This window comes from Streptomyces parvus (assembly GCF_032121415.1).
GTDB lineage: Bacteria > Actinomycetota > Actinomycetes > Streptomycetales > Streptomycetaceae > Streptomyces > Streptomyces globisporus_A.
On record NZ_CP135079.1, the window covers coordinates 6,036,015 to 6,093,685 of the forward strand.

The 57,671-nt window shown below is 72.5% G+C and carries 45 protein-coding genes, 1 tRNA gene and 1 pseudogene (2 of these 47 cut by a window edge); 30 read left to right on the forward strand and 17 right to left on the reverse strand.

What is annotated here, in order from left to right; all coding sequences use genetic code 11:
• The 13 genes from RNL97_RS28130 to RNL97_RS28190 all read left to right on the forward strand — a co-directional run.
• Nucleotides 1-652: the 3' portion of an ABC transporter permease gene (locus RNL97_RS28130; RefSeq protein WP_030582782.1), read on the forward strand. It extends 401 nt beyond the left edge of the window; 652 of the gene's 1,053 nt are visible here — the last part of the coding sequence; its start codon lies beyond the left edge, outside the window; its stop codon occupies nt 650-652.
• Nucleotides 653-744: 92 nt separating this feature from the next.
• Nucleotides 745-1,779 (forward strand): substrate-binding domain-containing protein, encoded by a 1,035-nt coding sequence (locus RNL97_RS28135; protein ID WP_030582779.1) that lies wholly within the window; start codon nt 745-747, stop codon nt 1,777-1,779.
• 71 nt (nt 1,780-1,850) lie between these two features.
• On the forward strand, nt 1,851-3,086 hold the full coding sequence (locus tag RNL97_RS28140; protein ID WP_243315811.1) for a Gfo/Idh/MocA family protein: 1,236 nt from the start codon (nt 1,851-1,853) through the stop codon (nt 3,084-3,086).
• 13 nt (nt 3,087-3,099) lie between these two features.
• Nucleotides 3,100-4,104 carry a sugar phosphate isomerase/epimerase family protein gene (locus RNL97_RS28145; RefSeq protein ID WP_243315812.1) on the forward strand — a complete coding sequence of 335 codons (1,005 nt, stop codon included), beginning with the start codon at nt 3,100-3,102 and terminating at the stop codon, nt 4,102-4,104.
• A 288-nt stretch (nt 4,105-4,392) separates the two neighbouring features.
• The gene (locus tag RNL97_RS28150) at nt 4,393-8,112 is read left to right on the forward strand and encodes a ThuA domain-containing protein (RefSeq protein WP_243315813.1); all 3,720 of its coding nucleotides are present in this window, start codon (nt 4,393-4,395) and stop codon (nt 8,110-8,112) included.
• 92 nt (nt 8,113-8,204) lie between these two features.
• Nucleotides 8,205-9,407, forward strand: coding sequence for an inositol-3-phosphate synthase (locus tag RNL97_RS28155; protein ID WP_313751345.1), 1,203 nt, complete (start codon nt 8,205-8,207; stop codon nt 9,405-9,407).
• A complete protein-coding gene (locus RNL97_RS28160) occupies nt 9,404-10,870 on the forward strand; it encodes an SCO3242 family prenyltransferase (protein WP_313751346.1) in 1,467 nt (488 codons plus the stop codon). Before RNL97_RS28155 ends, RNL97_RS28160 begins: the two co-directional genes overlap by 4 nt.
• Nucleotides 10,867-11,763, forward strand: coding sequence for a sugar phosphate isomerase/epimerase family protein (locus RNL97_RS28165; protein ID WP_313751347.1), 897 nt, complete (start codon nt 10,867-10,869; stop codon nt 11,761-11,763). The genes RNL97_RS28160 and RNL97_RS28165 overlap by 4 nt, the downstream gene beginning before the upstream one ends.
• The gene (locus RNL97_RS28170) at nt 11,757-12,440 is read left to right on the forward strand and encodes an EboA domain-containing protein (RefSeq protein ID WP_234313397.1); all 684 of its coding nucleotides are present in this window, start codon (nt 11,757-11,759) and stop codon (nt 12,438-12,440) included. Before RNL97_RS28165 ends, RNL97_RS28170 begins: the two co-directional genes overlap by 7 nt.
• The gene (locus tag RNL97_RS28175) at nt 12,440-13,288 is read left to right on the forward strand and encodes a TatD family hydrolase (RefSeq protein ID WP_313751348.1); all 849 of its coding nucleotides are present in this window, start codon (nt 12,440-12,442) and stop codon (nt 13,286-13,288) included. Before RNL97_RS28170 ends, RNL97_RS28175 begins: the two co-directional genes overlap by 1 nt.
• Before the next feature lie 7 nt (nt 13,289-13,295).
• The gene (gene eboE, locus RNL97_RS28180) at nt 13,296-14,471 is read left to right on the forward strand and encodes a metabolite traffic protein EboE (RefSeq protein ID WP_030582756.1); all 1,176 of its coding nucleotides are present in this window, start codon (nt 13,296-13,298) and stop codon (nt 14,469-14,471) included.
• Nucleotides 14,468-15,886 carry a nucleotide pyrophosphatase/phosphodiesterase family protein gene (locus RNL97_RS28185; protein WP_030582752.1) on the forward strand — a complete coding sequence of 473 codons (1,419 nt, stop codon included), beginning with the start codon at nt 14,468-14,470 and terminating at the stop codon, nt 15,884-15,886. The genes eboE and RNL97_RS28185 overlap by 4 nt, the downstream gene beginning before the upstream one ends.
• Before the next feature lie 66 nt (nt 15,887-15,952).
• The gene (locus tag RNL97_RS28190) at nt 15,953-17,035 is read left to right on the forward strand and encodes a sugar phosphate isomerase/epimerase family protein (protein WP_030582751.1); all 1,083 of its coding nucleotides are present in this window, start codon (nt 15,953-15,955) and stop codon (nt 17,033-17,035) included.
• An 80-nt stretch (nt 17,036-17,115) separates the two neighbouring features.
• Here RNL97_RS28190 and RNL97_RS28195 read toward each other — a convergent pair whose 3' ends face one another.
• Nucleotides 17,116-18,420: a DUF2254 domain-containing protein gene (locus tag RNL97_RS28195; protein WP_243315816.1), complete on the reverse strand. Its 1,305-nt coding sequence runs from the start codon at nt 18,418-18,420 to the stop codon at nt 17,116-17,118.
• Between the two features lie 164 nt (nt 18,421-18,584).
• On the opposite strand from RNL97_RS28195, the gene RNL97_RS28200 reads away from it, so the two are divergent.
• The 6 genes from RNL97_RS28200 to rbsD all read left to right on the forward strand — a co-directional run bounded on the left by RNL97_RS28200 (nt 18,585) and on the right by rbsD (nt 24,872).
• A tRNA-Leu gene (locus RNL97_RS28200) sits at nt 18,585-18,672 on the forward strand.
• Between the two features lie 307 nt (nt 18,673-18,979).
• A complete protein-coding gene (locus RNL97_RS28205) occupies nt 18,980-19,996 on the forward strand; it encodes a LacI family DNA-binding transcriptional regulator (protein ID WP_030582743.1) in 1,017 nt (338 codons plus the stop codon).
• On the forward strand, nt 19,993-21,561 hold the full coding sequence (locus RNL97_RS28210; RefSeq protein ID WP_313751349.1) for a sugar ABC transporter ATP-binding protein: 1,569 nt from the start codon (nt 19,993-19,995) through the stop codon (nt 21,559-21,561). The genes RNL97_RS28205 and RNL97_RS28210 overlap by 4 nt, the downstream gene beginning before the upstream one ends.
• Nucleotides 21,551-23,506 (forward strand): ABC transporter permease/substrate-binding protein, encoded by a 1,956-nt coding sequence (locus RNL97_RS28215; RefSeq protein WP_030582737.1) that lies wholly within the window; start codon nt 21,551-21,553, stop codon nt 23,504-23,506. The genes RNL97_RS28210 and RNL97_RS28215 overlap by 11 nt, the downstream gene beginning before the upstream one ends.
• A 56-nt stretch (nt 23,507-23,562) precedes the next feature.
• A complete protein-coding gene (locus tag RNL97_RS28220; protein ID WP_313751350.1) occupies nt 23,563-24,486 on the forward strand; it encodes a ribokinase in 924 nt (307 codons plus the stop codon).
• Nucleotides 24,483-24,872 carry a D-ribose pyranase gene (rbsD, locus tag RNL97_RS28225; protein ID WP_030582730.1) on the forward strand — a complete coding sequence of 130 codons (390 nt, stop codon included), beginning with the start codon at nt 24,483-24,485 and terminating at the stop codon, nt 24,870-24,872. The genes RNL97_RS28220 and rbsD overlap by 4 nt, the downstream gene beginning before the upstream one ends.
• Nucleotides 24,873-24,897: 25 nt before the next feature.
• On the opposite strand, the gene RNL97_RS28230 is transcribed toward rbsD, so the two are convergent.
• Genes RNL97_RS28230 through RNL97_RS28250 form a run of 5 tightly spaced genes read right to left on the reverse strand, consistent with a single transcriptional unit; the run spans nt 24,898 to nt 30,616 of the window.
• Nucleotides 24,898-25,515, reverse strand: a complete 618-nt coding sequence (locus RNL97_RS28230; protein ID WP_313751351.1) for a hypothetical protein — start codon at nt 25,513-25,515, stop codon at nt 24,898-24,900.
• The gene (locus tag RNL97_RS28235) at nt 25,512-27,056 is read right to left on the reverse strand and encodes a HAMP domain-containing sensor histidine kinase (RefSeq protein ID WP_313751352.1); all 1,545 of its coding nucleotides are present in this window, start codon (nt 27,054-27,056) and stop codon (nt 25,512-25,514) included. The genes RNL97_RS28230 and RNL97_RS28235 overlap by 4 nt, the downstream gene beginning before the upstream one ends.
• Nucleotides 27,053-27,736 (reverse strand): response regulator transcription factor, encoded by a 684-nt coding sequence (locus tag RNL97_RS28240; RefSeq protein ID WP_030582720.1) that lies wholly within the window; start codon nt 27,734-27,736, stop codon nt 27,053-27,055. Before RNL97_RS28240 ends, RNL97_RS28235 begins: the two co-directional genes overlap by 4 nt.
• 28 nt (nt 27,737-27,764) lie before the next feature.
• A complete protein-coding gene (gene murJ, locus RNL97_RS28245) occupies nt 27,765-29,399 on the reverse strand; it encodes a murein biosynthesis integral membrane protein MurJ (RefSeq protein WP_398867034.1) in 1,635 nt (544 codons plus the stop codon).
• 14 nt (nt 29,400-29,413) lie between these two features.
• Complete coding sequence (locus RNL97_RS28250) at nt 29,414-30,616, reverse strand: lipid II:glycine glycyltransferase FemX (protein ID WP_030582714.1); 1,203 nt, start codon at nt 30,614-30,616, stop codon at nt 29,414-29,416.
• Between the two features lie 243 nt (nt 30,617-30,859).
• Here RNL97_RS28250 and RNL97_RS28255 point away from each other — a divergent pair, with 243 nt between their 5' ends.
• Nucleotides 30,860-32,071 (forward strand): L,D-transpeptidase, encoded by a 1,212-nt coding sequence (locus RNL97_RS28255; RefSeq protein ID WP_313751353.1) that lies wholly within the window; start codon nt 30,860-30,862, stop codon nt 32,069-32,071.
• Between the two features lie 28 nt (nt 32,072-32,099).
• Here the strand turns inward: RNL97_RS28255 and sph are convergent, their stop codons facing one another.
• The 5 genes from sph to RNL97_RS28280 all read right to left on the reverse strand — a co-directional run bounded on the left by sph (nt 32,100) and on the right by RNL97_RS28280 (nt 37,404).
• Nucleotides 32,100-33,080 carry a sphingomyelin phosphodiesterase gene (gene sph / locus RNL97_RS28260; protein ID WP_243315823.1) on the reverse strand — a complete coding sequence of 327 codons (981 nt, stop codon included), beginning with the start codon at nt 33,078-33,080 and terminating at the stop codon, nt 32,100-32,102.
• Between the two features lie 231 nt (nt 33,081-33,311).
• Nucleotides 33,312-33,947 carry a class F sortase gene (locus RNL97_RS28265; protein WP_243315824.1) on the reverse strand — a complete coding sequence of 212 codons (636 nt, stop codon included), beginning with the start codon at nt 33,945-33,947 and terminating at the stop codon, nt 33,312-33,314.
• 87 nt (nt 33,948-34,034) lie between these two features.
• Nucleotides 34,035-34,478 (reverse strand): hypothetical protein, encoded by a 444-nt coding sequence (locus RNL97_RS28270; protein ID WP_030582702.1) that lies wholly within the window; start codon nt 34,476-34,478, stop codon nt 34,035-34,037.
• A 117-nt stretch (nt 34,479-34,595) separates the two neighbouring features.
• A complete protein-coding gene (locus RNL97_RS28275) occupies nt 34,596-36,701 on the reverse strand; it encodes a sensor histidine kinase (protein WP_374115180.1) in 2,106 nt (701 codons plus the stop codon).
• Nucleotides 36,694-37,404 carry a response regulator transcription factor gene (locus RNL97_RS28280; protein ID WP_030582695.1) on the reverse strand — a complete coding sequence of 237 codons (711 nt, stop codon included), beginning with the start codon at nt 37,402-37,404 and terminating at the stop codon, nt 36,694-36,696. The genes RNL97_RS28275 and RNL97_RS28280 overlap by 8 nt, the downstream gene beginning before the upstream one ends.
• Nucleotides 37,405-37,560: 156 nt before the next feature.
• Here RNL97_RS28280 and RNL97_RS28285 point away from each other — a divergent pair, with 156 nt between their 5' ends.
• From RNL97_RS28285 to RNL97_RS28315, 7 genes are all read left to right on the forward strand, one after another.
• Nucleotides 37,561-38,859 (forward strand): cytochrome P450, encoded by a 1,299-nt coding sequence (locus RNL97_RS28285; protein WP_030582692.1) that lies wholly within the window; start codon nt 37,561-37,563, stop codon nt 38,857-38,859.
• A complete protein-coding gene (locus tag RNL97_RS28290) occupies nt 38,856-40,109 on the forward strand; it encodes a cytochrome P450 family protein (RefSeq protein ID WP_243315825.1) in 1,254 nt (417 codons plus the stop codon). Before RNL97_RS28285 ends, RNL97_RS28290 begins: the two co-directional genes overlap by 4 nt.
• 293 nt (nt 40,110-40,402) lie before the next feature.
• Nucleotides 40,403-41,905, forward strand: a complete 1,503-nt coding sequence (locus tag RNL97_RS28295) for an aldehyde dehydrogenase family protein (RefSeq protein WP_243315826.1) — start codon at nt 40,403-40,405, stop codon at nt 41,903-41,905.
• A gap of 175 nt (nt 41,906-42,080) precedes the next feature.
• A complete protein-coding gene (locus tag RNL97_RS28300; RefSeq protein WP_030582683.1) occupies nt 42,081-43,700 on the forward strand; it encodes a GMC family oxidoreductase in 1,620 nt (539 codons plus the stop codon).
• Nucleotides 43,697-44,875 (forward strand): quaternary amine ABC transporter ATP-binding protein, encoded by a 1,179-nt coding sequence (locus tag RNL97_RS28305; RefSeq protein ID WP_030582680.1) that lies wholly within the window; start codon nt 43,697-43,699, stop codon nt 44,873-44,875. Before RNL97_RS28300 ends, RNL97_RS28305 begins: the two co-directional genes overlap by 4 nt.
• Nucleotides 44,875-46,860 (forward strand): ABC transporter permease, encoded by a 1,986-nt coding sequence (locus tag RNL97_RS28310; protein WP_030582676.1) that lies wholly within the window; start codon nt 44,875-44,877, stop codon nt 46,858-46,860. Before RNL97_RS28305 ends, RNL97_RS28310 begins: the two co-directional genes overlap by 1 nt.
• Nucleotide 46,861: 1 nt before the next feature.
• On the forward strand, nt 46,862-47,836 hold the full coding sequence (locus RNL97_RS28315) for an ABC transporter substrate-binding protein (protein ID WP_030582673.1): 975 nt from the start codon (nt 46,862-46,864) through the stop codon (nt 47,834-47,836).
• Nucleotides 47,837-47,885: 49 nt separating this feature from the next.
• Here RNL97_RS28315 and RNL97_RS28320 read toward each other — a convergent pair whose 3' ends face one another.
• The 5 genes from RNL97_RS28320 to RNL97_RS28340 form a co-directional block, all read right to left on the reverse strand.
• Nucleotides 47,886-49,253: a cytochrome P450 gene (locus tag RNL97_RS28320; protein ID WP_030582670.1), complete on the reverse strand. Its 1,368-nt coding sequence runs from the start codon at nt 49,251-49,253 to the stop codon at nt 47,886-47,888.
• 122 nt (nt 49,254-49,375) lie between these two features.
• Entirely contained in the window at nt 49,376-49,855 is a 480-nt protein-coding gene (locus RNL97_RS28325; protein WP_030582667.1) for a hypothetical protein, read from the reverse strand.
• A gap of 123 nt (nt 49,856-49,978) precedes the next feature.
• Nucleotides 49,979-50,836, reverse strand: coding sequence for a hypothetical protein (locus RNL97_RS28330; RefSeq protein WP_243315827.1), 858 nt, complete (start codon nt 50,834-50,836; stop codon nt 49,979-49,981).
• Nucleotides 50,836-52,116, reverse strand: coding sequence for a VWA domain-containing protein (locus RNL97_RS28335; RefSeq protein WP_030582661.1), 1,281 nt, complete (start codon nt 52,114-52,116; stop codon nt 50,836-50,838). Before RNL97_RS28335 ends, RNL97_RS28330 begins: the two co-directional genes overlap by 1 nt.
• A 90-nt stretch (nt 52,117-52,206) precedes the next feature.
• Nucleotides 52,207-52,833 carry a TetR/AcrR family transcriptional regulator gene (locus RNL97_RS28340; RefSeq protein ID WP_030582659.1) on the reverse strand — a complete coding sequence of 209 codons (627 nt, stop codon included), beginning with the start codon at nt 52,831-52,833 and terminating at the stop codon, nt 52,207-52,209.
• Between the two features lie 152 nt (nt 52,834-52,985).
• On the opposite strand from RNL97_RS28340, the gene RNL97_RS28345 reads away from it, so the two are divergent.
• Entirely contained in the window at nt 52,986-54,635 is a 1,650-nt protein-coding gene (locus RNL97_RS28345) for an ABC-F family ATP-binding cassette domain-containing protein (protein WP_243315828.1), read from the forward strand.
• A 6-nt stretch (nt 54,636-54,641) separates the two neighbouring features.
• Nucleotides 54,642-55,185, forward strand: a pseudogene (locus tag RNL97_RS28350) (nucleotide disphospho-sugar-binding domain-containing protein).
• A 4-nt stretch (nt 55,186-55,189) separates the two neighbouring features.
• Here RNL97_RS28350 and xylB read toward each other — a convergent pair.
• Nucleotides 55,190-56,674 (reverse strand): xylulokinase, encoded by a 1,485-nt coding sequence (gene xylB / locus RNL97_RS28355; RefSeq protein ID WP_313751354.1) that lies wholly within the window; start codon nt 56,672-56,674, stop codon nt 55,190-55,192.
• A gap of 265 nt (nt 56,675-56,939) precedes the next feature.
• Here xylB and xylA point away from each other — a divergent pair, with 265 nt between their 5' ends.
• Nucleotides 56,940-57,671, forward strand: the 5' portion of a protein-coding gene (gene xylA / locus RNL97_RS28360; RefSeq protein ID WP_030582649.1) for a xylose isomerase. Its footprint extends 435 nt past the window's final position; the window shows 732 of its 1,167 coding nt (coding positions 1-732); its start codon is at nt 56,940-56,942; its stop codon lies beyond the right edge, outside the window.

Genomic DNA, 57,671 nt, shown 5'->3' on the forward strand with positions numbered 1-57,671 from the left:
CCTCGTCGCGGGACTCGTGAACGGCGTCCTCATCGCCTACGGCAACATGGTCCCGTTCATCGCGACGCTGGCGATGCTCGCGTCGGCCCGCGGACTCGCCCTCCAGATCACCGACGGCAAGACTCAGATCGTCACCGTCGACTCGGTCCTCGACCTCGGCCTGCCCGACTCCTACATCCTCGGGATCCCGCCCCTGGTCATCATGTTCGCGGTGGTCACGATCATCGGCTGGCTCATCCTCAACCGGACCACCTTCGGCCGCCGAACGGTCGCCGTCGGCGGCAACGCGGAGGCGGCCCGGCTCGCCGGGATCGACGTCCGCCGCCAGCGCCTCTACCTCTACCTGCTGTCCGGGCTCTGCTGCGGCATCGCCGCCTTCATGCTGATCGTGCTGGCCGGCTCCGGTCAGAACACCAACGGCAACCTGTACGAGCTCGACGCCATCGCCGCCGCGATCATCGGCGGAACCCTGCTCAGCGGCGGCCGGGGCACCATCGTCGGCTCCGTCCTCGGCGTCCTGATCTTCACCACGATCACCAACATCTTCGCGCTCAACAACCTCCAGAGCGACGTCCAGCAGATCGCCAAGGGCGCCATCATCGTCGCCGCCGTCCTCGTCCAGGGCCGCACCATGCGCGGCCGGGAGACCTGAGCGGCCCCGACCGACCGGACACCCCCGGCACCGATACGAACCCCCCGCACCCGCACCTCGTACGCACCCACCGGATGAAGGGTCAGACCGTCATGCCAGAAACCAGCCGCAGAGGACTGCTGTTCGGAACCGCCGCAGTCTCCGCGGGCGCGCTCCTCACCGCCTGTACCAGCAACGAGCCCAAGAAGACCGAGCCCGCCGGCAACAGCGCCCCCGCCGACGACAAGCCCGGCAAGGCCGTCACCATCGGGTTCGCCGGACCGCAGGCCGACCACGGCTGGCTGAACGCGATCAACGTGAACGCCAAGTCCCGTGCGGAGACGTATTCCGACGTCACCCTGGAGATCACCGAGGGCTCCAACGACACCGCCGCCCAGATCGGCCAGGTCAAGACCCTCATCAACAAGAAGGTCGACGTCCTCGTCATCCTCCCCGCCGACGGCAAGGCGCTCACCCAGGTCGGACTGGAAGCGATGAAGGCGGGCATCCCCGTCGTCAACCTGGACCGCATCTTCGCCTCCCCGCAGGCGTACCGCTGCTGGGTCGGCGGCGACAACTACGGCATGGGCCTCAACGCCGGGCACTACATCGGCGAACAGCTGAAGGACAAGCCGAACGCCAAGGTCGTCGAGCTCGCCGGGATCGACAACCTGGAGCTGACCCAGCAGCGCAGCCAGGGCTTCGCCGACGCCCTCAAGAACTACTCCAACATCAAGCTGGTGGCCCGTCAGGCAGCCGACTTCACCGTCGAGTCCGGCCAGGCCAAGATGGCGCAACTCCTGCAGGCGCAGAAGCAGTTCGACGCCCTGTGGAACCACGACGACGACCAGGGCGTCGGTGCGCTCCGCGCCATCAAGCAGGCGGGCCGCGACGAGTTCATCATGGTCGGTGGCGCCGGCGCCAAGTCCGCGATGGACGCCATCAAGGCCGACAACTCGGTCATCAAGGCGACCGTCCTCTACCCGCCGACGATGGCCGCGTCCGCGATCGACCTGGCGCGGGCGCTCGGCCAGTCCAAGGGCATCAGCGGACTCTCCGAGATGGAGATCCCGACCTCCCTGACCCTGTACTCCGCGGTCGTGACCAAGGACAACATCGACCAGTACCTGCCGACGGGCTTCAACTGACCGGGACTCCGGGGGAGGCGGAGAGCGCGTCCCCCGGCCCGTTACCGCACACCGACGAGGAGGAAGTCCGCATGGCCCGTAGTCAAGAGACGGAAACGCAAACCCCAGCACCGCCGCCGCGGCAGGCGCCGGGAACGCTCGGGGTCGGCATGGTCGGATACGCGTTCATGGGCGCCGCCCACTCCCAGGGGTGGCGTACCGCAGGACACGTCTTCGACCTGCCGCTGCGACCCGCTCTCGCCGCGATCTGCGGACGCGACCGTGCGGCGGTCGACGCCGCCGCCGCACGGCACGGCTGGGCGGCGGCGGAGACCGACTGGCGGGCCCTGATCGCCCGGGACGACGTCCAGCTGGTCGACATCTGCACCCCCGGCGACAGCCACGCGGAGATCGCCATCGCCGCGCTGGAAGCCGGCAAGCACGTCCTGTGCGAGAAGCCGCTCGCCAACAACGTCGCCGAGGCCGAGGCCATGGTCCGCGCCGCCGAGGCGGCCGCCGCCCGGGGGCAGGTGGCGATGGTGGGCTTCAACTACCGCAAGGTGCCCGCGATCTCCTACGCCCGGCAGCTCATCGCCGGGGGCCGGCTCGGGCCCCTGCGCCATGTGCGGGCCACCTACCTCCAGGACTGGCTGGTCGATCCGGCCTCCCCGCTCACCTGGCGGCTCAAGCGCGAGCACGCCGGCTCCGGCGCGCTCGGCGACCTCGGGGCGCACATCGTCGACCTCGCCCAGTACCTCGCGGGCGAGGTGCTCACCGGAGTCTCCGCCGTCAGTGAGACCTTCGTACGCGAACGGCCCCTGCTCGCCGGGTCGTCGGCCGGGCTCTCCGGCAGCGCCGACACGGTGGAGCGGGGCGAGGTGACCGTCGACGACGCGGCGATCTTCACCGGCCGCCTCGCCTCCGGCGCGCTGGCCTCCTTCGAGGCGACCCGGATGGCCGCCGGACGCAAGAACGCCCTGCGCCTGGAGATCAACGGGGAGCTGGGCTCGCTCGCCTTCGACCTGGAGCGGCTCAACGAGCTGTCCTTCCACGACCACACCGAACCCGCCGCCACCGCGGGCTTCCGCCGGATCCTCGTCACCGAACCCGAACACCCCTACCTGGAGGCCTGGTGGCCGCCGGGCCACGGTCTCGGCTACGAGCACACCTTCGTCCACCAGGCCCGCGACGTGGTCCGCACGATCGCCGAAGGGGCCCCGCCCGCACCGTCGTTCGCGGACGGCCTCCAGGTGCAGCGAGTGCTCGCCGCCGTCGAGGAGAGCGCCGCCAAGAACTCCGTCCACACCCCGGTCCCGTCCTCGTCCTAGGAGGCTGCCGCCCATGCCCCGCCCCTTCACCCTCTTCACCGGCCAGTGGGCCGACCTCCCGCTGGAGGAGGTCTGCAAGCACGCCCGCGACTTCGGCTACGACGGGCTCGAACTCGCCTGCTGGGGAGACCACTTCGAGGTCGACAAGGCGCTGACCGACCCCGGCTACCTGGACACCCGGCACCAACTGCTCGACAAGTACGGGCTGAAGTGCTTCGCGATCTCCAACCACCTCGTCGGGCAGGCCGTCTGCGACCACCCGATCGACGAACGCCACCAGGGCATCCTGCCCGCCCGCATCTGGGGCGACGGTGAGTCCGAAGGTGTACGGCAGCGGGCCGCCGCCGAGATCGCCGACACCGCGCGGGCCGCCGCCGCCTTCGGGGTGGACACGGTCATCGGGTTCACCGGCTCTTCGATCTGGCACCTCGTCGCGATGTTCCCGCCCGTCCCCCCGCACATGATCGAGCGGGGCTACGAGGACTTCGCCGAGCGGTGGAACCCGATCCTGGACGTCTTCGACGCCGAGGGGGTGCGCTTCGCCCACGAGGTGCACCCGAGCGAGATCGCGTACGACTACTGGACCACCAAACGCGCGCTCGAAGCGGTGGACCACCGGCCGGCGTTCGGGCTGAACTTCGACCCGAGCCATTTCGTCTGGCAGGACCTGGACCCGGTCGGATTCCTCTACGACTTCCGCGACCGGATCTACCACGTGGACTGCAAGGAGGCCCGCAAGCGCCTCGACGGCCGCAACGGCCGCCTCGGCTCGCATCTGCCGTGGGGCGACCCCCGGCGCGGCTGGGACTTCGTCTCCGCGGGCCACGGCGACGTTCCCTGGGAGGACGTCTTCCGGATGCTCCGGTCCATCGGCTACGAGGGCCCGGTCTCGGTCGAGTGGGAGGACGCCGGCATGGACCGGCTGACCGGAGCCCCGGAAGCGCTTGCCAGCCTCAAGCGGTTCGACTTCGACCCGCCGTCCGCCTCCTTCGACGCGGCTTTCGGCGGCGGCGAGTAGCACGGACGACGCTGCCCCGGGGGCATGGCGCGCTGCACCGGCCCCGCCCCCGGGGCTGCCTCGCCCTGCCCGGAAATCCCTTTGTCCAGCCGGAAGCAGAAGTTCGACTTACCTGTTGCACAAGGGCTTTCCGTCGAGGACGAACAGGTCTACCGTCCATTTCGTGTACACGACATGACTCGCGTCACCGGGGTCGCTCCCGTCTCCGGTGACACACGCGCGGCAGTCCCCGCGCGGCACGGCACGGCCACACCCGCCCGTACAACCGGCACTCTCCGGAGGACCTACGTGCACAGAACCAGAAAGCGGCTCCTGGCCCGGACCCGCGTCCGCAAGACCCTCGCGCTGTTCACCGGCGGACTGCTCGCCGCCGCCACCCTGACCCTCGGCTCCGCCCCCGGCGCCACCGCCCACCCGGGCCACCCGGGGCACGAGGAGCCCGTGGCGGAGGACTTCCAGCAGGTCACCCTCGCCAAGGGCGCCGAGGAGACCGGCGAGCCCATGTCGCTCGCCGTCCTCCCCGACCGCAGCGTGCTGCACACCTCGCGCGGCGGCGAGCTGCGGATCACCGACAGCGCCGGCAACACCAGGATCTCCGGCACCCTCCCCGTGTACACGCACGACGAGGAGGGCCTCCAAGGCGTCGGCGTCGACCCGAACTTCGCCGAGAACCGGGCGATCTACCTCTTCTACGCGCCCCCGATGGACACCCCGGCGGGCGACGCCCCCGAGACCGGAACCGCCGCCGACTTCGCGAAGTTCGACGGTGTCAACCGGCTCTCCCGCTTCGTCCTCAACGAGGACGGCACCCTCGACACCGCCAGCGAGAAGAAGGTCCTGGACGTCCCCACCTCGCGCGGCATCTGCTGCCACGTCGGTGGTGACATCGACTTCGACAAGGACGGCAACCTCTACCTCTCGACCGGCGACGACACCAACCCCTTCGCCTCCGACGGCTTCACCCCGATCGACGAACGCCCCGACCGCAACCCGGCGTTCGATGCCCGCCGCACCTCGGGCAACACCAACGACCTGCGCGGCAAGATCCTGCGCATCAAGGTCGCCGACGACGGCTCCTACACCATTCCCGAGGGCAACCTCTTCGAGCCGGGCACCGACAAGACCCGCCCCGAGATCTACGCGATGGGCTTCCGCAACCCCTTCCGCTTCTCCGTCGACCAGGCCACCGGCACCGTGTACGTCGGTGACTACGGCCCCGACGCGGGCGCTGCCGATCCAAAGCGCGGACCGGCGGGGAAGGTCGAGTTCGCCCGCGTGACGAAGGCCGCCAACTTCGGCTGGCCCTTCTGCGTCGGCGACAACGAGCCGTACATCGACTACGACTTCGCCACCAAGACCTCCGGCGCAGCCTTCGACTGCGCCGCCCCGAAGAACGAGTCGCCGCACAACACCGGACTCGTCGACCTGCCGCCGGCCGAGGCCGCGTGGATCCCGTACGACGGCGGCTCCGTGCCCGAGTTCGGCACCGGATCCGAGTCGCCGATGGGCGGACCCGTCTACCGCTACGACGCGGACCTGGACTCCCCGGTCAAGTTCCCCGAGGCCTACGACGGCGACTTCTTCGCCGGCGAGTTCGGCCGCCGGTGGATCAAGCGCATCGAGCAGGACGCCGACGGCGCCGTCCAGTCCATCAACGACGTGCCCTGGTCCGGCACCCAGATCATGGACATGGCCTTCGGGCCGGACGGGGCCCTGTACGTCCTCGACTACGGCCTCGCCTGGTTCGGCGGCGACGAGAACTCTGCGCTCTACCGGATCGAGAACGCCACCGGAGGCCGCTCGCCCATCGCGGAGGCCTCGGCGAACAAGACCTCGGGTACCGCGCCGCTGAAGGTGAAGTTCTCCTCGGCCGGCACGGCGGACGGTGACGACGACCCGCTGACCTACTCCTGGGACTTCGGTGACGGCGGCACCTCCACCGCCGCCAACCCGACGTACACGTACAGGAAGAACGGCACCTACACCGCCACCCTCACCGCGGAGGACCCGACCGGCCGCACCGGCTCCGCCAGCGTCCACGTCACCGTCGGCAACACCGCCCCGACCGTGGAGCTGGTGCTCCCCGAGGACGGGCAGCTCTTCGAGTTCGGTGACTCCGTGCCGTTCAAGGTGAACGTCAGCGACCCGGAGGACGGGACCATCGACTGCACCAAGGTCGAGGTCAAGTTCACCCTGGGCCACGACAGCCACGGCCACGACATCACCACCGAGCACGGCTGCGAGGGCACCATCAAGACCGCCATGGAAGGCGGCCACGACCCCAACGCCAACATCTACGGCGGCATCTCGGCCTCGTACACCGACAACGGTGGTGGCGGCCAGGCCAAGCTGACCGGCAAGGACGCCTCCCGGCTCCAGCCCAAGCACCGCCAGGCCGAGCACTTCGACGACTCCTCCGGCGTCACCACCCCGAGCAAGTCCAGTGCGCACGGCGGGAAGACCGTCGGCGACATCCACAACGACGACTGGATCTCCTTCAAGACCTACGTCCTCGGCAACACCACCAAGCTCACCGCCCGGATCTCCTCGGCCGGCTCCGGCGGCTTCCTCGAAGTCCGCACGGGATCGCCCACCGGCAAGATCCTCGGCTCCGGACCCGTCCCGGTGACCGGCAGCTGGGACACCTTCCAGGACGTCGACATCCCGCTGCGCGGCGCGCCCAAGAAGCAGACCGAACTCTTCCTCGTCTTCAAGGGCGGCGACGGAGCGCTCTACGACGTCGACGACTTCGAACTCTCCAACACCCCGGTCGACAAGACCGCCAAGCGCGTCCTGGTCTTCTCCAAGACCGCCGGATTCCGCCACGACTCGATCCCCACCGGCATCGAGGCCCTGAAGGAGATCGGCAAGGACACCAACATCACGGTCGACTCCACCGAGTCCGCCGCCCAGTTCACCACCAGCAACCTGGCCCGCTACGACGCCGTCGCGTTCCTCTCCACCACCGGTGACGTGCTCAACGCCGAGCAGCAGAAGGCGTTCGAGAACTACGTGGCCACCGGCGGCGGTTACGTCGGCATCCACGCCGCCGCCGACACCGAGTACGACTGGGAGTTCTACGGCGGCCTCGTCGGCGCCCACTTCGACTCGCACCCGCAGATCCAGCCCGCCACCGTCCGCGTCGAGGACCACGACCACCCCGCCACCGCCCATCTGGGCGAGGAGTGGGAGCGCACCGACGAGTGGTACAACTACCGCACCAACCCCCGGGACAAGGCCAAGGTTCTCGCCACGCTCGACGAGACCACCTACACCGGCGGGAACATGAAGGGCGACCACCCCATCTCCTGGTGCCAGACCTACCAGGGAGGCCGCTCCTTCTACACCGGACTCGGCCACACCAAGGAGTCCTACGCCGAACCGGCCTTCCGCAGCCACGTCCTGGGCGGGCTGCGCTACGCCACCGGCCAGGTCAAGGCCGACTGCAAGCCGGACACCGACTACCGGCCGATCTTCAACGGCAAGACGCTGGAGGGGTGGAAGCAGGCGGGCCCGGGGAAGTTCTCCGTCAGCGGCGGAGCCCTGCACTCCGAGGGCGGCATGGGCCTGCTCACCTACCAGGCCAAGGAGCTGAAGTCCTACTCGCTGAAGCTCGACTGGAAGATGGCCGGCGACGACAACTCCGGCATCTTCGTGGGCTTCCCGGAGTCCGACGACCCGTGGTCGGCGGTCGACAACGGGTACGAGATCCAGATCGACGCCACCGACGCCGCCGACCGCACCACCGGCGCCGTCTACACCTTCAAATCCGCCAACATCAAGGCCCGTGACCGCGTCCTGCGGCCCCCGGGACAGTGGAACAGCTACGAGATCAAGGTCCAGGGCGAACGTCTGCAGGTCTTCCTCAACGGAGCGAAGATCAACGACTTCACCAACACCGACCCGGCCCGGAGTCTGAAGGACGGCTACATCGGCCTCCAGAACCACGGAGCCGACGACCAGGTGTCCTTCCGCAACATCCAACTGAAGGAGCTGCCCTCGAAGTAGGGCAGCCGCCTCTGCCGACGACGGGCGGGGGAAGCACGCACCTTCCCCGCCCGTCGTCCTCCAACCGACACATCCCCTCAGGGAGGCAGCCCGTGACCGCTCACGCCGACCGTGAAGGCCGTACCGACGCCCCAGGCCGCACCGACGCGCCGCTCACCTCCGAGGCCCCCGGCCTCGCGGGGACCGCGGGCCGCACCGGCGTCTGGTTCATCGGAGCACGCGGCTCCGTGGCGACCACCGCCACCGCGGGCTGCGCCGCCATCGCTGCGGGCCTCCACCCGCCGGCCGGCATGGTCACCGAGACGCCCCCCTTCGCCGACAGCGGACTGCCCGCCCTGGCCGACCTGGTCTTCGGCGGCCACGACACCCTCGACTGCCCGCTGTCCAAGCGGGCCGAGGCGCTGGCCGACGGCGGCGTCCTCCCGCACGGGCTCCCCCCGGCCGTACGCGCCGAACTCGACGCCGCCGACGCCGAAATCCGCCCCGGCGGGCCCCTCCCCGGCGACACCCGGACCGACCAGGAACTCATCGCCGCGTTCGCCGCCGACCTCACCGACTTCGCCCACCGCCACGACCTGGCCCGCACCGTCGTCGTCAACGTCGCCTCCACCGAACCCGCCCCCGGACCCGGCGACCCCCGGCTGCCCGCCAGCTCCCTCTACGCGGCCGCCGCCCTGCGCGCCGGCTGCTCCTACGCCAACTTCACCCCGTCCACCGGGCTGCGCACCCCCGCGCTCACCGACACCGTCGCCTCCAGCGGACTTCCCCACGCCGGACGCGACGGCAAGACCGGCCAGACGCTGCTCCGCTCCGTGCTCGCCCCGATGTTCCTCCAGCGCGCCCTCGCCGTACGGGCGTGGTCCGGGTCGAACCTCCTGGGCGGCGGGGACGGGGCGGCGCTGGCCGATCCGGCGGCGGCCGCCGCCAAGAACGCGGGGAAGGAACGCGTCCTCGCCGACACCTTCGGCACCGCCCCCGAGGGCGAGGTGCACATCGACGACGTGCCCGCCATGGGGGACTGGAAGACCGCCTGGGACCACATCGCCTTCGACGGCTTCCTCGGCTCCCGCATGGTCCTCCAGACCATCTGGCAGGGCTGCGACTCCGCCCTCGCCGCCCCGCTGGTCCTGGACCTGGCACGGCTGCTCGCCCGCGCCCACGAGACCGGGATCAGCGGACCCCTGCCGGAGCTCGGCTTCTACTTCAAGGACCCCGACGGCGGTACATCGGCGGCACTCGCCGAGCAGTACGCCACCTTGCTCGCCTTCGCCGAGCGGCTGCGGGACCAGGCATGAGGCCGCGGGGGCGAGCCCTCCGGGCCGCACTGGTCGCGGCCCTGGCGGCCCTCCCGGCAGGGCCCGGGAGGCGGAACGGTTTTGCGCACGGCGTGGTTCCGAACGCCGTGACCCATGACAGCCTGTCCGGCGCGGGTGGGACTGCGCCCGCACCGGACAGGCCCGGACCGCCCCCCACGGGCGGGAGCGGGGCAGAGAGCGCGGATGCGGACCCGGACCGCCCGGAAGAGGCCTCCGGGCCGGGTACCGGATCGGACACCGGCCGGCGCGCGCCCCGGCGGCGTCTGCGGGCCTGGGCCGAACTGCTGCGCGTCTCCGCCCTCTTCTCCGTACCCGGGGACGCCCTGGCGGGCGCCTGTGCGGTGGGCCGCCGGCCCGGCCGGGGCACCGCGCTGGCCATCGGCGCGTCGCTCTGCCTGTACGAGGCCGGGATGGCCCTCAACGACTGGGCCGACCGCGACGAGGACGCCGTCGACCGCCCGCACCGGCCGATCCCCTCGGGCCGCATCAGCCCGGCGGCGGCCCTGGGCGCGGCCGGGGTGCTGACCGCCGCGGGCCTCGCCCTGGCCGCCAGGGCGGGCCGCCCCGCACTGACGGTCGCCACGGGCCTGGGCGCCACGGTCTGGGCCTACGACCTGCACCTGAAGCACACGAAGGCGGGCCCGGCGGCCATGGCGGCGGCCCGCTCGCTGGACCTCCTGCTGGGGGCCACGGCTGCGGTGACGGCGACGGGCACGGCCAGGGGCACGGGTGCCGGTGCGGCGGATGGAGGCAGCCGGCCCGACAACGTTGCCGGGCCGATAACGACGGCGGGTGCGACACGAACCCCCGGACCGGGGGCGGCCGTCCTGCCGCCCCCGGCGCGCGGCGGCCTGAAAGCGGCCCTGCCCGCGCTGCCCGCCGCCCTGGTGCTCGGGGCGCACACGTACGGCGTCACCGCCGTATCGCGCCACGAGACGCAGGGCGGCTCCACGGGCACGCCCCTGGCGGTGCTCGCCACGACGACGGCACTCGCGGCAGCGGTGCTGGGGGAGCGGTGGGGGCGGTGGGGGCAGAGGCCGGGCGGCCTCCCCGGGCCGTCCGCGGCTCCCGGCGCGACCCCGCGGCCCGATGGCACGCTCGCAAGCGGCCTTCCCGGCCGGGCGCAGGCCGGCTCCGGCGCAGGCCCGGGGCCTGCGGCACGCCCCGAAAGCCTGCTCGGCGAGACCGTCGCCGATCCCACCCGCCTCCTGATCCTCGCGCTCACCGGCGCCTACGTCCGTACCGCCGGACCACCCCTCCTGCACGCCGCGCTCAACCCGTCGCCGCCCCTGACCCAGCGGGCGGTCGGCGGGGGCATCCGGGCCATGATCCCGCTCCAGGCCGCGCTCGCCGCCCGCTGTGGATCGCCCCTCACCGGTCTCGCCGTCATGGGACTCGTCCCCCTCGCCCGCAGCCTCGCCCGGAAGGTGAGCCTCACATGACCCTCCACCTCGGATACGGCACCAACGGGCTCACGGACCTCCGCCTCGACGACGCCCTCGGCCTGCTCGCCGACCTCGGCTACGAGGGCGTCGGCCTGACCCTCGACCACATGCACCTGGACCCGATGGCCCCGGACCTCACCGAGCGCACCCGCCAGGTCCGCCGCCGGCTCACCTCCCTCGGGCTCCGGGTCACCGTGGAGACCGGCGCCCGCTACGTCCTCGACCCGCGCCGCAAGCACGGCCCCTCCCTCCTCGACCCGGACCCCGAGGCCCGGGCCGCCCGCACCGCCCTGCTGGTCCGCGCCGTCGACGTGGCGGCCGAACTCGGCGCGCACGCCGTCCACTGCTTTAGCGGCATCACCCCGCCCGGCACCTCGGCGGACACCGCGTGGAAACGGCTCACCGAAGCGATCGCCCCCGTCCTCGAAGCCGCCGACCGATCCGGCGTCCCCCTGGCGATCGAACCCGAACCCGGTCACCTCCTCGCCACCCTCGCCGACTTCCACCACCTGCGGGGTCTCCTCGGTGACCCGGGGCCGCTCGGCCTCACCCTCGACATCGGCCACTGCCAGTGCCTGGAGGAGGCCTCGCCCGTCGAGTGCATCAGGGACTCCGCCCCCTGGCTCCGGCACGTCCAGATCGAGGACATGCGGCGCGGAGTCCACGAGCACCTGCCGTTCGGCGACGGGGAGATCGTCTTCCCGCCCGTGCTCGCCGCCCTGGCCGCCTCGGACTACCGGGGCCTCACCGTCGTCGAACTGCCCCGGCACTCCCACGCCGGCCCCGAACTGGCCCGCAGGTCGATCGACTTCCTGCGCGACGCCATGACCAGGGACGCCGGCCTCCGCACCGCGACGACCGCCACGCCGAAGGGAGCCGCCCCGTGCTGACGTCCCCCGACCCGCTCAGGTCCCGCAAGGAACTCGACGCCGAACTCGGCGGCGCCGCCCGTGCCTGGCTCGACGAGGCCCTCGCCGAAGCCGCTCACGACGCGGCCCGTGCGGCAACCGTCCCCGGCACACCCCGCGCGGAGGCGAGCCCCTACGCCTCCCCGCCCTGGGAACTGCGCTACGCCGCCGCCGGCCGGCACTGCGGACCGGAGCACGCCGACTCCGTACGCTCCCTCCTGCTCGTCGAGGCCCGCGCCCCGCTGTCCTCCGTCACCCGGCTCTACGAACAGGGCACCGCCGCCGAACGCCGCGCCGTCCTGCTCACCCTGCACCTCCTCGACCTCGGCGACACCGCTCTCCCGCTCGTCGAGGACGCCCTGCGCGCCAACGACACCCGGCTGGTCGCCGCGGCCGTGGGCCCCTACGCCGCCGACCACCTCGACCCGCACGCCTGGCGGCACGCCGTGCTGAAGTGCCTGTTCACCGAGGTGCCCGTCGCGGCCGTCGCCCGGCTCGGCGACCGGGCCCGCGGCGACGCCGAACTCGCCCGCATGCTCGACGACTTCGCCGCCGAACGCACCGCGGCGGGCCGCCCCGTCCCCGAAGACCTCCGCACGGTCCTGGGGCATGCCCGGCGGATCCCGACCGCAGCCCCCGCCCCCACGGAGGAGTCCTGATGCGCATCTTCGACCCCCACATCCACATGACCTCCCGCACCACCGACGACTACCGGGCGATGTACGACGCGGGCGTCCGCGCGCTCGTCGAGCCCTCCTTCTGGCTCGGCCAGCCCCGCACCTCGCCCGCCAGCTTCTTCGACTACTTCGACGCGCTGCTGGGCTGGGAGCCCTTCCGCGCCTCCCAATACGGCATAGCCCACCACTGCACGCTCGCCCTCAATCCCAAAGAGGCGAACGACCCCCGCTGCACACCCGTGCTGGACGCGCTGCCCCGCTATCTCGTGAAGGACTCCGTCGTCGCCGTCGGCGAGATCGGCTACGACTCCATGACCCCGGCCGAGGACCACGCGCTGGCCGCCCAGCTCCAGCTCGCCGCCGACCACGGGCTGCCCGCCCTCGTCCACACCCCGCACCGCGACAAGCTCGCCGGTCTCCACCGCACCGTCGATGTCATCCGCGAATCGAACCTCCCCCCGGAGTTCGTCCTGCTCGACCACCTCAACGAGACAACCGTGAAGGCAGCCACCGACAGCGGCTGCTGGGCCGGCTTCTCCATCTACCCGGACACCAAGATGGACGAGGACCGGATGGTCACCATCCTCCAGAACCACGGCACCGAGAAGATCCTCGTCAATTCGGCCGCCGACTGGGGCAAGAGCGACCCCCTGAAGACCCGCAAGGTCGCCGACGCGATGCTGAAGGCCGGCTTCACCGAGGGCGACGTGGACCAGGTCCTGTGGCGCAACCCCGTCGCCTTCTACGGACAGAGCGGCCGCCTCCAGCTGGACGTGCTCGCCCCCGACCCGCTCCACGAGGGCAACTCCATCCTGCGCGGCGGGGAGTGAGGCGGCCATGCGCTTCCGCCACCCGGACGGCTCCACCGTCCACCTCGCCTACTGCACCAACGTCCACCCCGCCGAAACCCTCGACGGCGTCCGCGCCCAGCTCCGCGACCACTGCGAACCCGTCCGCCGCCGACTCGGCCGGGACCGGCTCGGCATCGGCCTCTGGCTCGCCCGGGACGCCGCCCGCACCCTGATCAACGACCCCGCCGAACTGCGCGCCCTGCGCGCCGAACTCGACAGCCGCGGCCTCGAAGTGGTCACCCTCAACGGCTTCCCGTACGAAGGGTTCGGCGCCGACGAGGTCAAATACCGGGTCTACCGGCCGGACTGGACCGAACCCGACCGCCTCGCCCACACCACCGACCTCGCCCGCCTCCTGGCCGCCCTGCTCCCCGACGACGCCACCGAGGGCACCATCTCCACCCTGCCCCTCGCCTGGCGCACCCCCTACGACGGCGACCCCGGGGCGGCCCGCACCGCGCGCTCCGCCCTCACCACCCTCGCCCAGCGCCTCGACGCCCTGGCCGAGATGACCGGCAAGTCCATCCGGATCGGCCTCGAACCCGAGCCGGGCTGCACGGTGGAGACCACCGCCGACGCGATCACCCCGCTCACCGACGTCGGACACGACCGCATCGGCATCTGCGTCGACACCTGCCACCTCGCCACCTCCTTCGAGGACCCCGCGACGGCGCTCGACGCCCTGGCCGCCGCCGGTGTCCGCATCGTCAAGTCCCAGCTCTCCGCCGCCCTGCACGCCGAGGACCCGCACCTGCCCGAGGTCCGCGCCGCGCTCGCCGCGTTCGCCGAACCCCGCTTCCTGCACCAGACCCGCACCAGCACGGCCGCCGGGCTGCGCGGCACCGACGACCTCGACGAGGCCGCCGCCGGCCGGGCGCTCCCGGACTCCACCCCCTGGCGCGCCCACTTCCACGTACCGCTGCACGCGCCCCCGGCGCCCCCGCTGACCTCGACGCTCCCTGTGCTCCGGGACACGCTCGCCCGGCTCGTCGGCGGACCCGTGCCGCTGACCCGGCACCTGGAGGTCGAGACGTACACCTGGCAGGCGCTGCCCGCGGAGCTGCGGCCCCGCACCCGCACCCAGCTCGCCGACGGCATCGCCGCCGAACTCACCCTCGCCCGCGACCTCCTGGTCGACCTCGGCCTCAAGGAACTGCCATGAGCGCGCCCGAACCCGGCACGGAATCCGCACAGGAGACCGGCGGCCCCACCCCCCTCCTCGTCCTCGACGTCGTCGGCCTCACCCCGCAGCTGCTGGCCCGCATGCCGAACCTCCGGGCCCTCGGGGAACAGGGCGCGCAGGCACCGCTGTCCACCGTGCTGCCCGCCGTCACCTGCGCCGCCCAGTCCACCTTCCTCACCGGCGCGATGCCCGCCGAACACGGCATCGTCGCCAACGGCTGGTACTTCCGCGAACTCGGCGACGTCCTGTTGTGGCGACAGCACAACGGGCTCGTCGAGGGCGACAGACTCTGGGACGCCGCCCGCCGCGCCCACCCCGGCTACACGGTCGCCAACATCTGCTGGTGGTACGCGATGGGCGCCGACACCGACTGGACCGTCACCCCGCGCCCCGTCTACTACGCCGACGGCCGCAAGGAACCCGACTGCTACACCCGGCCCCCCGCCCTGCACGACGAACTGACCGACAGACTCGGCACGTTCCCCCTCTTCCACTTCTGGGGCCCCGGCGCCGACCTCGTCTCCTCCCAGTGGATCATCGACGCCACCCGCCACATCATCGCCACCCGCACCCCCGACCTCGCCCTCTGCTATCTGCCGCACCTGGACTACGACCTCCAGCGCTTCGGCCCCGACGACCCCCGCTCCCACCGGGCCGCCGCCGAGCTCGACCGGGCGATCGCCCCGCTGCTGGCGGACGCCCGGGCCGAGGGCCGCACGGTCGTCGCCCTCTCCGAATACGGCATCACCCGAGTCGACCGCCCGGTCGACATCAACCGCGCCCTGCGCCGGGCTGGCCTGCTGGAGGTCCACACCCAGGACGGCATGGAATACCTGGACCCGATGGCCTCCCGGGCCTTCGCCGTCGCCGACCACCAACTCGCCCACGTCTACGTACGCCGTCCCGAGGACCTCGAAGCGACCCGGGCCGCCCTCGCGGACCTGCCCGGCATCGAACAGCTCCTCGACGACGAGGGCAAGAAGGCACACCACCTGGACCACCCGCGCTCCGGAGAACTGGTCGCCGTCGCGGAGAAGGACGCGTGGTTCACGTACTACTACTGGCTCGACGACGCGCGCGCCCCCGATTTCGCCCAGCTCGTCGAGATCCACCGCAAGCCCGGCTACGACCCCGTCGAGCTCTTCATGGACCCCGAGGACCCCTACGTCCGGGTCAAGGCCGCCTCGGCGGTCGCCCGCAAGAAGCTCGGCCTGCGCTACCGCATGGCGGTCGTCCCCCTGGACCCCTCACCTATTCGCGGCAGCCACGGCCGCCTCCCCGAGAGCGACGACGAAGGTCCGCTCATCCTCTGCTCCACCCCCCACGCGTTCACCGACCGGGTCAGGGCCACCGAAGTGAAGTCCCTGCTCCTCCAGCTTGCCGGACTGCACTGACATTCCCGTCACGCACCCGGCACCGCACCACTCACCCCGTCAGGTCAGCAAGGGAGACACCCGAACATGAGCCGCACCTCCAAGGACACCGGACTCGCCCGCAGACTGAGCCGCCGCAACATCCTCGGTGTCGCCGCCGGAGCCACCGCCGCCACGATCATCGGCACGGCGAGCGCCCAGGCGACCGACCGGGGCCAGGGCCACGGCAACGGGCACGCTCACGGCCACGGCCATGGGCACGGCCACGGCAAGGGCAAGCCCGTCCTGCCCCCCGGCCGCCTCGGCATCCAGCTCTACAGCCTCCGCGACCAGATCTCCACGCTGGGCTTCGCGCCGGTCTTCGCCGAACTGGAGAAGTACGGCTACGACGAGATCGAGCTCGCGGGCTACACCCAGGGCTCGGCCGGCCCCATCACCCTGGCCCAGCTCAAGCGGCTGGCCCGGGACCACGGCCTCAACCCGATCGGCAGCCACGTCGGCTACTACGACGACAACAACCCCGGCGCGTACACCTTCGCCCAGAACCTGGAGAAGGTCCTCGACGACGCCCAGGCGCTCGGCCTGAAGCACATCGGCACCGCCTCCGGCCCGTTCCGCTACGGCTCCACGGTGGACGGCTGGAAGCGGGCGGCCGACGACTTCAACACGTACGGCGCCGCCGCCCGCAAGCGCGGCATGAAGTTCTACCAGCACAACCACGCGGAGGAGTTCTCCTTCGCGACCGACAAGCCGAACGTGCGCCTCTACGACGTCCTGCTCGCCGAGACCGACCCCGACCTCGTCTACCTGGAGATGGACATCTACTGGGCGTACTGCGCCCAGTTCCGCTTCAGCAAGCGCGTGGACGGCACCCCGGCCCCGCTCGACCCGCTGAAGTACGTCCTGAAGCACCCGAACCGCTACCCCCTCTTCCACGTCAAGGACGGGGTCCGCGACGAGACGACCCGCGACGGCTACCGCATGTCGGACGTGGGCGACGGGGACATCGACTACAAGACGTTCCTGTCCAAGGTCACGAAGCGCACCCACCACGGCCGGACCTACCACCACTGGCAGGCCGAGCACGACAACCCGGTCCAGTCCCTCGCCTTCGCCCGCAAGTCCAGCGAGCACCTGCACTCGCTGCGCGAGGGCCGCTGCGGCGACTGACGCACCAGGCCCGGCCCGCCGGAGGGATCCCGGCGGGCCGGGCCCACCGCGCCCCTGCGGCCCGGGTCCCACCCCCGCCCCTACCCGATGCCCTGCCGGTCCGGAAGCAGTGCGAACGCACGGTCGGCGGCCACCGGAACCGCCCGCTCCACGGTCTGGACGAGCAGCTCACGGTGGCGAACCAGCGGCTGTTGACGCTCCTCGGGGGCGAGCAGCAGCAGATCACCCAGGCCCGCCATCAGCCGCCGTGTCACCTGCGGGCTGCCCGCCACGCACCAGCGGATCTCCTCGAAGGCCAGATCGACCAGATCTGCCCACTCCGGCCCCTCCTGCACCAGCCGCACCCGCCCGGCCCGGTCCCGGTGGTGGACCTTACCGAGCGGCAGCCGCACGACGACCGCGAGGATCTGCACGATCCGGTCCAGACACTGCACAGCGGTGGTCGGATCGTTCACGGACGTGGAGAGCGCCCGCAGCGCGATGTCCGCGAGCTGACGCAGCCCGAACGCCAGGTCCTGGTGCAGTGTGCGCTCCACCGAGACGGAGACGGCGGACCGCAGCCGGAGCCGGGGCTCCACGGCCCCGCCGTGGACGGCGAGCATCGGCGTCCCCGGCACGACGAAGTCCCCGATACGGGGGATCACCCGCAACACCACGCCCTGCCGCCGCGCGGCCCGGACCAGCCGCGCCGTGTTCACGTCCCGCAGCACCCCGGCCCGCCCCTCGTACACGAGGCGCGCCGTCTCGGGCCCCGCCTCGTCGTCCCCCTGCGCCCCCCGCGGCATCCTGCCGAGCACCCGGAACGAGTCCCGCGCGATCCGGTCGACGACCGGCCCCACCTGCATCAGCCGGAGCGTCGCGCTCACGTAGACGACGAAGAGCAGCAGACTCGTCCCGACGAGCACCAGGATGAGCAGGCTCTGCACCAGCGGAACCGACACCACCCGGCGCGGGTCCGTCTCGCTCTCGTACGAGGAGAGCACCAGCAGCGAGACGAGGAACGTCGCCAGGAACACCGTCATGGTGAGCTTGCTGATCCGGCTCCTGACGAAGATCCGCACCACGCGGGGGGTGAGCTGGCCGCTGGCCATCTGCACCGCGACCAGCGAGATGCTGAAGACGACACCGATGAAGGTCATCATCGCCGAGCTGACGGCGGTCACCACCGTCCGGGTGTCCTGGGAGAACCCGATGAGATCCCCCAGCTCCTCGTACGCCTCCTCCCGCTGGAGCAGCCGGACGATCGCGTCGTCGAGTTCGGTGGCGACGAACCACAGCACGAACACACTGACGAACCCCATGGTCGGGGCGAACCAGAAGGTGTCGCGCAGATGCTCGCGCAGAGGGGACAGCGGGCGGGGCCGGCGGTAGCCGCGATCACTCATGAACGCGAAGGTAGCCCCGCGACCTCCACGGACCGGGGAGGCCGACCGCCCACCGGCCCGCCGCACCGCACTGACCACCGGATATGCGGGTGAAGGGTATGTCGAACCCCTGGTATTGTTTTCCATGTCGCCGCGGGGAACACGCCGCGAACGACAGACACCTTGTCCGGGTGGCGGAATGGCAGACGCGCTAGCTTGAGGTGCTAGTGCCCTTTATCGGGCGTGGGGGTTCAAGTCCCCCCTCGGACACCACCAGTGAAGACCCCACTCCGCGTGGGGTCTTCTGCTTTGCCGGGCCAGGACTCCCAGCAGGAGGCTGCGCACGTCACCGGCCATACGCCCCGCGAGACGCGGCATGATCAGCCCGGCCGACGCCCGCCCCGCCGCCCCGACCCTCCCGTCACGATCTGGTCTCGGCCATGGGAGGGGGGCTTGCTTTCGGCCATGTAATCGATTCCAATCTTCCGTGTAATCGATTCCACGGCGTGGTGAACCGGTCCACCACCGGTCCGCCCCCAGGTGTCGAGGTGTACGGAAACCACAAGGAGGTGGTCCGGACATGGCGAGCATCAAGGATGTCGCGGCCGAGGCGGGGGTGTCCGTCGCCACGGTTTCGCGCGTGCTGAACAGCCATCCGTCCGTCAGCGAAGAGGCGCGCACCCGCGTCCTCGCCGCCGTCGAAGCGCTCGGCTACCGGCCCAACGCGGTGGCCCGGTCGCTGCGCACGGCCCAGACCCGCACCCTCGGCCTGGTCATCAGCGATGTGCTCAACCCGTACTTCACCGAGCTGGCCCGCTTCGTCGAGGAGGAGGCCCGCGCGCTCGGCTACAGCGTCATCATCGGCAACGCCGACGAGCGGCCCGAGCTCCAGGACCACCACATCCGCACGCTCATCGACCGCAGGATCGACGGGCTCCTCGTCTCGCCCGCCGACGGCGGCTCCCCGCTGATGCGGGACGTCGCCCTGGGGGGTACGCCGATGGTCTTCGTCGACCGCTGGATCCCCGGCCTCGACGTGCCCGTCGTCCGGGCCGACGGTACGGGCGCGGTCAAGGATCTCGTCGCCCATCTGCACCGACTCGGTCACCACAGGCTCGCCATCATCGCCGGGCCCGCTGCCACCACCACCGGCAACGAGCGCGTCGAAGCGTTCCGGGAGGCCCTGCGGGGGCTGGGACTCGCCCTGCCCGACGCCTACATCGGGCAGGGCGACTTCCAGGCCACCAGCGGGCGGCGGGCCACCGAGCGGTTCCTCGCCCTGGCCGAGCCGCCCGAGGTCGTCTTCGCCGCCGACAACCTGATGGCCCTCGGCGCGCTCGACGCGATCCGGGCGCGGGGCCTGCGGGTGCCCGACGACATCGCGCTCGCCGCCTTCGACGACATCCCGTGGTTCGTCCACACCGATCCGCCGATCACCGCCATCGCCCAGCCGACCGCCGACCTGGCACGGGCCGCCGTGCGCGCACTGGCCGACCTGATCGAAGGACGGACCCCGCAGTCCGTCACCCTGCCCGCCCGCCTCGTCGTACGCCGCTCGTGCGGCGGGGCCGCCACGAACCAGAGGAGCGACCGGTGACCCCACCGGAGGAGCAACCGACCACCGCGCCCGACGAGTTGCTGCGCATCGAGGGTCTGCGCAAGACCTTCCCCGGCGTGGTGGCGCTCGACAACGTCGACTTCGACCTCCGCAGAGGCGAGGTCCATGTCCTGCTCGGCGAGAACGGCGCGGGCAAGAGCACCCTCATCAAGATGCTCTCCGGCGCCTACCGCCCCGACCGCGGCCGCATCCTGGCCGACGGCCGCGAGGTGCGCATCGACGGTGCGCAGGACGCCGAACGGCTCGGGATCGCCACCATCTACCAGGAGTTCAACCTCGTCCCCGATCTCACGGTGGCCGAGAACATCTATCTCGGCCGCCAGCCGCGCCGCTACGGGCTCGTCGACCACCGCCGGATGCGCCAGGACGCCGCAGAGCTGCTGCGCCGCGTCGGCGTCGACGTGCGCCCCGATGCCAAGGTGCGTGAACTGGGCATCGCCCGGCTTCAGATGGTGGAGATCGCCAAGGCGCTCAGTCTGGAGGCGCGCGTCCTGATCATGGACGAGCCGACCGCCGTGCTCACCTCGGAAGAGGTCGACAAGCTCTTCGCCATCGTCCGCCAGCTCCGCGAGGACGGCGTCGGAATCGTCTTCATCACCCACCACCTGGAAGAGATCGCCGCACTCGGCGACCGCGTCACCGTCCTGCGCGACGGCCGCAGCATCGACCAGGTCCCGGCCTCCACCCCCGAGGACGAACTCGTCCAGCTCATGGTCGGCCGCAGCATCGAGCAGCAGTACCCGCGCGAACGCCCCGGCAGGGGCGACGCGTTGCTGTCCGTGCGGGGGCTGACCCGTAACGGCGTCTTCCACGACATCAGCTTCGACGTGCACGCGGGCGAGGTCGTCGGACTCGCCGGACTGGTCGGCGCCGGGCGTACGGAGGTGGCGCGCGCGGTCTTCGGCGCGGACCCGTACGACGCCGGCACCGTCGACGTACGCGGCGAACGCCTCGCCCGGCACGACGTCCCCGCCGCGATGGGCGCAGGGATAGGCCTCGTACCGGAGGACCGCAAGGGCCAGGGGCTGGTGCTCGACGCCTCCGTGCAGGAGAACCTGGGCCTGGTCACCCTGCGGTCCGCCACCCGCTCCGGGTTCGTCGACCTCAAGGGCCAGCGCACCGCCGCCGCCCGCATCGCGCAGCAGCTCGGCGTCCGCATGTCCGGCCTCGGCCAGCATGTGCGTACGTTGTCCGGCGGCAACCAGCAGAAGGTCGTCATCGGCAAATGGCTGCTGGCCGACACCCGGGTCCTCATCCTCGACGAGCCCACCCGGGGCATCGACGTCGGCGCCAAGGTCGAGATCTACCAGCTCATCAACGAACTGACCGCCTCCGGCCACGCCGTCCTGATGATCTCCAGCGATCTGCCGGAGGTGCTCGGCATGAGCGACCGCGTCCTCGTCATGGCCCAGGGCCGGATCGCCGGGGAACTCCCCGCCGAAGAAGCCACCCAGGACGCGGTGATGGCCCTCGCGGTCTCCACCGCCGCTCCCCACGAACACCCCGTACCGAAGAACGAAGAGGAGGGCCCCCGTGGCCACTGAGACACTCAAGAGTGACACGGGCGCAGGGGGCACCTCCGTGATACGACGCGTCCTGCTCGACAACGGAGCCCTGAGCGCCCTGGTCGTCCTGGTGGTGGCGATGTCGCTGCTCTCCGGCGACTTCCTCACCACCCAGAACCTGCTGAACGTCGGTGTCCAGGCGGCCGTCACCGCCATCCTCGCGTTCGGCGTCACCTTCGTCATCGTCTCGGCGGGCATCGACCTCTCCGTGGGTTCGGTGGCCGCTCTGTCCGCGACGGTCCTCGCGTGGTCGGCGACATCGGCGGGCGTACCCGTCGTCCTGGCCGTCGTCCTCGCGATCGTCACCGGCATCGCCTGCGGATTTGTGAACGGCGCCCTGATCTCGTACGGCAAACTCCCGCCGTTCATCGCGACGCTGGCCATGCTCTCCATCGCCCGCGGTCTCTCCCTCGTCATCTCGCAGGGCAGCCCGATCGCCTTCCCCGACTCCGTCTCACGGCTCGGTGACACACTCGGCGGCTGGCTCCCCGTACCGGTCCTGGTGATGATCGCGATGGGCCTGATCACCGCGCTGATCCTCGGCCGCACCTTCATCGGCCGCTCGATGTACGCCATCGGCGGCAACGAGGAGGCGGCCCGGCTCTCCGGTCTCCGCGTCAAGCGCCAGAAGATCGTCATCTACGCTCTGTCCGGCCTCTTCGCCGCCGTCGCGGGCATCGTCCTGGCCTCGCGCCTCGTCTCCGCCCAGCCGCAGGCCGCCCAGGGGTACGAACTCGACGCCATCGCCGCCGTCGTCATCGGCGGGGCGAGCCTGGCCGGCGGTGTCGGCAAGGCGTCCGGCACCCTGATCGGCGCGCTGATCCTCGCCGTCCTCCGCAACGGCCTCAACCTCCTCTCCGTGTCGGCGTTCTGGCAGCAGGTCGTCATCGGCGTCGTCATCGCCCTCGCCGTCCTGCTCGACACGCTGCGCCGCAAGGCCGGTTCGGGGGCGGCCTCCCCGGCCGGCACGGCCCCCGGCGCCCCGGGCGCCGGGCGCAGGGGAGCGCTCAAGTTCGCCGGGGCGGCGCTCGCCGTGGCCCTCGTCGTCGGCGCTGTCTCCTACTTCAACTCCGGTTCGTCCGGGGGAACGACGAAGGTCGGCATGTCCCTCTCCACGCTCAACAACCCCTTCTTCGTGCAGATGAAGGAAGGCGCGCAGGCGGAAGCGGAGAAGGCGGGCATCGACCTCACCGTCACCGACGCCCAGAACGACGCCTCCCAGCAGGCCAACCAACTGCAGAACTTCACCAGTTCGGGAGTCTCCTCGATCATCGTCAACCCGGTGGACTCGGACGCCGTGGGACCGGGCGTCCGCAGCGCCAACAAGGCGGACATCCCCGTGATCGCCGCCGACCGGGGCGTCAACAAGGCCGAGACCGCAACGCTCGTCGCCTCCGACAACGTGGCGGGCGGCAAGCTCGCCGCCGACGCGCTGGCCGACAAGCTCGGCGGCAAGGGCAGCATCGTCATCCTCCAGGGCACGGCGGGCACCTCCGCCAGCCGTGAGCGCGGGGCCGGCTTCGCCGAGGGGCTGAAGGCGTACCCGGACATCAAGGTGGTCGCCAAGCAGCCCGCGGACTTCGACCGCACCAAGGGCCTCGACGTCATGACCAACCTGATCCAGTCGCACCCCGGTGTCACGGGCGTCTTCGCCGAGAACGACGAGATGGCGCTCGGCGCGGTCAAGGCGCTCGGCAGCAAGGCCGGGAAGTCCGTCTCCGTCGTCGGCTTCGACGGCACCCCGGACGGCCTGAAAGCGGTCGAGGCCGGCACGCTCTACGCGTCGGTCGCCCAACAGCCCGCCGAACTCGGGAAGATCGCCGTGCAGAACGCGGTCAAGGCCGCGAAGGACGAGCAGGTCGCGAGCACGGTGAAGGTGCCGGTCAAGGTGGTCACCCGGGAGAATGTCGCCGACTTCTCCTGAACCGCACAGCGCACCGGACAGTTGATCCCGGACCGACGAAAGCAGGAAGCACGCCCATGCACGACAACGCCCCCGGCGACCGGTACGACCTGCTGGTCGTCGGGTCGGCCAACGCCGACCTGGTGATCGGCGTCGAGCGCCGCCCCGCCCCCGGCGAGACGGTCCTCGGCTCCGACCTGGCCGTCCACCCCGGCGGCAAGGGCGCCAACCAGTCGCTGGCCGCCGCTCGCCTCGGTGCGAGGACGGCCCTGCTCGCCCGGGTCGGCGACGACGGCCACGGACGCCTCCTGCTGGATTCCCAGCGTGCGGCGGGCGTGGACACGGACGGCGTCCTGGTCGGCGGGGCCCCCACCGGCGTCGCGCTGATCACCGTCGACCCCTCGGGCGACAACAGCATCGTGGTCTCCCCGGGGGCCAACGCACGCCTCACGCCCGAGGACGTCCGGGCGGCGGCCCCGCTGCTGGCCGCCGCCCGGGTGATCTCCGTACAGCTGGAGATCCCGCTGGACACCGTGGCCGAGACGGTACGCGGCCGGGGGCCGGACACCCGGCTGGTCCTCAACCCGTCGCCGCCCGCCCCGCTCCCCGGGGAGGTGCTCGCCGCCTGCGATCCGCTGGTGGTCAACGAGCACGAGGCGCGGTACATCCTGGGCGAGGAGGCGGGGGAGGGGCCGCACGACTGGGCCCCGGCGCTCCTCGCGCTCGGCCCGCGCTCGGTCGTCATCACCCTGGGTGCCGCCGGGGCCCTGGTGGCGGAGAGCCGTACGGGCTCCCTGGACCACCTCGTCAGCCCGCGGGTCGAGGCCGTCGACACGACCGGCGCCGGGGACGCGTTCACCGCGGCCCTGGCCTGGCGCCTCGGCCGGGGCGACGACCTGCGGGAAGCGGCGGCCTTCGCCGTGCGGGTGGGCGCGGCGGCCGTCACGGCACGGGGGGCGCAGGAGTCGTTCCCGACGCTGGAGGAGGTCGACGCGCTGTGAAGAAGTCGGGCATCCTCAACCGCCATCTGGCGGGCGCGATCGCCGAACTCGGCCACGGCGACACCGTCCTGATCTGCGACGCCGGCATGCCGATACCGTCCGGCCCCCGCATCGTCGACCTGGCCTTCCGCGCCGGGACTCCGTCCTTCGCCGAGGTACTGGACGGCCTGCTCGACGAGCTGGTCGTCGAGGGAGCGACGGCCGCCGAGGAGATCCGCGACGCCAACCCGGCGGCCGCGGCGCTCCTCGACACCCACTTCCCCTGGCTGGAGTCGGTCCCGCACGACGACCTGAAGGCGCTGACGGCGACGGCCCGCCTGGTGGTCCGTACGGGGGAGGCGCGGCCGTACGCGAACGTCCTGCTGCGGTGCGGGGTGTTCTTCTGACGGACGTCCGGCCGAGGAGCCGTTCTCAGCCGGACGCACCCGGGGCAAGCCCGCAGGAACCGGACCTCTGCGCCCCGTCCTGCCCCGTCAGCGTCACGACCCCCCGGCCGTCCCTGGCCTGGTTGTAGGCGATCGTGCAGGTCAACTGGCGTACGGCCGTGGCGTCCAGTGCCTGCACGGCGAGGGGCAGGCGGGCGGTGATGCCGCCGTCCGAGGAGACCTCCACCTGCACGGTTCCCTTCTCGCGGACAGCGGGAAGCGCCGTGGTCAGTCCGGCGGCCCGGTCGGCCCCGCCGGGGCCGGAGAGCAGCGCCAGGACGACCTTCTCCGTGGGTGCGGGGCCCGCCGGCCCGGAGGGGTCCCGGTCGTCGGCGCCCGGTCCGATGTACTCGTCGCCGAACCCGGCCGAGGCCCCGACCTCCCGGATCACGGGGCTCAACCCGCCGTCGGGGGAACGGAAGAAGAGCAGCATGTCGGCGTCACGGTTGAGGAAGGCCTCGACCGTCGCGGGGCCGCCCGCCTCGATCACGTCGGAGTCCTGGATCCCGCAGCCGCCCACCAGCGGTACCCCGACGACGGCCGCGGCGAGACCGCGCCACGACGCACGCCTCCTCGGGACACCGCCCCGCACCGTATGCCTCATCTGCCGGCCTCCTCGGCCCGGAGCGGGATCTCGACGGTGAAGACGGCACCGCCGCCGGGCAGGTTCCCCGCGCGGATCGTGCCGCCGTGCAGATGCACGTTCTCCAGGGTGATCGCCAGGCCCAGGCCACTGCCGGGCGAGCGCGTACGGGCCGCGTCGGCCTTGTAGAAGCGGTCGAAGATGTGCGGGAGCGCGGCGGCGGGGATGCCGGGGCCGCGGTCCGCGACCTCGACGACGAGCACGAGCGTGCCCGAGGAGCTTGCCTCGGTGCGCAGGAGCACGGAGACGGGCGCGCCGCCGTGCCGCAGCGCGTTCCCGACGAGGTTGGCGATCACGACGTCGAAGCGGCGCGGGTCGAGGCGGGCCCGGATCCCGGCGGGGAGTTCGGTGCGGATCCGGTCGTCGTCCGCCCAGTGCCGGGCCTGGAGGGTCTTGCGGATCGCCTCGGCGACATCGATCTCGTCGGAGTTCAGCTCGGCCGCGCGGGCGTCGAAGCGGGAGATCTCCATCAGGTCCTCGACGAGCACGGCCAGCTTTCCGGTCTCCGTACTGACCAGCCGGACCGCCTGGGCGGTGTCGGCGTCCAGGCGGTCCGCGTCCTCGTCGAGGACCTCGGTGACGGCGAGCATCCCGGCGAGGGGGGTGCGCAGTTCGTGCGAGACGTCGGAGGCGAAGCGGCGCGCACGCGCCTCGGCCTCGCGCAGTTCACCGACGGAGCGCTCCAGTTGGCCCGCCGACTCGTTGAACGTGTCGGCCAGGTCGGCCAGTTCGTCCCGGCCGCGTACCGGTATACGGGTGTCGAGTCTGCCGCTCCCCATGCTCCGGGCCGCACGGCGCAGCTCCCGTACCGGACGCAGCACGCTGCGCGCCGCGAGCAGGGCGGGCACGAGCGCGACCGCGAGGCCGGGCAGGGCGCCGTTCCGCGCGGCGATGAGGAGGGCGTCCACGTTGACCTGCTCGTCGGTCATCCGCATGACGGCGTACAGGACGAGCCCGCTGGGAAGCACGCTGTCGGGGCCGGTCTTGAAGACCGTGGGCATGCCGATGGTCAGGTAGGGGACGCCGTCCTTGACCACCCGCTGGAAGCTGCCGTACCGGTCGGCCGTCGCGGCCCGGCGCAGTTGGGGGGTGATGACGGAGGAGACCGGGTTCTCGCCCGAGGACGCGCGGATCGAACCGTATTCGGCGAACACCACCCAGGGGCGCGGCTTGCCCGTGCGGGCGAGGTCGCGCAGGATCTCCTCCAGCCCCTCCTCCTGAAGCGGCAGCCCCCAGCCCGTCCGCTCGACCTGGTCGCGGAAGGTCGAGACGGCCGTGTCCTGGGCGGTCTGGAGCAGCGCGTTGCGGGCCTCGCGGTAGGTCAGGGCGGATGTCGTGCCGGCGCTGACCGCGGCGACCAGAAGGAAGGCGGCCAGCAGCCGGGTGCGCAGACCGAACGCCCTGACCCGCGAACGCTTCCGCGTGGGCGCGGCCGGCCCCGCGCCGTCCGCTCGCTCGTTTCCGCCGCCGCGCGGGCGGCCGGGGCGGGGGACGGTGATCACAGCGGGCCGAAGCGGTAGCCGAAGCCCCGCAGCGTCTGGACGTAACGCGGGTTGCCGACCTCGTCCTCGATCTTCCCGCGCAGCCGGGCGACGCAGGCGTCGACCAGGCGGCCGTCGGCGTGGAAGGTGTGCTCCCAGACGTTCTCCAGGAGCTGCTGCCTGCTGAACACCTGCTCGGGAGCGGCGGAAAGGTGCAGCAGCAGTCTCAGCTCCGAGGGAGCGAGCGTCAGGGGCCGGCCGGCCTTCGACGCCGTCAGTCCGACCCGGTCGATGGTGAGGTCGCCGTAGACCTCGATGGCCGGGCGGCCCGTCGAGCCGTCGTCCATACGGCGCAGCACCGCCCGGATCCGGGCGTCGATCACCTCGGGCCGGGCGGGCTTGACGATGTAGTCGTCGGCACCGGCCTCCAGACCGATGACCACGTCGAAGTCGTCGCCGCGCGCGGTGAGCATGATGATCGGCAACTGGCTGTGCTCCCGGATGCGCCGGCAGACCTGTACGCCGGTCATACCGGGCAGCATCAGGTCCAGCAGCAGCAGATCGGGGCGGAACTCGGCCAGCGCGGCGAGGCCGTCCTCGCCGGTTCCGGCTGCTCGTACGTCGTGGCCGCGTCGGCGCAGACCGAGTTGGACCCCCTCACGTACGAAGGGGTCGTCCTCGACGAGGAGCACGCGGGACATCGGCTGTTCTCCCTCGGTGGTGGGCGGGTCAGGTCCGGACCCGCCGACTGCGTACACGCAGGAACAGCGCGTTCAGTTCGGTGAGCCGCAGTGGACGGGCGAGCAGGGCGAAGGTGAGGCCGACGGCGGCCGCGCCGGCGGCGGTGGCGGCCAGGGCTCCCGCCGGTGCCGCGCCGAGGGACGCGAGGTGGCCGAACGCGACGGCGGGGACGGCGGCGAGCAGCAGGCGTGCGTGGGCGGCCACGGGGGAGGACCGGAGGGGCTGCACGGCATCGAGCCGGCGGCACAGCACCCAGCCGGTCAGCGCCCAGCCCGCGCACAGAGCCAGCGAGTAGGCCGCCGCCATGCCCGTGACGGCCCAGCGGGCCGGCAGCAGGTGCGCGGCGGCCAGGGACAGTCCCGCGTTGAGGGCGACGATCACCAGGTTGAGCAGGAACGGTGTGCGGGTGTCGGAGAGCGCGTAGAAGGCGCGCGACAGGACGTACTGGCCGGACAGGGCGATCAGCCCCGGAGCGAAGGCCATCAGGATTCCGGCCAGGGCGGCCGTGTCGGCGGCACTGGTCCTGCCGTGACCGAAGACGAGGGCCGTCACCGGCCCCGCGAGGGCGAGCAGCGCGCAGGCGGCGGGTACGACGCCGGCGGCGCAGACCCGCAGGGCGTGGGAGACATCGCGCCGCACCCCGGTGAGGTTCCCGTCGGCCGCCGCCGCGCTCATCCGCGGCAGGAGCGCCGTCACCACGGAGACGGTGATGACGCCGTGCGGTACGACCCACAGGACGTAGGCGTTGTTGAAGGCGCCGAACCCCGGTCCGCCGTCGAGGCCGGCGCTCGTGGCGAGCCGGGTGGTGACCCAGTAGGCGGCCTGGTTGGCGAGGACCAGCAGCACCAGCCAGCCGGCCGCCCGCAGGGGCCGGGCCAGGCCGCTGCCGCGCCAGTCGAAGCGGGGCCGCCAGCGGAAGCGGGCGGCGCGCAGGGCCGGGACGAGGGCGAGCGTCTGGACGGCGATACCGGCGGTCGTGCCCCAGCCGAGCAGGGCGGTCCCGGTCGGCGTGAGGGTGTTGTCGCCGCCCCCCGGGGACAGGGCGAGGTAGAGGCCGAAGACGGCGATGACGACGACGTTGTTCAGGACCGGCGTCCACATCATCGCGCCGAACCGGCCCCGTGCGTTGAGTATCTGCCCGAGCAGGGTGAACAGCCCCAGGAAGAAGATCTGGGGCAGGCAGTAGCGGGCCAGCGCGACGGTCATCGCCGCCTGCCGACCGGTGTAGTCGGTGTAGACGTCGACGATGGTGGGGGCGGCCCACACCGCGGTCGCGGTGATGGCCAGCAGGGCGACGACGCAGACGGTGACCAGCCGGTCGGTGTACGCCGCCCCCGCGTCGGGGCGCTCCTTCGCGGCCCGCACCAGCTCGGGCACGAAGACGGCGTTCAGCGCGCCGCCCAGCAGCAGCATGTAGACGATGGTGGGCAGGGCGTTGCCGACCGCGTAGCCGTCGGCGGTCGGCCCGATGGTGCCCAGGGCCGCAGCGACCACGGCAAACCGGGCGAAACCGGTGGCGCGGGCGACGACGGATCCGGCGGCCATGACCGCACTGCCGCGCGGAGCGGCGAACGCCGCCTTCGTGCCCTGCGGGACCGCGGCGGTGCGGACGGCGCGTGCCATCGGTGGCGGCTGCTTCATCGGCGGTTCAGGTATGCCTGGAAGGCACGGTGAAGCGCATGGTTGGCGCTGCCGCCCACTGGCCTCTCCCATTCCCCCAACGTCTCGACGACCTGCCCACCGGTGCCGAGCTTCCACCGCAGCAATCCGTACGCACGTTCCTCCGGATCGAGAGTGGAGGGTACCCCGCGCATGTCGTAGACGTCCGCCCCGGCCGCGTGGGCGTCCAGCAGCATCCGCCACTGAAGGGCGTTGGAGGGCCTGACCTCGCGGCGGTGGTCGGCCGACGCACCGGTCTGGTACCAGGCCCGGCGGCCCACCGCGATCATCGTGTGGGCGGCCAGGATCTCGCCCCGGTGCCGGGCGAGGTACAGCTTCATACGGCCCGGTTCCTCGGCGTTGAGAGCGGCGTACTGACGCTCGTAGTACGCGAGTGAGCGGCCGAGACGGAATCCGTCCCTGCGCTCGGTGACGGTGAGCAGGCGGCTGAACTCGGGCAGGTCCGCCGCACTGCCGACCACCACCTCCACGCACTCCTTCCGGGCCCGGCGCACATTGCGTCGCCATTCCTGGTTGAGCCCGGTCCACAGGTCGTCCGGGGTGCGTCCGGCGAGCGGAACCCGAAAGACGTGGCGGGGCTGGGCGTCCCCGCCCTGGTCCGTCCCGTCGCCACCGCAGCGCCGCCAGCCCCTGACCCGCAGCCGGTCGGCGACGGCGGAGCCGAGGGGGTCGACCTCGCTGGCCAGGACGTCATCGAGGCGGCGGCCCGGTGCGGCGAGCGGCTTGAGCCGGGCGGCGTCCCAGCGCCGGTAGGCGGGCGACGGGCCGATGCGCACGGCGAAGGCCCCCGCACGGCGCAGGTACTCCAGCAGCGGATCGAGCCAGTCGTCGACGTCGGGGTCGCTCCAGTCGGCGACGGGGCCCTCGGGGAGGTAGGCGAAGTACTTGCGCGTGCCGGGGAACTGACGCAGCAGCACCAGAGCCGCCCCCGTCAGCGCGCCCACCTCCGGATCGGGCCCCCAGCCGATCAGTCGGGAGTGCCAGCCCTCTTTGACGGCGGCCCAGGACGGGCACTGGAGGAAGCCGGGGCCGAGGGCCCGGCCTTCGGGAGACGTGAGGAAGGCGCGGTAGGTCTTCGGGCTGATGGTGTCCAGGGCAAGGCCCCGGTTCCGTGCGCGGCGCACGGGGCTGGACGACGACGGCACGAGCAGCGCTGACACGGTCTGGCCTCTCCTTCTCCCCGGACCCGGTCGCGGGGACGGCTCCCCGGACGTTTCGCGGGGATGCGGAGGATGCTCACAGCGCTTCATGACCGCTCCGAGCGGCGAATGTGACCGGACCATGACCGTTCCTCACCAGTCGCCGTCACATCGCCCCACGGCGTCTGAACTGGGGTTTTCCGGCTCTACAGTCGCAGCATCGCCGACTCGTCCGGCTCTCTCGCGGCTCTCCCGGAGGTCCTGTTGCCCCGCTCGTCACGCATACCCGTACTGGTCCACGCCCGCGTCCGCGCCGCCGTGGTGGCCGCTCTGGTGACCCCTCTCGCCGCCTGCTCGACGAGCGCCTCTCCCGGTGCCCCGGCCGCCGAGGCGACACCGAGCCCCGCCGACCGGCCCGTCACGGTCTCCGTCACACCGACGGGCAAGCAGACCCCGGCCGGTGAGCCCGTACGGGTCACGGTCTCGGGCGGCCGCCTCACCTCGGTGACCGTCACCGACACCGAGGGCCGCCGGCTGGCCGGAAAGGCCGCCGCCGACGGCCGGTCCTGGGTCTCCGACCGCAAGGCCGTACCCGGCGAGGCGTACGAGGTGACGGCCGCGACCCGGAGTGCGGGCGGAACCGCCCGGAGTGTCCGGTCCGGCTTCACCACGGCGGCGGCGGCCGAGGTCAACAAGGTCGACTGGCGACCGGGCACGGGCACCACCGTCGGCGTCGCCCAGCCCATCTCCCTGGTCTTCGACCATCCGGTCGAGAACCGGGCCGAGGTCGAGAAGCAGCTCAAGGTCACCACCTCGAACGACACCGAGGGCTCCTGGGGCTGGATGCGCGACTGGTCGGGCCGGGACCGGGTGGACTGGCGGCCCGAAACGTACTGGAAGCCGGGGACCGAGGTCACGCTGAAAGCCGAGCTGAACGGTACCGACTCCGGCGCGGACGGCGGCTGGTTCGTACGCGACTACACGACGGCCTTCACCATCGGCGACCGGCAGATCGTCGAGGTCGACCTCGACCGCCACCGGCTCTCCCTCGTACGGGACGGCAGGACGGTCCGCCGGATCCCGGTCTCCGGCGGCACGCCCGGCGGCGACAAGCGGTCCTGGCGAGGGACCGCCGTCCTCATGGCCAAGGAGGGCACGATCAACATGAACTCCGAGACGGTGGGCCTCGCCGACGCCTACGACAAGATGGTCGACCACTCCATGCGGTTGACCTGGTCGGGCATGTACGCCCACGCCGCCCCGTGGAACGCCCGCCATCTCGGCAGGGCCAACCGGAGTTCCGGGTGCATCGGTATGAGCGACGCGGACGCGGCCTGGTTCTACGGGCAGGTGCGGCCGGGCGATCCGTTCGAGATCACCGGCAAGGACACCAAGGGCGTGGTCGCGCCGGGGAACGGCTTCGGCGCGTGGAATCTCTCGTGGACCGAGTGGCAGGGGAAGAGCGCGTTGCGCTGAGACCGTTCGGCGCAGTGGGTCGTCGCGGTCACTGGCCGGAACCGATCACCGGATAGTGGTCGGAGAGGTTCGTGTACGTGTACTGCTTGCCCCAGCTGGACACCGTCCACGGGGTGCTCTGCTCCTTGACCACATCGTTCTTCCAGCCCGACGGCTTGGCGTGGCCCGTGCGGTGCAGGACGTGGTCCAGGTCCTCGCGGGGGTCGTCGGGGTAGCGCTCGGAGGCTATGGAGTTGTCGCGGGTGTCGAAGGAGTACGTGTGGCCCGTCCGGGAGTCCGGGGTGGTCAGGCCGGCGTCGGAGAGGAACGACGCGTACTCCGCCGAGTGCCCGTCGACGTTGAAGTCGCCTGCCACGACGACCTGTTCGGAGGCCGGGATGTTCTTCGCGTCGAGGAACGCGTCCATCTGCCTGAACTGCCGGCTGCGCGTCTGCGCCGCCTCGCCCGCCGAGCAGCCGGGGTCGGTCGACTGGGCGTGGGTGCCGACGACATGGACCCGCGCGCCGTTCACGTCCAGCACCGCGTAGGCGAAGCCCTTGTTCGAGAACCAGTCGCCGCCGCAGGCGTCCTTGAAGACGAACTGCTCCTTGCGCACGATCGGCCACTTGCTGAGGATGGTGACGCCGCCGTCCTCCGGCGTCGTCGCCGAGTAGGAGCCGCCCGTCGCGTCCCAGCCGCTCCTGCTCCGGCCGACCACCGGGGTCCGGTGCGGGTACTGGGCGGCCGAGTCGCGCAGCAGCGCGTCGGATGCGCCGTTGTCGAAGGCCTCCTGGATCACCACGACGTCGTTGCCCTGGAAGAACGACGTCTTCGGGATCTCGGCCGCCCGGTGGTCCTGGCCCCAGTTGGGGTACAGCGTCTTGCTGAAGAGGAACGCGTTGTACGAGAGCACCCGCAGTGACGGGGTCTCGGCAGCCGCTGCCTGCGGAGCGTTCGCGGCGAGGGTGACGGTGGCGAGCGCGGCGGACAGGGTGACGCCGGTCAGGCGGCGGAACGCGGTGTTCGGCACGGGGTCTCCTGGGATCGAGTGGGGGGCGTACCGGGCGACCCCCATCCAAGCAGCGGCAGTTACCCACGGGTAGACATCGGATGGCACGAGTCTGTCCGATCGGCTGCCATCCGGATCCCGGCCGGAAACGCCGACTCCGGTGCGCCGCGGCTCGGGGTACGCGGCGGCTCGGATACGCATCCGCCCGGGCGCGCCGCCGCTCGGGCGCGCCCAGCAGGGACGTGTCGCGGTTCAGGCGAGGGCGCCGTACACGATCAGGTTGTCCACCGGGTGGCCCTCCGCGTCGAACTCCCCGTCGCAGGTGATGAGCCGCAGCGTGCTGCCCTTCGTCGGGCCGTAGACCTTCTCGGTGGGGAACGCGTTCTTCCTGACCGCTTCCTTCCCCGTGACCGTGAAGCGCAGGGTCTTCCCCGCCCCGTCGCGGACCAGCACCTCGGCGCCGTCGGCGATGTTCTTGAGGTCGTGGAAGACGGCCCGGCCGAAACGGGTGTCGTTGTGGCCGATCAGTACCGCCGGGCCCGGTGCGCCGGGCACGGGCCCGCCGCGGTACCAGCCCGCCGTCATACCCTTCTCCGCCGGCGGGACCTCGACCGTGCCGTCCGCGTTGAGGCCCAGCTCCATGAGGGTGCTCCGTACGCCGATCGAGGGGATGGAGACCTCGGTGGGAGCCGACCGCTCCGCCTCATCCGTCCGGGGCGGCGCGGTCGATCCGGAGCCCGCCCCGTCCCGTGCCGAAGCGGAGGGGGCGGCGGCCTTGGCCGCGGAGGGCTCGTCGGACGAGCATCCGGCGAGGGCGACGCAGGCCGCGACGGCGGTCAGCAGCGCGGCGGTCCGCCGGAAGCGGTGGGGCGTACGGGGCGACGGCACAGAAGACTCCGGAATCGGGGCGGGGGTGGCTCGGGGACGGGTGTGGCGCCGTCCCGGTGCGGGGCGGCGCCACAGTCAGCGGTCGGGTCAGCCGTTGTGGCCGGCCGCCGAGCGGCGGCGCAGCACGAGCGTGCCCGCCCCCGCGAGCAGCGCGGCCCCGGCCGAACCGGCCAGCAGCGCGGTGCTGTTGTCGCCACTTCCGGCCGGGCGTTCACCGGCGGCGACACCGCCGCGCGGGGTCACCGCCGGTGCGGCCTCCGAGGGTGCGGTCTCCTTCGCCGCGGGTGCCGGGCGGTCGCCCGCCGCCACGCCGCCGCGCGGGGTCACCGCCGGGGCGGCGTCCCTCGGGGCTTTTGACGGGGCATCCGCCGCGGCCTCGGTCCGCTCCGGGGCCGGTGTGGCCGCGACGGGCGCCGACGGCTTCGGGGAGGCGTCGGCGAAGGCGGCGGCGGACGGGACCAGCACCGCGCCGGCCGCGACAGCGGCGAGGACGGCGGCGCGCAGGGTGGTGCGCGAGGGGAAAGCGGTCATACGGATGGCTCCATTCCATACTTTGCCCGTGACGGTCCCGGGTGCCGGTTCGCACCGGGGACGGGGCATGCCGCCAGGCTGGCGTGGAGATATGAAGAAGCTGTCAGAACGCTGTGGTCATCCCATCAGGGGCCGGACGGCGGCTCTTCCGGGCAGCCGGAGGGTGAACGTCGACCCCTCGCCCTCGGAGCTCGTCGCCTCCACCGTGCCGCCGTGCGCCTCGACCAGTTTGCGGACGATGGCCAGGCCCAGACCGCTTCCGCCGGTGCGGCGGCTGCGGGACTTCTCGGCGCGCCAGAACCGGTCGAAGACATGGGGGAGGCCGTCCGCGGGGATACCGGATCCGGTGTCCATCACCTCGATCACCACCGTCCCGCCGCCGATCACGACCGGGCCGCCGCTCTCCTCGGAGACATACGGCCCGGAGGCGTCCCGCCCAGAGGCGTACGGCCCGCGAACGACCGGCCCGGCGGCGTCCGGCTCCGCGACGTACGCACGCAGCGTCACCCGCCCGCCCTCCGGCGTGTGCCGTACGGCGTTGGACACCAGGTTGCCCACCGCCTGCCGCAGCCGGACCGGGTCCGCGCTCAGCGCCGGGCCAGGGGCGGGTGTCGTGACGGCGAGCGTCACCCCCGCCTTCTCCGCCCGTGCCTGGTGCGCGGCGGCGACCTGGCCCAACAGCTCCCGGACCTCGACGGGTTCCGGGTGCAGGCGCAGCGCCCCCGCGTCGGCCGCCGCCAGGTCCTGGAGGTCGTCGATGATGTGCTGGAGCAGCACGGCCTCCTCCAGCAGCGAGGAGACGAACGCCGGGTCGGGGTCGGCGAGTCCGTCCTGGGCGGCCTCCAGCCAGCCCCGGATGTTGCTCAGCGGGGTGCGCAGCTCATGGGCGACATCGCTCACCATCGCCTTGCGCTGTTCCTCCAGCCGCGCCCGATGGGCCGACATGTCGTTGAACGCCGCGGCCAGCCGCCCGACCTCGTCGTCCCCCGACACCGGCACCGACGCCGACTGCTCCCCGTCCCGCATCCGCTGCGCTGCGCCGGTCAGAGCATGCAGCGGACGTACCAGCCGGGCTCCCGCGAACACCGACGCGCCCACCGTGAGGGCCAGTACGAGCGCGGCTGCTCCGGCGATCCTGGCGGTGTTCGCCGGGGAGAGATCGAAGCCGGGCAGCGTCGCGCCGCCCTCGTCACCGATGAAGAGGAGGGCGGGGGACGCCACGTAGGAACTGAGCTGTTCGCTCCGGGCCGTGCCCACGCAGGACGCGATGGCCCGGTCGTTCTCCCCGGTCCGCTCCGGCATCGCGACCGACGGCGCGGCCTCCTCCGCGGGGGCGTCGCGCGGCGCGGGCACCGGCCGTGGCGTGAGCGCCCCGGGGTCGGCCGGCACGGCCACGGGGGCCGGATCGCCCCAGGACAGATCGTTGTTCAGCTGTACGCCGTCGCGGCCCTGGCGCTTCAGGCAGGCGTCGGCCAGCTCGGTGAGCGCGTCGAGCGCCTTGCGTTCCGAACGGGTGGGCGTGTCCAGGGCGGCGAGATCGCAGCGGGTGCCCAGGGCGCGTTCGGGGTCGTTGCCCACGATCTGCACCCGGGGGCGGCCGCTCGCGCCGACCACCACGTCCGAGGCGATCCCCGCCCGGTTCAGGCACGCCACCTTGTCGTCCGCCGTCCGCCGCAACGCCCGGATGTCGGCCGCGGAGAGCCGGAAAGGACCCACTGCCCGGGGGTCGATCCGGTCGGCCGCCGTCCCCTGCCCGTTGGCCCCGCGCGCCGCCAGAACGGTGTCCACGGACAACGGGTCGACCACGGCCGACGCCTGCGGCGGGAGCGCCGGGGCGGTCGGCCCGGTGGCGGAGTCCGCGAGCGGCTGACGGCCCTGCGTGGTCAGGGCGACCCGGCGGCCCGACTCCCGCGCCAGCTTCCGGACCGTCGCCCCGACCCCGTCCCAGGTCGGGTTGCGGGCGGCGTACTCCAGCAGGGTGTCGTAGATCCGGGCGTCCGCGGTGAGGTTCTGCCCCTGCTCCTGCTTGATCGCGCCCGAGGTGGTCTGTACGGCGATCCAGGCGGTGGCCGCCACCGAACACGCGGCGACCAGTGCGGAGACGGCGAGCAGCCGCCCCAGCAGACTGCGCCGCAGCGGCAGCCGTGCCCGGTCCGGCCGGGGCGGCGGCAACCGGGCCCGGCCCGGCTCCTGCCGCGCGCCGTGCCCACGAGCCCTACGCACGCCGGGCCGCGGCCTTCGCCGGGTCCGTCAGTTTGTAGCCGACGCCGAAGACGGTCAGCAGCCGCTCCGGCCGCCGAGGGGCCCGCTCGATCTTCTTGCGCAGGTTCATGACGTGCACGTCGACGGTCCGGGCGCTGATGTAGCGGTCGAACCCGTGGAGTTCCTCCAGGAGCCGCTGCCGGCTGAACACCCGGTCCGGTCCGGCCGCCAGGGCCGCCAGGATCCGGAACTCGCCCGGGGTGCACTCCACCGTCCGGCCGCCCACCGACACCTCGTGCCGCTCCGGGTCGACCACCAGGGTGCCGACGCGCAGCACCGGGTCCTCGGCCACCGGGTCCGGGGCGGCGGACCGCCGGGTGCGCCGCAGCAGGGTGCGGACCCGGGCCATCAGCTCGCGCGGGCTGTAGGGCTTGGTCATGTAGTCGTCGGCGCCGAGGTCGAGACCGAGCAGGAGATCGTCCTCGGTCGACCGCGCGGTCAGCATCAGCACGGGCAGTTCGCGGTCCTCGGACCGCAGCACCCGCACCACGTCCAGGCCGTCGGCCCGGGGCATCATCACATCGAGAACGAGCAGGTCGGGTTCCCGGTGCCGGACGGCGTCGAGCACGGCGAGGCCGTCGCCCACGATCCGTACGGCGTGTCCTTCCCGTTCCAGATAGCGGCGTACGAGCTCGGCCTGCTTCTCGTCGTCCTCGGCGACCATGACGTCTGCGCACACGCCCCCGATCGTAGAGCGGCGGGACCACGATCGAAAATGAGCGCGAACAGGGCCCAGGGGTTCACAGAACCTCCTTATAGTGGTGCCGCGTTGATCGTATGGTCGCAACGCGCGAAGTCGCCGCCACTGGGAGTCCGTACGATGACGAACCCCTCGTCCGCCACGCCCGCGTCCCCGACCGGTACCGGCGGCTGTCCCATCGGCGCCGGTACGGGCGCCGTCGCCCTCGGAGGGCCCGGTTCCGACGCCGAACCCCAGGACTTCTACCGCTCCATGCGGCGCGAGCACGGCCCCGTCGTCCCGGTCGAGCTGCCCGGCGGCTTTCCCGCCTGGCTGGTGATCGGCTACCGGGAACTCCACCAGGTCACCAGTGACGGGGAGTTGTTCCCCCGGGACGTCTCCCTGTGGAACCAGTGGGGCGACATCCCCGCCGACTGGCCGCTCCTGCCCATGGTGGGGACCCCGATGCCGTCCATCTACTTCACCGCCGGGGCCGAGCACCGCCGCCACGTCGACATGGTCGTCCCCGCCCTCGAAGGGGTGGACCCCTTCGAAATCCGGCAGCACTGCGAGCAGTTGGCGGACCGGCTCATCGACGCCGTCTGCAGCCGGGGAACCGCCGACCTCGTCGCCGAGTTCGCCGAACCGCTGCCCGTCCTCGTACTCGCCCGGCTCGTCGGCTTCCCCGACGACGAAGGCGCCGACATCGCACGCGTGCTCAAGGACCTCGCTGACGGCGGGCCCGAGGCACAGAAGGCGCACCTGCGCTTCGGCGAGCACATGCAGCGGCTCGTCGCGGACAAGCGGGCCCGGCCCGGCGACGACGTGACCTCGCGGATGCTGGCCCACCCCGGGCCGTTCACCGACGAGGAGTACGCGCTCGACCTGATGGCCATCACGGCCGCCGGGCATCTGACCACCGCCGACTGGATCAGCAACTCAACCCGGCTGATGCTCACCGAGGACCAGTTCGCCGACGCGCTGTCCGGCGGCCGGCACAGCGTCGCCGAGGCCATGAACGAGGTGCTCTGGGAGGACGGCCCCACCCAGATCCTGGCCGGTCGCTGGGCGGCGCGTGACACCCGGCTCGGCGGCCGGAGCATCGTCCGCGGCGACATGCTGCTGCTCGGCCTCGGCGCCGCCAACGCCGACCCCCACATCCGGCAGCAGGTCACCGCATCCGCCGTCCGCTCCGGGCAGGGCGGCAACAGCGCCCATCTGGCGTTCAGCCACGGCGAGTACCGCTGCCCCTTCCCCGCCCAGGAGATCGCCGAGATCATCGCCCGCACCGGCATCGAAGTGCTGCTGGACCGGCTGCCCGATCTCGAACTGGCCGTCCCCGCCACCGACCTGGTCCGCCGGCCGTCCGCCTTCCTGCGCGGCACGATCGCGCTGCCCGTCCGCTTCACCCCCGTACGCACGACAGGAGACGCGTTGTGAACTGCCCGCACGCCGAAGCCGCCCGAGCCGGTCGGAACGCCGGGGTCATCACCATCGACCCCATGGTCCGGGACCTGGACGGCGAGACCGTACGGCTGCGGGAGGCCGGGGTCCTCGCCCGGATCGACCTGCTCGGCGTCCCGGCCTGGACGGTCACCCGGCACGCCGAAGCGCGCCAACTCCTCGTCGACCCGCGGCTGGTGAAGGACATCGACGCCTGGGGCCTGTGGCAGAGCGGAGTGGTGACACGTGCATGGCCGCTGATCGGCATGATCGACGCCGGGCGCTCCATGTTCACCGTCGACGGGGCCGAGCACCGGCGGCTGCGTACCAAGACCTCGCAGGCGCTGACCCCTCGTCGGCTGGAGGCGATCCGCCCGGAGATCGAGAAGTTCACCGACGAACTGCTGGACGCCCTCGACGCCGCACGCGGCGGCGACGGGGTCGTCGACCTGAAGGCGGTGTTCGCCCAGCCGCTGCCGATGAAGGTCGTCGGCCTGCTGATGGGCGTCGACGAATCCCAGCACGCCATGCTCACCCGGCAGTACAAGGCATTCTTCTCCATGCTCACCCCGCAGGACGAACGCCTCGCCCTGCTGGCGGAGTTGGACGTCTTCTACACCGACCTCGTACGGGAGAAGACCGCCCGGCCCACGGACGACCTCACCAGCGCGCTGATCCTGGCCGACGAGGGCGGCGAACCGCTCACCGAGGAGGAGGTGGTGGGCAACCTCAAGGCCATGGTCGCCGCCGGGCACGAGACCACCATCGGGCTCGTCCTCAACGCCGTACGCGCCCTCCTCTCCCACCCCGACCAGCTGCGCCTGGTGCTCGACGGGGAGGTCGGCTGGGACGCGGTGATCGAGGAGACGCTGCGCTGGGACACCCCCACCACCCATCTGCTGATGCGGTTCGCCACCGAGGACATGGCCGTCGGCGAAGTGGTGATCCGCAAGGGCGAGGGAGTCGTCATCTCCTACCGGGCCATCGGCCGGGACTTCGAGCAGCACGGCCCCGACGCCGACGCCTTCGACATCACCCGCCCCACCCGTAACCGCCACATGACCTTCGGGCACGGCCCGCACATCTGCCCCGGCGCCGCCCTGTCGCGCGTCGAGGCGGGTATCGCGCTGCCCGCCCTGTTCGCGCGCTTCCCCGGACTCCGCCTCGCCGTCCCGGACGAGGAGATCACCAGACTTCCCGTGATGACGCAGAACGACATGGCCGCCTTCCCGGTCCTCCTGGGCTGACGGTGCGACCGACGAGGCGGGGAGGGGCCGGAGGTGCGGGAGCACGCGGCCACCGGCCGACGGCCCCGGGATCACTTGCCCGACCGGCACCGGGCCGCTCGGGAGGGGGCCCGGGAAGCACCCCCGCCGGAGCCTTCACGCGTGAGGCGTATCACTCTGCGTGAAATTCTCGGCATACATCCTGCCGGACTGGGGAGGGGTCCAGGCCGCTGGTGCGCCGGATGTCGGCCCGCCATGCGATGCCCTGGCCGAAACCGGAGGGGGCATTTCAGGCACGGAAGGCTAAACACGACATGCTGGAGCTCAGCACCATCCACATCGACGGCACCTGGCGGGCCGCCGTATCGGGCGAGACCCGCCCGGTCCTCGACCCCGCCGACGCCACGGTCCTGGCCGTCGTCGCGGAGGGCGGCGTGGCGGACACCGACGCGGCGATCGCGGCGGCCCGGCGCGCCTTCGACGACGGCCCCTGGCCGCACCGGCCCGTCGCCGAGCGGGCCGGGCTGCTGCGCCGGGTCGCCGAGCTGCTCCAGCGGGACCGCGAGGAGATCGCGATCACCGAGAGCCGCGACACCGGCAAGACCCTCGAAGAGGGCCGCGTCGACGTCGACGACGTCACAGGCGCCTTCCGCTACTTCGCCGACCTCGTGATGAACGAGAGCGGCGGCCGGGTCGTCGACGCGGGCGACCCCGACGTCCACAGCATCGTCGTGCACGAGCCCGTCGGCGTCTGCGCCCTCATCGCGCCCTGGAACTACCCCCTCCTCCAGGCCAGCTGGAAGATCGCCCCGGCCCTCGCCGCGGGCAACACCTTCGTGCTCAAGCCCAGCGAGGTCACCCCGCTCTCCACCGTCCACCTGATCAAGCTGCTCGCCGAGGCCGGACTCCCCGACGGGACCGCCAACCTCGTCACCGGCGCGGGCGACCCCGTGGGCGCCCGGCTCTCCGAGCACCCGGACGTCGACCTGGTCTCCTTCACCGGCGGCCTCGCCAGCGGTACGAAGGTGGCCCAGGCCGCCGCGCCGACCGTGAAGAAGGTGGCCCTGGAGCTCGGCGGCAAGAACCCCAACGTGGTCTTCGCCGACGCCTGCGCCACCGAGGAGGGCTTCGACACGGCCGTCGACCAGGCGCTGAACGCCGCGTTCTTCCACAGCGGCCAGGTCTGCTCCGCCGGGGCCCGCCTGATCGTCCAGGACTCGGTCAGCGAGCGCTTCGTCACCGAGCTGGCCCGCCGCGCCGACGCGATCCGCCTCGGCCGGGGCACCCTCGACGGCGTCGAGTGCGGCCCCCTCGTCTCCGCCCAGCAGCTCGCCAAGGTCGAGGCGTACGTCGCCTCCGCCCGCGAGGAGGGCGCCGTCGTCCGGGCCGGCGGCGAACGCCCGAAGCCCGGCGACGTACTCCCCGAGGGCGGCTACTTCTACCGCCCGACCGTCCTCGACGGCTGCCACCGCGAGATGAAGGTGGTCCGCGAGGAGACCTTCGGCCCGATTCTCACCGTCGAGACCTTCCGTACCGAGGAAGAGGCCATCAGGCTGGCCAACGACACCGACTACGGGCTCGCGGGCGCCGTCTGGACGACCGACGCCGGGCGCGCCCGCCGGGTCGCCGGACGGCTGCGCCACGGCACCGTCTGGATCAACGACTACCACCCCTACCTCCCGCAGGCCGAGTGGGGCGGCTTCGGGAAGTCCGGCACGGGACGCGAACTCGGCCCGACCGGGCTCGCCGAGTACCGCGAGTCCAAGCACATCTACCAGAACCTCAACCCGCGCCCCCAGCGCTGGTTCGCCGGCTGACGCCTGCTGGGCCTGTCGTCACCTGCCCACCTGCCGGTCGACGCCCGGCCGCCCTTCGGGCGACGACGGCATGCGACGGCAAGGCCCCGGAGCCCCGGTCGAAGCAACCCCGGGGCCCCGCCCGGATGTTCGCAGCACCACGCACACGCACGAACCTTGCAGAAGGAGCAGACCGATGCCTCCCACCCCCCGCAGCACCGCAGTCCCCGACCCCGAAGGCCCCGTGGCCGACTACGTGATCGTCGGCGGCGGCACCGCCGGATCGGTCATCGCCTCCCGGCTCACCGAGGACCCGGACGTGACCGTCACGGTCATCGAGGGCGGCCCCACCGACATCGACCGCGACGACGTGCTGACCCTGCGCCGCTGGCTCGGCCTCCTCGGCGGCGACCTCGACTACGACTACCCCACCACCGAACAGCCGCGCGGCAACAGCCACATCCGGCACAGCCGCGCCCGGGTGCTCGGCGGCTGCTCCTCGCACAACACGCTGATCAGCTTCAAGCCGCTGCCCGGCGACTGGGACGAGTGGGCCGAGGCGGGCGCCGAGGGCTGGGACGCGGCCGCGATGGACCCGTACTTCGCCAAGCTGCGCAACAACATCGTCCCGGTCGACGAGAAGGACCGCAACGCCATCGCCCGCGACTTCGTCGACGCCGCCCAGGAGGCGGCGGGGGTCCCGCGCGTGGACAGCTTCAACAGCAAGCCGTTCCACGAGGGCGTCGGCTTCTTCGACCTCGCCTACCACCCCGAGAACAACAAGCGCTCCTCCGCGTCGGTGGCCTACCTCCACCCGCACATCGAGGCCGGAGACCGTCCCAACCTCCGGATCCTGCTGGAGACCTGGGCCTACCGCCTGGAGTTCGACGGCACCCGCGCCACCGGCGTCCACGTCCGCACGAAGGACGGCGAGGAGATCCTGCTGCGCGCCGCCCGCGAGGTCATCGTCTGCGCGGGAGCGGTGGACACGCCCCGGCTGCTCCTGCACTCCGGGATCGGCCCCCGCGAGGACCTGTCCGCCCTCGGCATCGACGTGCGCCACGACCTCCCCGGCGTCGGCGAGAACCTGCTCGACCACCCCGAGTCCGTCATCGTCTGGGAGACCGACGGGCCCATCCCGGAGAACTCCGCGATGGACTCCGACGCGGGACTCTTCGTCCGCCGCGACCCCGGATCCCGGGGCCCGGACCTGATGTTCCACTTCTACCAGATCCCCTTCACCGACAACCCGGAGCGGCTCGGCTACGAGAAGCTGGAGCACGGCGTGTCGATGACCCCGAACATCCCCAAGCCGCGCAGCCGGGGCCGCCTCTACCTCACGAGCGCCGACCCCGAGGTCAAGCCCGCCCTGGACTTCCGCTACTTCACCGACGAGGACGACTACGACGGCCGCACCCTGGTCGACGGCATCAAGCTCGCCCGGGAGATCGCCCGCACCGAGCCGCTGGCCCACTGGCTCAAGCGCGAGGTCTGCCCCGGCCCCGAGGTCACCTCGGACGAGGCCATCAGCGAGTACGCCCGCAAGGTCGCCCACACCGTCTACCACCCGGCCGGCACCTGCCGGATGGGTGCCGCCGACGACCACGAGGCCGTCGTGGACCCGCAGTTGCGCATCCGTGGCCTGGAGGGCATCCGGATCGCCGACGCGTCCGTCTTCCCGACCATGCCCGCCGTCAACCCGATGATCGGCGTCCTCATGGTCGGTGAGAAGTGCGCCGAACTCCTCGCGGACCAGGCGCGCGGGACCGCGCCGGCCGCCGGAACCAGCACCAGCACCGGAGGCGATGCCCGATGACCGGAACCGAGACCCGCAAGGCCGCCGGGCCCGCCGGGAACACAGGGGCCACCGGAAACGACGAGAACCCGGTGTTCTCCGTACGCCACCTCTGGAAGGTCTTCGGCCCCAAGGCCGACCGCGTCCCCGGCAGCGAGCACGCCGCGCTCCCGCCCGCCGAACTGCGCGAGGCCACCGGTTGCACCGCCGCAGTCCGCGACGTCTCCTTCGACGTCCGCAAGGGCGAGGTGTTCGTCGTCATGGGCCTGTCGGGCTCCGGCAAGTCGACCCTCGTACGCTGTCTGACCCGGCTGATCGAGCCCACCAGCGGCACCCTCTCCATCGACGGCGAGGACGTCCTCGCGATGGACCGCTCCCGGCTGCGCGAACTGCGCCGCCACCGCGCCGCGATGGTCTTCCAGCACTTCGGACTCCTGCCGCACCGCACGGTGCTGGACAACGTCGCCTACGGCCTGGAGATCCAGGGGCTGAGCAAGGCCGAACGCCGCGCCAAGGCAGCGGAGCTGGTGGCGAAGGTCGGTCTCGGCGGTCTTGAGGACCGCCGCCCCTCGCAGCTCTCCGGCGGCCAGCAGCAGCGCGTCGGGCTCGCCCGCGCGCTCGCCGTCGACCCGTCCGTCCTCCTCTTCGACGAGCCGTTCAGCGCGCTGGACCCGCTGATCCGCCGCGAGATGCAGGACGAGGTGGTCCGGCTGCACCGCGAGGAGGGCCGCACCATGGTCTTCATCACCCACGACCTCAGCGAGGCCCTGCGCCTGGGCACCCGGATCGCGCTCATGCGCGACGGCGGCATCGTCCAGCTCGGCACCCCCGAGGAGATCGTGGGCTCGCCCGCCGACGACTACGTCCGCGAGTTCGTCCGCGACGTCCCGCGCGAGCAGGTACTCACCGTCGCCACCGCCATGCGGCCCGCGCTCGCCGGGGAGAGCGAGCGCGGTCCGGCCGTACGCCCCGAAGCCACCGTCTCCGAGGCCATCGAAGCGGTCTCCCGCTCCGGCGACCCCGTCGCCCGGGTGATGGACGGCGGCCGGCTCGTCGGCGTCGTCGACCACGGCTGCCTGCTCGACGTCGTCGCCGGAACGTCCGGACCGGGCGCGGCGGCCACGCCCGCGCCGTTCCCCTACGGGACCCCCGGAGCCCCCGACGCACCGGACGGCTCCCGCGAGGTGACCCTCTGATGGCCACCGCACAGGCCACCCCCGCCCGCCCCGCCACAGCGGGCGGGCGCCGGGGGCCGCTTGCCGCTCTCCGCGACCGTCCCGCCGCCGCGAAGCTCCTGTTGCTCGCGCTCGTCGCCGCCGTCGTCGTGCCCGTCGTGCACGGTCGCTGGGGCGGCGGGATCTGGCCCGAGGCGCTGACCGCCGACCTCTCCGCCCCGCTCGGCGAGGTCACGGACTGGATCGTCTCCAACCGCGACAGCCACCCGTTGTTCCTCTACTTCTTCGGCCACATCAGCAACGCCGTCGTCCTCTCCGTACGCGGCGTCTACCTGGTGCTCCTGGCCCTCGGCTGGGCCGGCGTCACCGTGTTCGCCGCCGCCGTCGCCTGGCGCGTCGCCGGGGTCCGCCTCGCCCTGACCGCAGGCGTGTCGTTCCTGCTCTGCGGGCTGCTCGGCATGTGGGTGCCGACCATGCAGACGCTCGCGCTGATGGTCGTCGCCGTCCTCGCCTCCGTCGTGCTGGGGCTGCTTTTGGGCCTCGCCGCCGGTCTCTCGGACCGCGTGTTCCGCATCCTGCGCCCGGTGCTCGACACCATGCAGGTGCTGCCCGCCTTCGCCTATCTGCTCCCGGTGGTGCTGGTGTTCGGCATCGGTGTGCCCGGTGCCGTCCTCGCCACCGTCGTGTACGCGGCCCCGCCGATGGCCCGGCTCACCGCGCTCGGCCTGCGCGGCGCGGACGGCGGCGTCATGGAGGCCGTCACCTCGCTCGGCGCCACCGGACGCCAGCGGTTGCTGAGCGCCCGGCTCCCGCTGGCCCGCAAGGAACTCCTCCTCGGCCTCAACCAGACCATCATGATGGCGCTCTCCATGGCCGTCATCGCCTCCGTGATCGGCGCGGGCGGCCTCGGCGACCGCGTCTACCAGGCGCTGTCCTCCGTGGACGTCGGCGCCGCCCTCGCCGCGGGCATCCCGATCGTGCTGCTGGCCGTCGTCCTGGACCGTACGACGGAGGCGGCAGGCCGCCGTATCGGCGCCGAGCCCACCGGCCCGGCCCTGCTGCGCGGCTGGCGCGGCTGGTCCCTGGCCGCCGCGGCCACCGCGGCCGTCGCGGGCGCCGGGCGGGCGGCCGACGGCCAGGTGTGGCCCGACGACCTGACCGTGGCCATCGCCGGACCGGTCAACACCGCCAAGGACTGGATGGTCGACCACCTCTACACCGGGGTGCCCGTCGTCGGCGGCACCGCCGACCTCGCCTCCCACTTCACCAGCGGCGTCCTCAACCCGCTGCGTAGCGGCCTCACCGCTCTGCCCTGGTGGTCGGTGCTGCTGATCGTCGCCGCCCTCGCCTGGACCATCGGCACCTGGCGCACCGCCGCCACCGCCGTCCTCGCCATGGCCGCGATCGGCGTCCTCGGCGTCTGGGAGCCCTCGATGGACACCCTCAGCCAGGTGCTCGCCGCCGTCGCCGTCACCCTGGTCATCGGCTTCGGCGTCGCCGTCGGCGCGGCCCGCAGCGAACGCCTGGAGCGACTGCTGCGCCCCATCCTGGACGTCTTCCAGACCATGCCGCAGTTCGTCTACCTGATCCCCGTCGTCGCCCTCTTCGGCGTCGGCCGCGCCCCCGCCGCCGCTGCGGCGGTCGTCTACGCGCTGCCCGCCGTCATCCGCATCACCACCCAGGGGCTGCGGGGCGTCGACCCGGCGGCGATGGAATGCGCGCGTTCGCTGGGCGCGACCCCGGGCCAGCAACTGCGCCAGGTCCAGATCCCGCTGGCCAGGCCCTCCCTGCTGCTCGCCGTCAACCAGGCGGTCGTGCTGGTCCTCGCCGTCGTCATCATCGGCGGACTCGTCGGATCCGGCGCCCTCGGTTACGAGGTCGTCCTCGGCCTCGCCCAGGGCGATCTGGCCACCGGTCTCGTCGCCGGAGCGGCCATCGTCTGCCTCGGCCTCATGCTCGACCGGGTCACCCAGCCCACCACCCGCCGCCAGCGACAGGAGAGCTGAGATGAACCGCTCCCGTACGCGCCTGATCACGGCGCTGTCGTCGGCCGCCGCCCTGCTCGCCACGGCGGGCTGCGGCGCCGCCGACATGACCAAGCAGGCCTCCCCGTTCGCCGCCCCCGCCGGGGTCAGGACGGTGACGCTCTCCGTCCAGTCCTGGGTCGGCGCCCAGGCGAACGTCGCCGTAGCCGAGCAGCTCCTCAAGGAGGAGCTCGGCTACCGCGTCGACCTCGTCCAGACCGACGAGGTCCCCGCCTGGGACGCCCTCAGCCAGGGCCGCGTCGACGCGATCCTGGAGGACTGGGGCCACCCGGACCAGGAGAAGCTGTACATCGACGAGAAGAAGACCATCGTCCGGGGCGGCGACCTCGGCGTCACCGGCCACATCGGCTGGTACGTCCCGAAGTACTGGGCCGACAAGAACCCCGACGTCACCGACTGGAAGAACCTCGACAAGTACGCGGACGAGCTGAAGACCGCCGAGAGCGGCGGCAAGGGCCAGCTGATGGACGGCTCGCCGTCCTACGTCACCAACGACGTGGCCCTGGTGAAGAACCTGGACCTGGACTACAAGGTGGTCTTCGCCGGGTCCGAGGCGGCCCAGATCACCCAGATCCAGCAGTTCGCCAAGGAGAAGAAGCCCTTCCTCAGTTACTGGTACCAGCCGCAGTGGCTGTTCAACGAGGTGCCGATGGTCGAGGTGGAGCTCCCCGAGTACACGGACGAGTGCGCCGCCAAGGACCCGGCGGACATCGACTGCGCGTACCCGACGACACCGCTGCAGAAGTTCCTCAACGCCGACTTCGCCGAGCGCGGCGGGGACGCGTCCGCGTTCCTGAAGAAGTTCCACTGGTCGGAGAAGGACCAGAACGAGGTGTCCGAGATGATCGCCTCGCAGAAGCTCACCCCCCAGGAGGCGGCGAAGCGCTGGATCGAGCGCCACCCGGACGTCTGGAAGACGTGGCTGCCCGAGGGCTGACGCTCTCCGGCGCCCGGCTCCTCTCCCGAGGGGCCGGGGAGCCGGCCCGCTACCGCGCCCGGACCGTCGCCGTGACGTCCCGGTCCGGCTGGAGCGTCAGGCCCGTCACCGGGGTGATCTCACCCGGGTCGACGTCGAGCGTGAACCGGCGGGCCAGCACGGCCAGCAGGAGGACGGCCTCCACCATCGCGAAGCGCGTTCCGATGCAGACCCGGGGCCCGCCGCCGAACGGGAACCACGCGTACTCCGGTATCTCGTCGCCGCCCGTGGGGTCCCAGCGCTCGGGCCGGAACTCCTCCGGCTCCGGGAACCACCGCGCGTCGCGCTGCGTGGCCCACTGGCTGGTCCACACCCGGGTGCCCTCCTCGATCGGCAGGCCCCCGACCGTCGCTCCTGCCTTCGCGATACCGGTGAGCAGCCAGACCGCCGGGTACAGCCGAAGGGTCTCCTTCACCACGGCCTGGGTGTACGTCAGCCGCGTGTAGTCCTCGAAGCCGGGCTCCCGGTCGCCGAGCACGTGGTCCAGCTCCTCGGCGAGCGCGTCGCGCACCCGGGGGTTGCGGCCGAGCAGATACCACACCCACACCAGCGTCGTACTCGTCGTCTCATGACCGCCGATGTACAGCGTGACCGTCTCGTCGCGGATCTCGTCGTCCGTGAGGTGCCTCCCGCTCTCGTCGACGGCGGCGAGCAGCCGGCTGAGCAGGTCGGGGCGTTCCTCCTCGCTGTCCCGGTGCCGGGCGACGACCCGGCCCACCTCGGCGTCGATGACGGCGGCGGCCTTCTTGATCCGCCCCCGGCCCGGCGTCGGCACCCAGTCGGGGAGCAGCGCGCCGATCCCGGCGAACTCCTTGCCGATCTCCATCTGGGCGACGTCCATCGCCCGGCCCATCGCCTCGGAGTCCGCGGGGGTGTCCACCCCGAAGATCGTCCGCACGGCGATCTTCTGCGTCAGCGCGGCCATCTCCTGCTTGACGTCGATCCGTTGGCCGTCCGACCAGCGGTCCGCCAGCTCCACCGCCGAGTCGGCCATCGTGGCCGCGTACGACGTGACCTGCTTGGGCCGCACCGAGGGCTGCACCAGCGAGCGTTTGCGCCGCCAGTCCCGGCCCCGCGCCACGAGCATCCCGTTCCCCAGCACCGTACGGAACGCGATACCGAGCTTCGGCTGGTCGAAAGTGTGCTCCGTCCCGGTCAGCAACTCGCCTATGCAATCGGGGTCGGAGAGGAAGACGCACCGGTGGCGGCCGAACCGCCAGCGCACCATGTCCCCGTGCCCGCGCAGGAGTTCGAAGAAGGCCAGCGGATTCTTCCCGAACTGCGGCAGGTTCCCCACCAGCGGCAGCCCCTTGGGCCCCGGCGTGAACGCGTGGCCGCGAGGCTGGGTGCCGGGCACCGGACCGGTCTGCGTGGACATCGAGGAACTCCGCTCCCTGGGGCGCGCCATGCCGACGCGCAACCGTTCGAACCCATCGAACAGGATGGGGGCGGCGCTTCACCAGGACGTCGGCGGCGCATGGCCAGAATCCGCCAGATGCCTTACTGGATGGGCGAGTTGTCGAGGGCAGCCGCAGCTGCCTGCGGATTCGCACAGGGATGGGGGGCGGAGTTTCGTCCCCGGGGGAGAATCCCCGGCCGGGGCACCACGACGAGCTGGACGTCGTCCTCGTACACGACCCTGCCGGGATCCGCGGACTCCAGCCGCTCGCAAGGCACCCCGTGCGCGGCCAGCAGCGCGAGATAACCCGGGATCCGGTCCAGCAGATGGGTCGCGGTCCCCTTGAACCAGGCCACCGCCCCGGGGTTCACGTCGGGGTCGTACACCGACGGGTCGACCCGCGAGGGGTCGGGGTACGCGGCGTCGTACCAGTCGTTCCCCGCCCGCCAGAAGCGGTGCTGCTCCTCGCTGAGACGCCCCTCCCCCGCCAGTCCGTTGGCCAGGGCGAAGATGCCCGGGAATTGGCCCCGGGGGCTCCGCTCGGTGCTCTGGAACCGTACGTACGTCGTCGTCCCGCTCATCGCGTTCCCCTCCGCCGCGTCGGAGCCGGCCCGGCGTGCCCCGGCCTCGACGGTCCGGCCCTTGTCGGGAGCCAGGATCGTCGAGGCCGGGGCGGGCCGCCATGCGCGGCGCCGGCGCGTCTGTCAGAGGCCGGGCGGCAGGTGGGCCGGGCGGCCCCGGCCCCGCGTCAGCGAATAGCCGAACACGGCTGCCAGCGCGGCGAGCACGCCACCGCCCACGGTCCACAGCCAGCGGTCGGTCCACCAGCCCGAGGACCAGCCGTCCTCCGGCTCACCGGTGGCGACGGCCCGCGGCGCGCCCGAAGCACGTGCGTCGCCCGTCTCGCCCGCCGAGGCGATCGAGACGCCCGGCACGAGCGGCTCGGAGAGGGTGCCGCCCCCGTCATGGCCCCCGCCCAGCTCCTCGACGCTCGTCCGGACCTCGACGCCGACCGGCAGCCCCAGGTCGGAGGCGGGCAGGTCCACCACCGTGAGGCGGACGTAGTAGCTGCCGGGCAGCGGGTCGTTCGCCCAGGGCTCGGACCAGGACCGCACGGGGCGCAGGACGCAGGACAGCTCGACGGTGGCCGCGTCGGCCGCGGCCTTACGGGTCTGGTGGCCGTACATGCAGGCCTGGCGGCGGCGCAGCCCGTCGTACACGTCGACCTGCCAGGTGGACGTACCGCGCCGGGCGGCGCTCTCGGGCAGCCTGACCGTGGCCTCGACGGTGGGCCGCTGACCGGCGTCGGCCGGGAACACCCAGTACAGGTAGTCGCCGGCCGAGGCCCGGGCGGTCCCGGTCTGGCCCTGCTTGAGAGCGGTCGCCGTACGGAACGTGGTGCCGGCCTCCGTGGGTCCGGCCTCGTCCCCGGCGGGGCTCGCGCTCGCCGACGGATCGTCAGCGAGCGCCGGGCCTGCGGTGGTGAGAAGGGTCAGTCCGACGAGCAGCGCCCCGGTGAGCGCGTGTCGTACGCCGCGGGTGCGGCGAAGTGTCCTGGTCATCAGTTCGTCCTCCAGACGGCCACACGCCAGCGCGAGAGCCAGCCGGCCAGCAGGCCCGCGACCAGTCCGGTCAGCACGAGCACGCCGAGCAGCCACCAGCCGCGGCCGAGCCCGAAGGCCGCCACGTCCGAGGCGTTGTCCGGGCCGTCCACCAGATCCACGGTCAGCTCGACCGGCAGGCCGGGAGACCGCTTCACCGAGGCGGGTGCGGAGAAGGAGTGGGCGAGCTGGAGGCAGACGGTCTCGGCGGCGGGCTTGCCGGCGCCGTCGTCACCGTCCTCCGCCTCGGGCTTCGGGTAGCGCAGGCCGGACGAGATCACGTCCGTGCGGCCGGTCCCGGCCTCGGCGCCCCGGACGATCTCGCGCCCGTGTACGGTCACCGCGCGCAGCAGCACCCCGTAGTCGTTGTCCACGGCACGGTCGGCCGCGACGCTCGCCGAGGCGCGCAGCTCCTGACCGGGCAGCACATCGACGCGGTACCAGCGGTGCCGGCCGATCTCCGAGCGGTCGGTGAAGAGGCCCGGCTTCAGCTCGGGCGCGCCGGAACAGCTCTTGGCCCCCTCGGTCGCCACCGGAGTGACGGCGGGCTCGGCGGCCCGGTCCACCAACTGCTTGACGCGGCCGGAGAGTTCTTCCTTGTGCTGGACGGCGGTGTACGTGCCGCCGGTGGCCTCCGCGATACAGGTCAGCTGCTGGCGGATCCTGGCGTTGGGCACCAGACCCAGCGTGTCCACGACCAGGTGGGTGCCCCGGGCCGCGATCTCCCGGGCCACCTCGCACGGGTCGAGCGGCCCGCAGGTGTCCTCGCCGTCCGTGATGAGCACGATCCGCCGCGAACCGTTCCCGCCCTCCAGATCGTCGGCAGCCCCGAGCAGGGCGGGCCCGATCGGGGTGAACCCGGTGGGGGCGAGGGTGGCGACCGCGGTCTTGGCCTCCGTACGGTCGAGCGGGCCGACCGGGTAGAGCTGCCGGGTGTCCTTGCACCCGACCTTGCGGTCCTCACCCGGATAGTCCGCACCGAGCGTCCGGATCCCGAGCTGAACCTGCTCGGGCACCGCGTCCAGAACGTCGTTGAACGCCTGCTTGGCGGCGGCCATCCGGGACTGGCCGTCGATGTCCCGGGTGCGCATGGAACCGCTGACGTCGAGCACCAGCTCGACCTTGGGGGAGGGGCCGGCGGGGGCTTCGTCGGCGGCGGCGGGAATCGCGGTGCCGAGCCCGGCGGCCAGGGTGGCGAGCGTTATGCCCACCCCGGTCGTCAGCCGTTTTCTAGTGATCATCGCCGGATCTTATGGAAAATTAGTTCGTATTCCCAACCGGGGGCTTCGGGGCCCGTGCCCCCGGTCGCCGCTCCTCGCCGCACCCCTCCGTCAGGGCTCTTCGCCCGGTGCCGGGCGGGTGAACGCGCCGGCGGTGGCGGCCAGAGCCGCCGTGGTCGCCGCCTGGGCGGCCAGGTGCCGATCGGGGGCGGTCCGCAGCAGCACCAGGTGGTGGTAGAGGGGTGCGGTGGCGGCGATCAGCAGGGGCCGGGCGGCTGTGTGCGGTGGGAGTTCGCCCCGGGAGGCGGCGCGCTCGACGATGGCCTCGCAGCGTGTGTACCGGTCCTCCCACAGTCGCTGCTGGGCCTCGGCCGCCCGTGAGGAGCGGAACGAGGCGGCGACCAGGGCCTGCGGGATCGAGGGCCGTACGGCCAAGGAGTCATGGATCTCCTCGTTGAGGGCCGTCAGATCGCCGCGCAGGGAGCCCGTGTCCGGCGGAGCCCAGTCGTCCTCGCCCGCCGCGTCGAGGACATCGGCGAGCAGGCCGCCGATGTCCTGCCAGCGCCGGTAGACCGTGGTCCGGTGCACCCCGGCGCGGGCCGCGACGGCCTCCATCGTGAGCCCCTCGAAACCGTGTTCGCCGAGTTCGGCACGGACGGCGTCGAGCACCTGGGCCCGGATGCGCGCGGTGCGGCCGCCCGGCCGGCGGCCCGGCGGGTCGTGCGGCGGCGGGTTCATCGGCAATCCCGTTGCCCGGTGGGGGTGGTCATGGCAGCATCTTAAAGCAACAGTTGTCGCACTAGTGGAGTCGCCGATGTTCCTCCGAAGCTTCCCCCCGGCCTCGCGGTCCACCGCCATCGCCTCTTCCACGACAGCTTCGGAGTCGCCGTATGCCCACCCAGATCACAGCGCTCGCCGTCAGCAAGGCCTTCGGCGGCAGGCCCGTCCTCGACTCGGTGACCTGCTCGTTCGCGCCGGGTGAACGCACCGCCGTCGTCGGCGAGAACGGGTCCGGCAAAACCACCCTCCTGCGGCTGCTCGCCGGGCGGGAGAGCCCCGACCAGGGGCGGATCGTCGTGCGGGCCGACGGCGGCGTCGGCTACCTCGCCCAGGACGAAGACCTCCCGGCCGCCATGACGGCGCAGCAGGTGATCGACCGTGCCCTCGGCGACCTCCGGTCGATCGAGGCCCGGATGCGCCGCCTGGAAGCGGCGATGGCCGGCGGCGACCCGTCGGTCCTCGACGCGTACGCCGACGCCGTCTCGGTCTTCGAACTGCGCGGGGGCTACGACGCCGACGCCCGGTTGGAGCGGGCCCTGCACGGACTCGGCCTGCGCCAGGTGGACCGCGCCTCGACCATGGGTGCGCTCTCCGGCGGTGAGCGGGCCCGGCTGCGCCTCGCCGCGGTGCTGGCGGCGGCCCCGGAGGTGCTGCTCCTCGACGAGCCGACCAACCACCTGGACGAGGCCGCCCTGACCTGGCTGGAGGAGCACCTGCGCGGCCACTGGGGCACCACGGCGGTCGTCTCGCACGACCGGGGCTTCCTGGAACAGGTCGCCTCCGGCTTCCTGGAAGTGGACGGGGACCGGCACGACGTCGTCCGGTACGGCAACGGCTATGCCGGCTACCTCGCCGAGAAGGCCGCGGCCCGGCTGCGCCGGCGCCGGGACCACGAGCGGTGGTGCGAGGAGACCGGCCGACTGCGCGACGCGATCGCCGGCACGGCCCGCCGGGTTGCGCCCGGCCGTCCGATGAAGGACGGCGACAAGCTCTCCTACAACCAGGCCGGCGCTCGCGTGCAGCAGTCGCTGGCCGGCCGCGTCCGCAACGCCGAGGAACGGCTGCGCCGCCTGCTGGCCCACCCCGTCCCGGCCCCGCCGGACCCGCTGGCCTTCTCACCCGCCCTGCACGCCGCACCCCTGACCGGCACGGTGATCGACGCCGTCGGAGTCGGTGTCTCGGGCAGGCTGGCCCCGGTCGACCTGACGGTACGGGCGGGCGAACACCTGCTGATCACCGGCGGGAACGGCGCGGGGAAGAGCACCCTTCTCAGCGTCCTGACCGGCGAACTGGCCGCCGACCAGGGGTACGTCGTCCGGCGAGGCCGGCTCGGCCACCTCCGGCAGGACCCCGCGCCGGGCTCGCCGCACGAGACCCTGCTGGCCGCCTACGCACGCGGGCTGCCGGGGGACCCGGACGAGCACGCCGAACGGCTGCTGGCGCTCGGGCTGTTCGACCCTGACCGGCTGTCGGTGCCCGTCGCCCGGCTCTCCACCGGTCAGCGTCAGCGGCTCGCCCTGGCACGGCTGGTCTCCCGGCCCGCCGACGTGCTGCTCCTCGACGAGCCCACCAACCATCTCTCTCCCGCTCTCGCCGAGGAGTTGGAGAGCGCCCTGTCCGGTTTCGCGGGCACCGTCGTCCTCGTCAGCCACGACCGGCTGCTCCGGCGCCGCTGGCGGGGCACCCGACTGACGCTGCGGGCCGACCGCGTGCCCGTACTCGAAGGCCCGGCCTCCCGTGCCCCCACCCGAAGCGAGTGATCACCCCTGTCCCGGCACCGCTCCCACATCGCGATCATCGGCATCCCGATCGTCAGCCACGTCCTGCCCAGCCTCGGTATCGTCCGCGAACTGGTGGCCCGCGGCCACCGGGTCACCTACGCCAACGACCCGGTCGTGGAGGACCGGATCGCCGCGACCGGAGCCGCGTTCGTCCCGTGCGCCTCGACGCTGCCGGTCGCGGACAACAACTGGCCCACCGACCCCGCGGGCGATCCTGGAACAGGCGGACGCGTTCGTCACCCATGCCGGAATGGGCGGCTGCGGCGACGGCCTCCGCGCGGGCGTCCCGATGATCGCCGTGCCCCAGGGCGCCGAACAGTTCATGAACGCGGACCGGCTGGTGGAGTTGGGCGTCGCCCGCCGTGTCGACATCGCGGACGCCACCGCCGAAACCCTGCGGGCCGCCCTGGACGACCTGCTCGCCGACCCCGAGGTGGCGCGCAGGTCCGCACGGCTGCGCGCCGAGGCCCTGAGCGAGGGCGGCGTCCCGCGTGCCGTACGCCTCATCGAGGAGACGCTGGTGCCCTGAGCCGTCACGCACCTCCGAGCAGCGGCTGAGACGCCTGCTCCAGGACGGACGTGACCCGCTCCCAGGTCTCCGTGTCCCGTTCCACCGGCGGCAGCTGACGGTCCGTCCCGGACGTCTGCCAGGCCGTCGCCAGGGCCACCGGGTCGCCGCCGCCCGCGGCCGAGGCGGCCAGCGCCGCCGCGCCGAGGGCGACCAGCTCTCCGCTGCCCGGGATGACCAGCGGGCGGCCGGAGAGGCGGCGTACCGTCTCCACCCACATTCCGCCCTGAGCCCCGCCGCCGATCAGGCGCAGCGGGCGGGCGGCGACCTCGGGGGAGTCCGGGTCGAGGCCGCAGGCCGACAGCAGTTCGTCCGTGGCGCGCAGCACGGTGACGGCCGCGCCCTCGTAGGCGGCGCCCAGCAGTTGCTGCCGGGTCGAGTCGTGGCGGAGTCCGGTGAGGAGGCCGGAGGCGGTCGGCAGGTCGGGGGTCCGTTCGCCGTCGAGGTACGGGAGCAGGACCGCCTCGCCGCCGGGTGCCGCGTCCTCGCGGTCCAGGCCCAGCAGGGCCGCCACCTTGTCCACGGCGAGCGTGCAGTTGAGGGTGCAGGCCAGCGGGAGGTACGTACCGTCGGCGGCGGCGAACCCGTTGAGCGCCGGGGAGGCGGGCCGGGTGCGGGAGGCCGCGAACACCGTGCCGGAGGTCCCGAGGCTGAGGGCCGGGTGGTCCAGCAGCCCCTCGCCGCCCAGCCCGAGGCCCACGGCCGCGCTCATGTTGTCGCCCGTGCCGGCCGCCACGGCGATGCCCGCGGGCAGGCCGAGCGCCTCGGCCGCCGCTTCGGTGAGCGAGCCGATCCGGGCCGCCCCGGTGGGCGCCACCTCAGGGAGCAGGGCCGCGTCCAGGCCGAGGAGGTCCAGCAGTTCGGGGTCGTACGCGCCGGTCGCGGTGGAGTACCAGCCGCTGCCCGAGGCGTCCCCGGGGTCGGTGGCGGCGACGCCCGCGAGGCGCTCGGTCAGGAAGTCGTGGGGGAGCCGGACCGCCGCCGCGTCCGCCGCGCTCGCCGGGTCGTTCTCCCGCAGCCACTGCCACTTGGAGGCGGTGATGGACGCCACCGGCACGGACCCGGTCCGCGCCGTCCAGGCCCCCGGCCCGCCGAGCGCATCCGTGAGACCGGCGGCCTGCGGCGCGGAGCGGGTGTCGTTCCACAGCAGCGCGGGGCGCAGCGGCCGGCCCGCCCGGTCGAGCACGACGAGCCCGTGCTGCTGCCCGGCCACCGCGATCCCGGTGACCGCGCGGGCGGGGAGACCGGACTCCTTCAGCCCTGCGGCCACCGCCTCGCACAGCGCCCGCCACCAGATCTCCGGATCGCTCTCCCGGGCCCCCGCCTCGCCGGTGACCAGGTGCGGGGCGCGCCCCACGGCGAGCTGTTCGCCGGTCACGGCGTCGATGAAGGCTGCCTTGGTGGACTGCGTCGAACTGTCCACGCCGATGACGACGGCGGGTGACGGCATGGGGAGCCTCTTTCGTGCTGCGGGGCTGGTCAGGGGGCTGGTCGCGGGTGGGACCGCTGTGCGGGGCGCGCGCCGGTCATTCAGCTGCGGCATGAACAAATTACGGGATGCGTGGCCCGCTGCACAGGGGGTCGCGGGTGTTCCGCACGGCCGGGGGGTTCCGTGCCGGGGTGCGGTGTGCTTGATTAGTCATGACACTGAACAAATAGGGGTGCCGGGCTCGCCGCCCGGCGTCCCGACGGCAGGCGAAGGCGGTCGGACGACGATGACGGAACGCTTCACCCCCACCCCCGAGGACAAGTTCAGTTTCGGTCTGTGGACCGTGGGCTGGCAGGGCCGGGACCCCTTCGGCGACGCGACCCGCGCCGCCATCGACCCCGTCGACTCGGTGCAGCGGCTCGCGGAGCTGGGCGCCTGGGGCGTGACCTTCCACGACGACGACCTGATTCCCTTCGGCGCGCCGGAGACCGAGCGCGAGAGGATCGTCAAGCGTTTCCGGCAGGCGGTCGACCGCAGCGGACTCGTCGTGCCCATGGTGACGACGAACCTCTTCACGCACCCCGTCTTCAAGGACGGCGGGTTCACCGCCAACGACCGCGACGTACGCCGCTACGCACTCCGCAAGACCCTGCGCAACATCGACCTCGCCGTCGAGCTGGGCGCCAGGACCTTCGTGGCGTGGGGCGGCCGCGAGGGCGCCGAGTCCGGCGGGGCGAAGGACGTCCGCCTCGCCCTGCACCGGATGAAGGAGGCCTTCGACCTGCTCGGCGAGTACGTCACCGAACAGGGCTACGACCTCCGCTTCGCCATCGAGCCCAAGCCCAACGAGCCGCGCGGCGACATCCTGCTGCCCACCATCGGCCACGCCCTGGCCTTCATCGAGCGCCTGGAGCGCCCGGAGCTGGTCGGCGTCAACCCGGAGACCGGGCACGAGCAGATGGCCGGGCTCAACTTCCCGCACGGCATCGCCCAGGCCATGTGGGCGGACAAGCTCTTC

Coding starts and splice junctions, on each gene's coding strand:
- RNL97_RS28135 (WP_030582779.1), top strand. CDS start 745: ATGCCAGAAACCAGCCGCAGAGGACTGCTGTTCGGAACCGCCGCAGTC.
- RNL97_RS28140 (WP_243315811.1), top strand. CDS start 1,851: ATGGCCCGTAGTCAAGAGACGGAAACGCAAACCCCAGCACCGCCGCCG.
- RNL97_RS28145 (WP_243315812.1), top strand. CDS start 3,100: ATGCCCCGCCCCTTCACCCTCTTCACCGGCCAGTGGGCCGACCTCCCG.
- RNL97_RS28160 (WP_313751346.1), top strand. CDS start 9,404: ATGAGGCCGCGGGGGCGAGCCCTCCGGGCCGCACTGGTCGCGGCCCTG.
- RNL97_RS28165 (WP_313751347.1), top strand. CDS start 10,867: ATGACCCTCCACCTCGGATACGGCACCAACGGGCTCACGGACCTCCGC.
- RNL97_RS28175 (WP_313751348.1), top strand. CDS start 12,440: ATGCGCATCTTCGACCCCCACATCCACATGACCTCCCGCACCACCGAC.
- eboE (WP_030582756.1), top strand. CDS start 13,296: ATGCGCTTCCGCCACCCGGACGGCTCCACCGTCCACCTCGCCTACTGC.
- RNL97_RS28185 (WP_030582752.1), top strand. CDS start 14,468: ATGAGCGCGCCCGAACCCGGCACGGAATCCGCACAGGAGACCGGCGGC.
- RNL97_RS28190 (WP_030582751.1), top strand. CDS start 15,953: ATGAGCCGCACCTCCAAGGACACCGGACTCGCCCGCAGACTGAGCCGC.
- RNL97_RS28195 (WP_243315816.1), bottom strand. CDS start 18,420: ATGAGTGATCGCGGCTACCGCCGGCCCCGCCCGCTGTCCCCTCTGCGC.
- RNL97_RS28205 (WP_030582743.1), top strand. CDS start 18,980: ATGGCGAGCATCAAGGATGTCGCGGCCGAGGCGGGGGTGTCCGTCGCC.
- RNL97_RS28220 (WP_313751350.1), top strand. CDS start 23,563: ATGCACGACAACGCCCCCGGCGACCGGTACGACCTGCTGGTCGTCGGG.
- RNL97_RS28230 (WP_313751351.1), bottom strand. CDS start 25,515: ATGAGGCATACGGTGCGGGGCGGTGTCCCGAGGAGGCGTGCGTCGTGG.
- RNL97_RS28240 (WP_030582720.1), bottom strand. CDS start 27,736: ATGTCCCGCGTGCTCCTCGTCGAGGACGACCCCTTCGTACGTGAGGGG.
- murJ (WP_398867034.1), bottom strand. CDS start 29,399: ATGGCACGCGCCGTCCGCACCGCCGCGGTCCCGCAGGGCACGAAGGCG.
- RNL97_RS28270 (WP_030582702.1), bottom strand. CDS start 34,478: ATGACCGCTTTCCCCTCGCGCACCACCCTGCGCGCCGCCGTCCTCGCC.
- RNL97_RS28280 (WP_030582695.1), bottom strand. CDS start 37,404: ATGGTCGCCGAGGACGACGAGAAGCAGGCCGAGCTCGTACGCCGCTAT.
- RNL97_RS28285 (WP_030582692.1), top strand. CDS start 37,561: ATGACGAACCCCTCGTCCGCCACGCCCGCGTCCCCGACCGGTACCGGC.
- RNL97_RS28295 (WP_243315826.1), top strand. CDS start 40,403: ATGCTGGAGCTCAGCACCATCCACATCGACGGCACCTGGCGGGCCGCC.
- RNL97_RS28300 (WP_030582683.1), top strand. CDS start 42,081: ATGCCTCCCACCCCCCGCAGCACCGCAGTCCCCGACCCCGAAGGCCCC.
- RNL97_RS28305 (WP_030582680.1), top strand. CDS start 43,697: ATGACCGGAACCGAGACCCGCAAGGCCGCCGGGCCCGCCGGGAACACA.
- RNL97_RS28310 (WP_030582676.1), top strand. CDS start 44,875: ATGGCCACCGCACAGGCCACCCCCGCCCGCCCCGCCACAGCGGGCGGG.
- RNL97_RS28315 (WP_030582673.1), top strand. CDS start 46,862: ATGAACCGCTCCCGTACGCGCCTGATCACGGCGCTGTCGTCGGCCGCC.
- RNL97_RS28320 (WP_030582670.1), bottom strand. CDS start 49,253: ATGTCCACGCAGACCGGTCCGGTGCCCGGCACCCAGCCTCGCGGCCAC.
- RNL97_RS28325 (WP_030582667.1), bottom strand. CDS start 49,855: ATGAGCGGGACGACGACGTACGTACGGTTCCAGAGCACCGAGCGGAGC.
- RNL97_RS28330 (WP_243315827.1), bottom strand. CDS start 50,836: ATGACCAGGACACTTCGCCGCACCCGCGGCGTACGACACGCGCTCACC.
- RNL97_RS28335 (WP_030582661.1), bottom strand. CDS start 52,116: ATGATCACTAGAAAACGGCTGACGACCGGGGTGGGCATAACGCTCGCC.
- RNL97_RS28340 (WP_030582659.1), bottom strand. CDS start 52,833: ATGAACCCGCCGCCGCACGACCCGCCGGGCCGCCGGCCGGGCGGCCGC.
- RNL97_RS28345 (WP_243315828.1), top strand. CDS start 52,986: ATGCCCACCCAGATCACAGCGCTCGCCGTCAGCAAGGCCTTCGGCGGC.
- xylB (WP_313751354.1), bottom strand. CDS start 56,674: ATGCCGTCACCCGCCGTCGTCATCGGCGTGGACAGTTCGACGCAGTCC.